This is a genomic window from Sphingobium trunci (assembly GCF_022664535.1).
GTDB lineage: Bacteria > Pseudomonadota > Alphaproteobacteria > Sphingomonadales > Sphingomonadaceae > Sphingobium.
Genome location: NZ_JAKUJY010000013.1, coordinates 1 through 56156 on the forward strand (window position 1 = coordinate 1; position 56156 = coordinate 56156).

Here is a 56156-nt window from a genome sequence, read left to right on the forward strand (position 1 = left end):
CCTCCGCAGCACGTTCGGGACGATCTTCCGCTATGCGATCGTCACCGGTCGCGCCCAACGTGACGTTTCCGCAGATTTGCGCGGAGCATTAATCACGCCCAAAACACAGCACCGCGCCGCGATACTGGAGCCCAAGGCATTAGGCGGCCTCCTACGCGCTATCGATGCTCACGAAGGCCAGCCTACGGTTCGGATCGCCCTGAAGATGCTGCCGCATATGTTTCCCCGTCCCGGCGAACTCCGGATGGCCGAATGGAAGGAGTTCGATCTGGAAACGGCAGTCTGGACCATACCGGCTGAAAAGACGAAAATGCGTCGCCCTCATAAGGTCCCGCTCACCGACCAGATACTGGCGATGATAGCCGAACTGGCTCCGATCACCGGCGAGGGCAAATATCTGTTTCCCAGCATCAGGTCCGCCGATCGGCCGATCACGGACAACACCCTGAACGCGGCGCTGCGCCGACTAGGTTTCGGGAAGGAGGAGGTTTCTGCTCACGGTTTCCGTGCCACCGCCAGCACGCTTCTCAATGAGATGGGTAAATGGCATCCGGACGCCATTGAGCGCCAACTGGCTCACGTCGAATCCAATGATGTCCGACGGGCCTATGCGCGCGGAACCCACTGGGATGAGCGCGTCAGGATGATGCGGCACTGGTCGAACTACCTTGATAGCTTGCAGGCCGGAGGGAAGGTTGTGAAGGCGAATTCCAGGCGGAGGTAGGCCCAGATAGACAGATGAGCCGGCGTGTCGCCACCAACACCCTCTCGATGGCGCTCAGACACGACGTCCGTGAACCGGGCTAGCGCCCTATGTTGTAATGGGCGGGATTGTCTTCCGGTTTCCAATGAGGGCCTGCACGCTCCGATATTGAATCAGCGTCACACGTCCGACCTTGGTGGTTTCAAGATCGCCCGACTGGATCAACTCGTAGATGCGCGAGCGGCTGGGGCTCTGGCACGGGCCGGAAGCGCGAATCCTCACCGCCGGTGCCCGGCTCGATCGCGAACGGATGGCGGCGGGACGGCAGCGTCCGACGGCTCCGCCAGCGCGATCGCTAACGCGGTGGTCGACCCGAGCGCCGTCCGCAAGTCGATCGGCGAGCCGAGCGCCCCTGACGTCGAGCGCATCCCGGTGCCAGGCGGCACTCTGCTCGGCATCCGCACCACGGTCTGGACCCGCCGCACGATGCCGGACCCGCGCAACCCTCGGACGCTGCCGTCCCGCCGCCATCCGTTCGCGATCGAGCCGGGCACCGGCGGTGAGGATTCGCGCTTCCGGCCCGTGCCAGAGCCCCAGCCGCTCGACCCAGAGCATCCCGAGCTGGCTGAACTGTCGGTAGATATCGAAAACCGCCACCATCTGACCTGGGCGTCGCAGCAGGCGGCGGCCTATGTCCTGGCTGAGAACGACTGGCGCGCGTCGATCGCGTCGCAGGGCGTAATGGAGGCGGTTTGGCTGGTGGCCACGACCTATCGGCATGGCGATGGTAACGACCCGGCGACGGCGCTGACCACCGTCGAGGGATCGTCGCGTGACACCGCCGCACATAATATCCTTGGCGTGCACTCTGCGGACGTGCCTTACGACGACAATGATGCGCGCATGCGAGGACGATGATCCCTATGCGGACGCGGGCGATCTCGATGAACTCGATGAGCGCGAGGAAGCATGACATGCGCGGCCGGGCTCACGCGAGCGAGAAGTAGCGCCTGCTCAACATCAAATTGAGGCTCCTCATAATCGTGTGCCGCAAGCTGTGCCGCCTCCCTGGCTTGCTGATCCTCGAGCGGGGCCGGCGGCACGTAGTGCAGATCGAGGTAGTTTCGGAGGGCGCAGCGATAGAGCAAGGGAGCGAAATGCCCGATGAAGCGACCACTTTCTTTGAGCAGCAAGGTACGATTATCGACCGGATTGCCATGCAGGAAATCGTTCCGGACCTGATAGAGTAGCGCGTACAGCTTGCATGCCAGGCTAGTCCTCCGGGTTCTTCCTCGATGGCGGACAGTATAGCGCCGTGCGTTGAGCTGACGGAACCAGTGCGGTTTCCTCTCCAGCAGGTCGAGCACCGCCGAAAGGTCGGCCCGGTTACGCCCTGAATCATGGTGCGCGAGGATTTCGAAGGCGCTGATCCACAACGCGCAATGCCGGCCGTAGTCAAAAATTGTCGCTCCACGCACCGCCGGCATCGCGAGCGCCGCATTGGCCATGTTGAGCGAGCGAAACAGCACTCGATCGAAGGCCGACATCGGCCTTTGCGTCGGAAATGACGTACCACCTTATGGTATTGAGGCACACAGCCAGGAGAACGCGGTCGAAATCGCCCGCTTGGCCGGCGCTGACGAGGCTATGGTCCTTTACTGGGACGTCGGCGACAAACCTGGCGAACCGCGATTTGTGGCATCGTTTAAGCGGCCGGGCTGAGAACAAGCGATCGCCGATGTTGGAACGTCCGCTTTGCTATGCATAAGTCTTACAGCCGCCAGTCCGCAACCGGCCCATCCCGCGCATCCCGAGAATCGATCATCAGTGCTTCAGGAATTGCAGGTGTGGGATGAGGACCTGCCGTTCCCGCCGCCGCTCCCGAGCGTCGGGTTTGTCCCAAGATCAGACGCGATTCGGCCGGTGCGGTCACTCTCGAATGCCGCCGCGGCTGTTCTTCGCGGTCAATGTACTCGGCGCTACGCCTTCAGTCTCGCGAAGGCGTCTCATTCAGCTTCGATTGCAGCGCTGCGACACTTTCGATCACGGCGTCAAAATCGGGCGCGGCGCCAAAGATCATGGTTCTCATCGCTGCATAGTCACGCCGCAGATCGTCATACATCGCCCCTTCGGGACACAACGTGAAGCTGGGGGCTAGCGCAGATGCCAGGTCGAAGTCCGGTCGGTTGAAGAACATGCGTGCGTGCGCAACGCAATCGGCGCCGAGCGCAGGGTTCGCCAACGCCTTTTCGCCAGTGTCGGATGCCATGAGCATGTGGATATCGTAATAATGGCGCGACACGCGGTGGCCGCCGCCGCGCAGTTCGCCGCGGATATCGAACCAGCGGCGCAGCCCGTGCAGAATTACGACCTTGTCCCAGAATGTCCGCTCGGCATCGACGATGGTGACGTTCGGCACGGTCAGGTCGAGGTCTGGGGCGTCGTCGTGGACATAGGGGCGGATGGAATGGACCGCGCTGGGATCGAGCGCGGATTTGGCGCCGGACTCAATCTTCACCGCCTTGTCGATATAGCCGTCGGCGGGTGTCGCAGTCGGATAGAGGATTAGCAGCGTCTGGCTATCACCATCATGCGGTGCGACCCGGAACCGATCGGTGGGCAGCCCCGTCCGTTCGGCGGTCGCTGCGGCGATTGAGGACAGCTGCTGCAGAAGTGGTCCATTGATATAGGCTTCGCAGGCCGCCTTGATCGCATCGAGCGCGGCATCGCGCTTCTTCCGGCTCAACGCCTGCAACTCCTCGACGCTGGCAGCTTCGCCGAGGTCGTCGCGGAAGACCGTGACGTCGATGTCCTCGGAGAAGCGGCGGATGAGGCCAAATCCCTTTGAGAGCGAAGTGCCGCCCTTGAACAGCAGCCTCGGGCCATCGGGAAGGCCGTTGAAGAGTGCGTCGAGCGTCCAGCAGACCCAGAAGTCCTTCTCGGCATTCTGCGGCGTTGTGCCAAGGCGCTGCGCGGTCGCGGTAAAGAGGCCTGCGCGAGTATCCTGATCGGCAGACAGGATCGCATCATAATTTGGGTTCATGCGGCTTTGGGTTCGGCGGTGAGGATGGGTCTCAGATAGTCCTGCATCCAGGCTGGCAATGCCGACATGCCGTCGTGTAGATCCTTGCGTAGCCGCGCGCCATCCGGCTCGCGCCAGAGGAGCTGCTGGAGCCGATGGCGGATAGAGCGGTCCTCTTCGGCGTCGGCCGCAGTGTCGCGCAACCAGTGGAGTGCCTGGACGATCCGCATGGCCGGGCGACCGGCCCAGAAGAGTTTGCTGGCGGCCGTGGGCCGGAAGCTGATTTCGAGATTGCCGAGATGGACCGGCTTTAGTCGGGAATCGGTGTGGACGGCGATCTTGGCAGGGACCGCGTTGGTGAGACCAAGATCGTTGGCGGCAGTCATGCCGTCGACCAGGACGCGAATCTGATCGCGACGGGCGATCGCCTCGACCACTTGGCGAGGATCGGCAGGATTCGGCGCCTTGGTAAGGCTGTTGAAATCCGGCTTGTCATATAGTCCTCTGTCGATCCTCCGGAGCGTGCCGGCGGCGACGAGACGCTGGAGGGCCTTGTCAATGGCATCGCGCGTAGCGAGGTCGAGAAAGTCCGCCGCCGTCCATACGCTGCATGGCGCACCGGCGCTAATCCGCTGCAGGATGCGAGTCTTTAGATCAACGGTCTCATTCATTGTCCGAAATTTGTATATGTTTTTCGGACAAAACGCAATCATAATTTGTCCGAAATCTGTAGGTGTATTTCGGACACTAGCCCAACCAGCTGCTGCCTAGAAGGACTCGAACCGCCCCTGTCCATTCACGTCCAGTCTTTTCCAAGAATCCAGATCGTGCTATTAATGCTCTTGGTGAGTTCGTAAGTCTATGATTTGACTGCGAAATCAACCGCTTAGGCGCCCAGCGATCAAGCTCTTCTGGGCATGCTTCCGCGACATCGGCGGACAGCAGCCGCAAAATCACTTCGTCGCAAAAAAGTGGCGACTTAGCGTGAACAAACGTCGAACCAAAAATGAACGAATTTTGATGGTATTTTTAATGGTATCGTCAAATGTCAACCGAGATAATTACCTTGTAACTCAGCTACTTGATGCTCCAGTTCGACGTCGTCCCCGGCACCATAAAATCTTCAGTTAATTTAAATATGTCGGATAGCAGTGGGCCGGTACGGAATGTGCCGGCATCATAGTAGCGCGCAGTCGTGCCGGTTCAGCAGCGGTGCTTGCTGTCGATCTCCTTGCCGATCAGCGCGCCCGCACCGGCGCCGATGATCGTGCCCGGCAGGCGGTCGCCATGGCGATCGACCGATCGGCCCAGCAATGCGCCGGCTCCCGCGCCGATGATCGCGCCGGTGGTGCCGCTGGTGCGGCAGCCGCCCCGGTAGCCGCGGCGGTCATAATAGGCTTCGCGCCGGTAACGCGGGCCATCATCATAATAGCGGTCATGCTTGTACCAGCCGCGATGATAGCCATTGTCATGCGCCAGCGCGGCCGACGGCAATGCCCCCGCGACGGTCGCTGCAAAGCCCAAAGCCAATATGATCTTCTTCCTCATGACCAACTCCCTGATATGTTCGACGTGACTATTGGCGCGGCCGTGCTGGCCTTTGCCTGAATGGGCAATTTATCTGCCGTTCATGCAAGCGGATGCGGTCCTTTTGAGCGAGGGCTATCGCGTCATCGCACGATCGCCGGTCGGACCCGCCCGGCACCGGCAATGGCGCCGATGATCGGGCGGCGGTGATCGAAGCGCTGGATCCCGGGAATGTCGTGCTGGTCAGCTTCGCCGAGGGGAGGGGTTCACCCGTCAGACATCCGCCATCCCGTCACATTCCCGATCCTCCCGCCCCAGCGCGACAAATTGCTCCAGCAGCCAGGATGCGGCGGGGCCGGGCGGGGTATCCCGCCGCCAGATCCCGGAAAAGCGGTAGATGCCGCCGTCATGATCCGGCAGCGCCAGCCGCACCAGCGTGCCCGCCACCAGATCCGCCTCGATCATCGGCAGCGGCATATTGCCCCAGCCGATCCCCTCCCGCAGCAGTGCATGTTTGGCGCTCAGGTCGGCGAGCCGCCAGGTCTTGGGGCTGCTCACGGAAAAATCCCGCCCCTCGGTGAAGCGCGACCGGTCGGACAGCACCAGCTGGGTATGGTCGCGCGTCGCTCCGGGCGGGATCGTCTCCATGCGGCCCAGCGGATGATCGGGCGCCGCCACCGGCACCATCGCCACCGCTCCCGCGCCCATGCTCTCTATCCCCTCCACCCCCGCGGAAAGCGGCCCGGACAGCCCGATCGCCGCGCCGCGATCCAGCACCATGGCGGTGATCGCGCCGAGAGCCTCGACATGCAGGCGCAACTGCACCGTGGGAAATTCCCTGGCAAAGGCCCGCAGTACCTTCCCCAGCCGTTCGGCGGGCAGCATGACGTCGACCGCCAGATTGACCTCCGCCTCCAGCCCGTCGAGCAGCCCCTTCACCTTGGCGCGCAGCCCGTCGATACCATGCGCGATCGATCGCACCTCCGCCAGCAAAGCCCGGCCAGCGACGGTCAGTTGCGGCTTCTTCGTCCCCTCCCGGTCGAACAGGGAAAGCCCTAGCTGCGCTTCCAGATTGGCGATGCCATAGCTGATGACCGACACTGCCCGGTTGAGCTTGCGCCCGGCGCCCGCGAAACTGCCCGTGTCCACGATGGTCAGGAAGATGCGCAACTGGTCGAAGGTCGGCGTGCCCGGATGATTCACTTTTCGATTTCCTCGAACATTCTGGCAGATTTTATCTCTCTGACCCAGAAAGCGGCGCGGGTCTAGAAGCATCTCCAACAGGGCGGTCCCCACCGCCCACGGGAGACACGACATGATCGAACTTCGTCCTTTCGACAGCCTCGGCGGCGCCAACCATGGCTGGCTGGACGCCAGGCACCATTTCTCGTTCGCGGGCTATCATGACCCGGCGCGGATGCACTGGGGCAATCTGCGCGTCTGGAACGACGACACGATCGCGCCGCACACCGGCTTCCCGCCGCACCCGCATCGCGACATGGAAATCATCACCTATGTCCGCGAAGGCGCGATCACGCACCAGGACAGCCTGGGCAACAAGGGCCGCACCGAGGCGGGCGACGTGCAGGTGATGAGCGCGGGCACCGGCATCCGCCATTCGGAATATAATCTGGAGGATGTGACGACCCGGATCTTCCAGATCTGGATCATCCCCACCCGCGATGGCGAAGCGCCGGGCTGGGGCGCCCGTCCCTTCCCCAGGGGCGAACGCTCGGGCCATTTCGTGACGTTGGCCTCGGGCTATGAGAATGACAATGACGCCCTGCCGATCCGCACGGACGCCCGGGTGGTCGCGGCCACGCTGAAGGCGGGCGATACCGCCGAATATCCGATCGGCAAGGACCGCAAGGCCTATCTGGTCCCGGCGACGGGCGCGATCCGGATCGACGACGTCCGCGTCAACGCCCGCGACGGCGCCGCGATCAGCGACCTCGACGTCATCCGCGTGACCGCGATCGAGGATAGCGAGATCGTCATGGTCGACGCCGCCTGATAGCGGCCCGACAGGGACAGGGCCGGGTGCGCACATCCCATCCGGCCCTTTTCGAAAATATCGAATAGTCTGAGCGATATTATCAAGCTGATCCCTCAAGCGCTTCCGCGCTAAACGGGGTCATCGAACGACAGGGAGCCTCACTTATGCTGACCATCGCCACCCCGCGCCTCAGCCCCGCCGAATGGCAGGATGTGAAGGCTGCCCTCAATGCCGTCGCCGATTGCGGCTGCGGCGAACCCGCCGCTCCCGGCGCATTCCGCTCCCGCATCGGCCACGCGCTCGACGCGCTGATCGGCCCGAAAAAGACCATCGCCCCACTGCCCGAACAGATGCGCCCGGTCCGCGATTTCCTCTGCGAATCCGGCCGCACCCGCCGGATCGCGGAGCGCCACATTCCCACCCTCGCCGCGCAGGGCTTTTCCCGCGCGCAGATCGAAGCCATGGCGCTGCTCGGCGCCTGATAAGGAAAATCCCGCCATGTCCATCCGCTCGTCCGACGTCGAAGGCGTCGATCTCGTCATCCTCCCGCCGGTCCGCGATCTGGGCGACGGCTTCCAGGTCCGCCGCGCACTCCCTTCGGCAAAGCGCCGGATGGTCGGCCCTTTCATCTTCTTCGACCAGATGGGCGAGGCGACCTTCGACAGCGGCGAGGGCCTCGATGTCCGCCCGCACCCGCATATCGGCCTCGCCACCGTGACCTATCTGCTGGAAGGCGAGATACTGCACCGGGATTCGGTCGGCTCGGTCCAGCCGATCCGCCCCGGCGAGGTCAACTGGATGACGGCGGGCAGCGGCATCGTGCATTCGGAACGCACCGGCCCCGAAGTCCGCGCATCGGGCGGCAAGCTGTTCGGCCTCCAGACCTGGGTGGCGCTGCCGACGCAATATGAGGAGGTCGATCCCGCTTTCGCCCATTACAAGGCGCACGACATTCCCCGGATGGAGGGTGACGGCACCAGCCTGACGCTGATCGCCGGCACGTCCGACGGGCTGACCTCGCCGGTCAGGACCTTCTCCGACATGGTCTATGCCGACATCGCGTTGCAGGACGGCGCGCGCTACCAGCTCAAGGCCGAGCATGTCGAACGCGCCGTCTATGTCGTCGGCGGCGAGGTGGAGGTGATCGGCCAGAGCGGCGGCTTCGCCACCAACGAACTGATCGTCTTCAAGCCGGGCGCCGAGATCGTCCTGCGTGCGAAGGGACCGGCCCGGCTGATGCTGCTGGGCGGCGAACCCTTGCCTGAACAGCGCCATATCTTCTGGAACTTCGTCTCCTCCTCGCCCGATCGGCTGGAACAGGCCAAGGCCGACTGGAAGGCCCAGCGCTTCGCGCCCGTCCCCGGCGAGCACGACTTCATCCCCCTGCCGGAGTAAGCATCATGGCCCAGGGCACCGCCCATATCGGCAAGGACCGCTACAGGACCCGGATCGAGGTGGGCGGCCATACCCTCACCGCCGACGAGCCGGAAAGCCTGGGCGGCGGCAATCTCGGTCCCGCGCCCTATGACCTGCTGCTTGCCAGCCTGGGCGCCTGCACCGCGATCACGTTGAGGATGTATGCGGAGAAGAAGGGCTGGCCGCTGGAATCGCTCGACGTCGCGCTGAAGCTGTCAGGCGGCAAGGACGACCGCCGCATCGACCGCACGCTGACGATCGAGGGGCTGGACGCCGAGCAGAAGGCGAGGCTGGCCGATGTCGCCGAACGCACTCCGGTCACGCTGACGCTGAAGGACGGCCTGCCGATCGCAACGCATCTGGCCCAACCCTGATCGGCATCGCCGCCTGCGCGGGGTGGCGGCGCTAACGAGGATCCCGCAACCGCTCCACGATCGCCTTCGCGGCGCGGGTGACATCGTCCCACGTCACATCGAACCCGGCATCCTCGCCGAAATAGGGATCGGTCACGCCGCTTCCCTCGCGCCCCGGCACCAGATCCATCAGCAGCCGCAGTTCCGCCGTCCCGTCCGACGGCCGCAGCCGCCGCAGATTCTTCAGATTCTCGCCATCCAGCGCGAACACATAGTCGAACCGCCGGAAATCCTCCGCCGTCACCTGCCGCCCGCGATAGCCCGAAATGTCGATCCCGTGCCGCCGCGCCACGGCCTGCGCGCGCCTGTCCGGCGGCGATCCGACATGCCAGTCCCCGGTCCCCGCCGAATCCACCTCGACCGCCAGGCCTGCCCGCGCCGCCTCTGCCCGCAGCGCCGCCTCGGCCAGCGGCGAGCGGCAGATATTGCCCAGGCAGACGAACAGGACCGAAGCGCTCATCCCTCCGCCGCCGCCGTGCTGAGGCCCAGTTGCGGCACGCCGATCGACCGCCGCCCGCCGAAATCGGTGCGCGCCACGATGACGCCCAGCTTTTCCATATAGTCGATCAGCCGCCGCACCCGCCCCGGCGAACTGGTGCCATAGGCCCGCGCCAGCGCCGCGTCATCGGGGCAGGGCAACCCCTGCATCGCCGCTCGCGCGATCAGCAGGAAGGGCGCCAGCATATCCTCCGGCACCGGCTCGGCCGCCTTCATCGCATCGGCCCAGCGCACATCATCGGCATCGAACATCCCCGCCTGCGCCATGGCGAAGCGCCTGCGGAAGGCAGGCAGGTCGAGGGGAGGGGTCTTCAGCCCCTTCATCCGGCAGCGGACCCCGAAATCCTGGAACAGCGCCGGCACGCTCGGCTGCGCCTCGCCCAGATCGGCGACGATCTCCTCCAGCACGGCGATCACCACCGGCTCATTCTGCCCGAAGTCCAGCTCCGGCGCGGCGGGCTTGGCCGAAGGCGCGGCCGCCAGCGCGCGCATCAGTTCCTCGGCGGGCAACGGCGGCGGCTCGGCGCGAACCGGGGCAGGGGGCAGCGCTTCCTCCTCGCCGGCGCCCGCGAACAGCAATTCCTGCAAGTCCTCCGTCGCCGCGACCGGCGGCGGCATCAGCTTGTGCGTGCCCCCGCGCGTACTGGTCTTGACCTGCCCGATCTTCACCGCCACCGGGCGGCGGCAGATCGCAGGCCCCAGCGCCAGAAAGCGCCCGCGCTCCAGGTCGCGGATCTGCTCGGCCTGCCGCCGCTCCATGCCCAGCAGGTCCGCCGCCCGCGCCATGTCGATGTCCAGGAAGGTGCGCCCCATCAGGAAGTTGGACGCCTCCGCCGCGACATTCTTGGCCAGCTTCGCCAGCCGCTGCGTCGCGATCACGCCCGCCAGCCCGCGCTTGCGCCCCCGGCACATCAGGTTGGTCATCGCGGCGAGGCTCAGCCGCCGCGCCTCGTCCGACACGTCGCCCGCCGCCACCGGGGCGAACATCTGCGCCTCGTCCACCACCACCAGCGCCGGATACCAATGGTCGCGCGGCGCGTCGAACAGGGTCGAGAGGAAGGTCGCGGCGCATTTCATCTGCGCCTCCAGCTCCAGCGATTCGAGACTGAGCACCACCGAGGCGCGATGCTCGCGGATGCGCATCGCCATCTTGGCGATCTCGCGCTCATTATAGTCGCCCGCGTCGATCACCACATGGCCATATTCGTCGGCCAGCGTGACGAAATCGCCTTCCGGATCGATCACCACCTGCTGCACCAGCGCGGCGCTTTCCTCCAGCAGGCGGCGCAGCAGATGCGACTTGCCCGACCCCGAATTGCCCTGGACGAGCAGCCGGGTGGCAAGCAGTTCCTCGACATCGACCAGAACGGCATTGCCGTTGCTGTCATTCCCTATGCTGATGCTGGCGGTCACTCCAACCCTTTGGCCCAGCCCTGGCGGTCGGCGCAAGAGGGTGAGCCACTCATTAAATATAAACATATTCATGCGATCGCCTTGTCAGGGCATAAGGGGGTCGCGTTGGGGAGATTGCAGAGATATTGGCATTCGCGTGCCCGATGGGGCGCGGCCTATGGCCTCGCCGGGACGATGGGGCCGCTGATCGTGCTGATCATATTGGCGGTGATGGGCAGTGTGCTCGCCATCTGGCTGCTCACCCGGCAGATCGACCGCAATGCCGAGGACTATGGACGCAACGTCGTCGCCGCATCGCTGAAGCGGGAAAAGGCGGCCATGATCGACATGGTGCTGAGCAATGGCCGCTGGGATGACGCGGTCGAGAGGATATATGGCCGCCTCGACGCGGAATGGGCCAATAGCAACCTCGCCAACGAACGGGCGCACACCTTCGTCATCGACCGGGCGGGCCGGACCCTGTGGATGGAAGGCGGCACGGATTTCGCGCCCCTGCCGTGGACGTCCCTCTCCGGCGCTCTCCCGGCCGAGGATTTCCGCAGGCTGCGCGCCCGGCTGCCGCAGGACAATGCCGCCGCCCTGGCGACGCTGAACGGGGTGGGCGGCTTCACCCGCTTCGCCGGCCAGCCCGCCTTCATCGCCGCGCGCGCGATCACTCCCTGGAAGGAAGCGCAGCGCATTCCCGCGCGCGAACCGCTCTATCTGGTGAAGGTGGAGCCGATCAACGGCCGGACATTGCGGCTCATCGGCCAGGCTGGAAATATCACGCTGCACTGGGTGGACGGGGCGGTCAGGTCCGGTTGGCAGACCATGGCGCTGACCGGCCTCGACGGAAAGGGCATCGGCAGGCTCGAATGGAAAAGCCCGGCCGACGGCAGGACCGCCTTTCTTCAGGTTCTGCCCGCCATGGCGGTCATCGGCATCTTCTTTCTCGCCATGTCGGCCTGGCTGGCGCACCGGTTGAGCGGCGTCAACGCGGTGTTGCGCGATCAGGCGCTTCATGCCCGCGCGGCCGAGCGGGAGGCGCGCCAGGCGGCCCAGCAGGCGGAAGCCGCGCGGCTCCGGGCGGAGGAGGCGCATCGCGAACTCGCCGCCGGCGCCGACCGGGTCGCGCAGGAGGAACGCCGCCACCAGCAGGCGCTGGAGGGCAACCGGCGCGATATCGCGGCGGGACTGGAACGGTCCATGGCCGCGCTGGTCGGGCAGATGCTGGAAACCGCCGCCACGCTGGAACAGAGCGCCGACGACACGATGCAGATCATAGAGGTGCAGCGCGCCCATGCCGACGCGGTCATCGGCCGCGCGCGCGACACGGCGGAGGCGGCGCAGGAAATCGCCGCCACCATCGACGCGCTGACGGCGTCGATCGGGACCTTCACCGGCACGGCGAGCGGTATCCGGCAATCGGCCGAAACGGCCAGCGGCCAGTCGGCCCGCGCCCGCAGCGCCAACGACAATCTGCGCCGCCATCTCGGATCGGTGAACGAGGCGGCGGACCTGATCGCGCGCATCACCGGCCAGACCAACCTGCTCGCGCTCAACGCGACGATCGAGGCGGCGAAGGCGGGCGAATCGGGCCGCGGCTTCGCGGTCGTCGCCGGGGAGGTCAAGGCGCTGGCGGCCCAGACCGCGCAGACCACCCACGACATCCACGCCCGGGCCGAGGGCATAGAACAGGCGGCGGAGGAAACCTTCGCCCTGGTCGGTTCGGTGGACAGCATATTGGGCCGGCTGGTCGAGGCGCTGGGCGATGCCTCCTTCGCCGCCGACCGGCAGCTTGCCGCGGCAGAGGATATCCAGCGCGCGTCCCGCTCGGTGGCGCTGGACGCCAGCGCGACGGACGCCGCGGTCGCCGCCATTTCCGAGGCGCTGCACAAGTCGGCGCAGGCCGCGGGGGGCACGCGGGCGCAGGGCGCGGCCGTGCGCCAGCGCGCCGAGCAGTTGCAATCCGAATTCGGCCGCCTGATCGCGGCGCTCAAGGCGGCCTGATCCGTCCGGCAAATTGTCGGGCAAGTGGCTTGACCATCCGATTGTTGCGATGCAGCATCGGTTATCATGGCGACTCCTGCATCCCCCACCGCGCCTGCGATCACGCAGAACCCCGACATCCGTTATCTCGGCCGCCTGCTGGGTGACGTCATTCGCGCCTATGGCGGGGAGAAGATCTACAAGCAGACCGAATATATCCGCTCGGCCTCGGTCGACCGGGCGCGCGGCATCCATGGCGCCGATGTGGTCGACACCGGGCTCGATGCGCTCAACCTGGACGATACGCTCAGCTTCGTGCGCGGCTTCATGCTCTTCTCGATGCTCGCCAATCTGGCGGAGGACCGCCAGGGCGTCGCCGCCGAACCCGGCGCCGATGTCGCCTCGGCGGTGGCGAAGCTCGAATCCCACGGCATCGGCCGCGAAGCGATCCTCGACCTGCTCTCCCACGCGCTGATCGTTCCCGTCCTCACCGCCCACCCGACCGAGGTGCGGCGCAAGAGCATGATCGATCACAAGAACCGCATCGCCGACCTGATGCTGCTCAAGGATGCGGGCCGGACCGAAACGGACGAGGGCGAAAATCTCGACGAGGCGATCTTCCGCCAGATCGCCCTGCTCTGGCAGACCCGCCCGCTGCGCCGCGAAAAGCTGTTCGTTGCCGACGAGATCGAGAATGTCCTCGCCTATTTCCGCGACGTGTTCCTGCCCACCCTGCCCGCCCTCTATGCCCGGTGGGAACGGGTGCTGGGCGCGCGGCCGCAGAGTTTCCTGCGCGTCGGCAACTGGATCGGCGGCGACCGCGACGGCAATCCCTTCGTGCAGGCGCCGCAGCTTCGCCTGGCGCTGGCCAGGGGCTGCGAGGCGGCGCTGACCTATTATATGGAGGCGCTGCACGCGCTGGGCGCGGAACTCTCCCTCTCGACCGAACTGGCGCATGTGCCGCAATCGGTGCTCGATCTCGCCGACGCCAGCGGCGACCATTCGCCCAGCCGCCAGGACGAACCCTATCGCCGCGCCATTTCCGGCATCTATGCCCGGATCGCCGCGACCTATCGCACCCTCACCGGCAAGCAGCCCGCCCGCGCCTCGGCATTGACGGGGGAGGCCTATGCCAGCCCCGCCGACCTGCGGCGCGACCTCGTCACCGTGGCGCAGGGCCTGGCCAGCGAAGGCAACGGCGCGCTGGCATCTGGCGGCGCGCTCGGCCGCCTGATCCGTGCGGTGGAGACGTTCGGCTTCCACCTCGCCACCCTCGACATGCGCCAGAACAGCGACGTCCATCAGCGGGTCGTGGCCGAGCTGCTGAAGGTGGCGGGGGTCGAGGCCGACTATGCGAGCCTCGACGAATATGCCCGCATCGCCCTGCTGCGCCGCGAGCTGGCGAGCAACCGGCCGCTCGGAACGCGCTTCTCCGAATATTCGGAGGAGACCGCGTCCGAACTCGCCATCGTGCAGGCGGCGGCGGAGGCGCACCGCATCTACGGCCCGCAATGCATCACCCACTATATCATTTCCAAGGCGGAGAGCGTCTCGGACCTGCTGGAAGTGAACATCATCCTCAAGGAAGCGGGTCTCTGGCGCGCCAGCCATAATGGCGACGCGCCGCAGGCCGCGATCATGGCGGTGCCGCTGTTCGAGACCATCGCCGACCTGGAGGCCGCGCCCAAGATCATGGGCGCCTATTTCGGCCTGCCCGAAATTGCGGGCGTGGTGCGGGAACGCGGCCATCAGGAAGTGATGATCGGCTATTCCGACAGCAACAAGGACGGCGGCTATATCACCTCGACCTGGGGGCTGTTCCAGGCCAGCAAGGCGCTCGCGCCCGTCTTTGCCGACGCCAAGACGGCGATGCAGCTTTTCCACGGCCGCGGCGGCGCGGTCGGGCGCGGCGGCGGCTCCTCCTTCGCGGCGATCCAGGCCCAGCCCAAGGGCACGGTGCAGGGCCGCATCCGCATCACCGAACAGGGCGAGGTGATCGCCGCGAAGTTCGGCACGCGCGGCGTCGCCATGACGAACCTGGAGGCGACGACCAGCGCGACCCTGCTCGCCAGCCTCGAACCGGAAAATATCTCGGATCGCGACGCCGCCCGCTTCGCCGCCGCTATGGACGAGCTGTCGAAGACCGCCTTCGCCGCCTATCGCGACCTCGTCTACGGCACCGACGGCTTCAAGGAATTCTTCCGGCAGTTGACGCCGATCCAGGAGATTTCCGGCCTGAAGATCGGATCGCGCCCCGCCAGCCGTACCAAGAGCACGCGGATCGAGGATCTGCGCGCCATCCCCTGGGTGTTCAGCTGGGCGCAGGCGCGGGTGATGCTGCCGGGCTGGTATGGCGTGGGCCATGCGCTCCACGCTTTCGAGGACAAGGCGCTGCTGGCCGACATGGCGCAGCACTGGTCCTTCCTCCAGTCGGCGCTGGCAAACCTCGAAATGGTGCTGGCCAAGTCCGATCTCGGCATCGCCGCCCATTATCTGCCGCTGGTGGAGGATCAGGCCAGGGGCGAGGTCATTTTCGATCGCATCCGCGAAGGCTGGGACATGACCCATGACGGCCTGCTCGCCGCCACCGGCCAGTCGCGCCTGCTGGAGAAGAATCCGAAGCTCGACACCTCGATCCGCCTGCGCCTGCCCTATATCGAGCCGCTGAACCTGCTCCAGGTCGAACTGATGAAGCGCCACCGCGGCGGCGAGGACGACCCGCGGATCAAGGAAGGCATCGAACTGTCGATCAACGCGATCGCGACGGCCCTCAGAAACAGCGGCTGAGGCCCTTATATCCTCCCCATCGAGGGATGGGGAGGGGGACCCTGCGCAGCATGGTGGAGGGGCCAATGCACGACCTGCGCAACTCTCCTACCGCCTGTACCACGGAGTGCCGCCATCTTTCGATGAAGCGTATCGGCAAAAACCCGCCCGAAAATTCCCCTGTCCTACAGCGGACCTTTCGTGCCAGACCGGAACTGGCTCTTTGACCTGTCGGAAAAATAGGAAAAACGGCGCTTTTCCAACGCCGTCATCGTGTCACCTATGTCACCCTGACCCTGTCGGGGCGGGGAATTCGGGACGGCCGCAGTCCATGGCCGCCCCGAACCCCAATCCTCCAGCGGAGGTTTGGACAGAAGGGCGGCGCGCCAAGGGAGCGCCCCGCCCAAGCCGGTCGATCAGAATTTCGCGACCACGCCCGCCATCGGCCGGATCGAGTGGAAATTGCCCATGGTGTCGGCCTGCACGCGCAGCCGGATATTGCTGCTCTGGGCCGATCCGCCCATGTCGGCGGTGGACAGTTCCACGCCCGCGCCATAGGTCATGCCATGATAGTCGCGGCTGTTGGGGCCGAGGGCGTCGAAATTGACCCATTTATAGCCGACCTTGGTGAAGATCAGGCTGTCCTTGCCCGCCTTGATCCCGGCGCGGCCGGCCACGCCATATTCCCAGTCGATGTCGCCGCTGACGCCCTTGCTCGCGGTGCCCTCGACGCCCAGCACCAGCGGCCCGGCGACATTGGCGTTCACGCCCGCCACGCCTTCCACGATCCGGCCCTTGTAGCCGACCGGCGGAATGCCCTGCTTGTTGGCTTCGCTGTCGAAATTGTGGATGCCGCCCATCACGCCGACATAGGGTTCGATGCGGCGCGATCCTCCGTCCTGCCCGGTTCCGTCCTGCGCCAGGGCGGCGACGGGAAGCAGAGACGCGGCGGCAGCCGCTGTGAACAGCAGAGTCTTCATGGGGTTTCCCCTTCACTTGTTGGAAAATATGCAGCCGCAGGTTTGGACCCTTCGGCATCGCTCAGGCTGCTGCAAGCGGCTCAGGCGATAGCCGGTCAATCCCCATTGGCGGGTGAAGGTTGCATGAACCGAACCGGAAAAATCCGGCAAAGCGGCCTTTTGTAACCCAAATACAACGGTTTCTGTCGCCAGGATGAACCGATCCGCGCTTGTCTGAACCTCAGCTAAACGGGCTGCGGCCGCCGCCATTCACAACCAATTCAACTGGCCGGCGTTATGCAGGATGAGGATATGGACATGAGGAGAAAGGCGATGACGTGGACCGGACATGGTTTCCTGGCCGCGATCGGCCTTGCCGGTGCGCTGGCTCTGGGCGGCTGCGCCTATGACGATGGCTATTATGGCGGCGTGAGCGTCGGCACCGGCTATTATGGTGGCGGCTATTATGACGGTTATTGGAGCCCTGGCTATTATCGGCCGGGCTATTATAGCGGCTGGTATGACGGCTTCTATTATCCCGGCAGCGGCTATTATGTGTACAGCCGCGGCGGCCAGCGCCACCGCTGGAATGACGGGCAGCGCCGCTATTGGGAAGGCCGCAGGGAAGCGCGTCGCGGCGATGATGACGGCAATCGCTGGAACGGCTCGCCGCGCGGTTCGTGGAACGGCCGCTGGAACCGCGACGGCCGTGACGATGGCGGCCGCTTTGCCCGGCCTCCCGCCGCCGACCGTTCACCCCCCACAGGCAGAGGACAGCACGATATGACCGCTCCACGCCCCGGCTGGAATCCCGGCAACGCACCGCGAGCCCGCTCCGAAGGCGGCGGCGGGTCGCGCCACGGCGGCTGGCGGGGCAAGCGCGACTGATGCGGGTTCGTGCCGGTGCCGCCCTGTTTCTCAGCCTGATTTCGCTCGCGGCCTGCGACGGCCGGGAGGAGAGCGCGATCAACAATCTTGCCAATGGCGCCAATGCGACGCAGGTCGAAAACAGCGTCCGGGCGGAAGCGCAGGCGGTGATGGAACCGCTGAGGCCCCCCCCTCCCGGCACGCCGGGCGGCCTGCCCGCCGATCCCCAGCCGGTGGTGGAGGAAGATGCGGTCGATCCCAAGGGCGCGCAGGGCGCCGCGCAGGTGGTGCAGGGCTATTATGGCCTGCTGGAGGAAAAGCGCTACGGCGACGCGCAGGATCTGTGGAACGACAACAGCGCGATGGGGGCCGAGGATGATGCCCGCTTCGCCGCGCGCTTCCGCAGCTTCAGCGAGGTGCATGCCAATGTCGGCGCACCCGGCAATGTGGAGGGCGCAGCGGGATCGCTGTTCGTGACCGTGCCGGTGCAGGTCTATGGCCGCCTGGCGGCCAACGGCAAGCCCTGGTATCGGCTGCGGCAGGTGACGCTGCGCCGCGCCAATGACGTGCCGGGTTCCAGCGAGGCGGATCGCCGCTGGCATATCGAATCGATCGGTCCCTACGAACCGCCGGCGCAACCGGCGGCGGAGACGGACAATGCCATCTCCGCCACCGACGGGCTGCTCAAGAAATAGTCGCCTTCAGGATCTTGCCCGGGGTCTTGGGCGGTTCGCCCTTGGGCAGCGCGTCGACATGCTCCATGCCCGACGTCACCTCACCCCAGACGGTATATTGGCCGTCAAGGAAGGTGGCATCGTCGAAGCAGATGAAGAACTGGCTGTTGGCGCTGTTCGGGTTCATCGCGCGGGCCATGGAGCAGACGCCGCGAATATGCGGTTCGCGGCTGAATTCGGCCTTCAGGTCGGGCAGCTTCGACCCGCCCATGCCGGTGCCGGTCGGATCGCCGCCCTGCGCCATGAAGCCGGGAATGACGCGGTGGAACACGACGCCATCGTAGAAACCGTCCTTGGTGAGCTGGGTGATGCGCTCGACATGGCCGGGCGCCAGGTCGGGACGCAGCTTGATCACGACGTCGCCGCCGCTGTCGAGGGTGAGTGTCAGGGTTTCGTCAGCCATAAATATCCTCTCGTGGCGGGGGAAACGGGAAAGATCGTTCATATAGAGTGTTGGGACGGGGATGGAAGCGCCTCATGAGTTTCTTGGGGCATTGCAATTGTGACGAGCATGGGCAAAAGCAGCGACATGCTACAGGAACCGGACAGTAGGGGACGCGATGAGCGAACGAGCCGATACGGCCGAACCCCGGCTGGACGCAGACCATAGCGACGAACCTGTCGTCGATCAGGCGGAATCGCGCCATGACGAGGACGACCGGCTGAAGTCCGAGTTTGTCGATGCCGTGCTCGACGCGGTGGAGGCGGACGACCGCGAAACCGCGCGGGAACTGGTGTCGCCGCTGCATCCGGCGGACATTGCCGACCTTCTGGAACTGACCCCGTCCGAGCGGCGCGGCGAAGTGGCGGCGGCGCTGGGCGATCTGGTCGGCGCAGAGGTTCTTTCCGAACTCAACGACTATGTCCGCGACGACCTGCTGGATGCGCTGCGGCCCGAGCAGGTGGCGGAATTCGCCGCCGAACTCGACACCGACGACGCCGTCGCCATCATCGAGGATATGGAGGAGGCCGACCAGCAGGCCGTCCTCGACGCGCTCGACCCCGAAGACCGCGCGGCGATCGAAAACGCGCTCTCCTATCCGGAGGAATCCGCAGGCCGCCTGATGCAGCGCGACCTGGTCGCGGTGCCGGAGCATATGACGGTCGGGCAGGTCATCGACTATCTGCGCGACAATCGCGACCTTACCAGCGATTTCTGGGAAATCTTCGTCGTCGACGAAGCGCACAAGCCGATCGGCACCTGCCAGTTGAGTTGGGTGCTGACCTGCCCGCGCAGCATCGCCATGGCCGACCTGATGAAGCGCGAACAGACGCTGATCCCGGTCGATATGGATCAGGAGGAGGTGGCGCTCCGCTTCCAGAAATATGCGCTGATCTCCGCCGCCGTGGTCGATGCCAGCGGGCGGCTGGTCGGCATGATCACGGTGGACGACATCGTCCACATCATCTCCGAGGAAGCGGGCGAGGATATTCTCCGCCTGTCGGGCGCGGGCGAGGGCGACATCAACCAGCCGATCCTGGAAACGGTGCGCACGCGCCTCTCCTGGCTGGTGGTGAACCTGGGCACGGCGATCCTGGCGGCGTCGGTGGTCGGGCTGTTCCAGTCGACCATCTCCAAATATGTCGTGCTGGCGGTGCTGATGCCGATCGTGTCGGGCATGGGCGGCAATGCCGGGACGCAGACCATGGCGGTGGCGGTGCGCGCGCTCGCCACCAATCAGCTCACCAGTTCCAACACCATCCGCCAGATCGTCCGCGAATTCCGCATCGCCAGCGCCAATGGCACGGCGCTGGGCATATTGATCGGCGTGTCGGTGGGGCTGATCTACGGCAATCACGATCTGGGCATCGTCATCGCGCTGGCGATGCTGTTCAACAATCTCGTGGCGGGGCTGGCGGGCATATTGGTGCCGGTGACGCTGGACCGCTTCAATATCGATCCGGCCGTATCGTCGGCGGTGTTCGTCACCACCATGACGGACGTGATGGGCTTTTTCTCCTTCCTCGGCCTAGCCACCATCTGGGGTCTGTAGCCGGGCTTGACCGCCGCGCGGAAGCGCCCATCTTCGCGTGATGCCGCTACACCTCACCAAGATCGCCTTCCAGAGCGAAAGTCCCGCCACGCTCCGGGCCTGGCTGGAAAGCCATGCGGAAGAGGCGCGGCTGACCACCCGCTACCTGCCCAAGCGGGTCGAGGAACTGGCGGGTGGCTCCCTCTACTGGATACATGGTCATCAACTGGTGGGGCGCAGCCCGATCCTGGGCTTCCGGGAAACCGGGCAGGGGCGCTACTGGATCAGGCTGGAACCCCGGCTGATATCGGTGCGCGCGCAACCCAAGCGTGCCCATCAGGGCTGGCGTTATCTGGAGGCGAAGGATGCGCCGCCCGACCTGGGCGGGGGCGAGGCGAACGATCTGGACGCCATGCCGTCCGCCATGCTGGGGGAGCTGGCGAAGCTGGGTCTGATCTGAGGCTCAGGCGAGCGCCTTCACCTGTTCCCCGATGGCGCGCAGTTCACTGATGAAGCGCGCCCGTTCCTCGACCCTGCGGCTTGGGTCGGGCATGCGCAGCAGGAAGCTGGGATGGACGGTGATCCAGCCCTGCGCGCCGCTCTCCAATGCAATGGGTGCGCCGCGCCACCGGCCGATCGTCACGGCCTTGCCGATCAGCGCGCGCCCGGCCGTCGCGCCGAGTGCCACGATGATGCGCGGGCGGACCAGATCCCGTTCCTGTTCCAGCCACCAGCGGCAGGCCTGGATTTCGGGCGTTTCCGGCGTCTGGTGGATGCGCCGCTTGCCGCGCCGTTCATGTTTGAAATGCTTGACCGCATTGGTGATATAGGTGCGGCTGCGGTCGATCCCGGCCTCCTCCAGCGCTTGATCGAACAGCTGGCCAGCGGGTCCGACGAAGGGGCGCCCGGCCAGATCCTCCTGATCCCCCGGCTGTTCGCCGATGAACATCAATGGCGCGTCGACCGGTCCCTCGCCGAACACCGTCTGGGTGGCGTCCCGGTACAAGGGGCAACGGGTGCAGCCCGTCGCCTCGTCGCGCAACGCCTGCCATGCGGCGTCGGCGTTCCCTTGGCGGGCGGCGGGCTTGGGTGGGGTCGCGATCATGGCTGCCTCGCGCGCTTGGGCCCCCGCCACCAGCCCCGGGATGAGCGTGGCTTCGGGCAGGTTGCGCCAATATTTTCGCGGCATTTCGGACAGCATGGCACCGACCTTGAGCCGGGCGGGATTGAAGATTGCTGCATAATAGCCCTTCCATATCTCTTCGACCGGATCGTCCACGGCCGCATCCGCGCGGGTGGCGCCGGGACCCTCGGACAAGGTTTCGCCATCCCAGTGGATGCTGATCTCCGGCGTGAGGATCGACCAGCGCATCGAGGCGAAACGGCGCATGAAGAAACCGGCATTGGCGCGGACGATATGATGGTCGGGTTCGAACCAGGCGACGAAGTGCGGCCCGTCCGCATCGGCCAGTTCGCGGAAGCGGACGAAGGCGCGCATCTTGTGCAGGTCGCGCCGGACAGCCTTGGCCAGCCCCTCCACCCGACGGAGCAGGGGGTCGGCACGGTCCTCCAGGCTGGACGGATGTTCGCGCACCCGAAGAAGGAGCGCATAAAGCAGGGCGAAGCGTTGCGGATCGCGATGCAGGATCGCGGTTTCGGCCAATTCTACAAAGGGACGTGGGACAGAGAAGATGGCGGCGCTCGTGGGCGGCAACGCCGCCGGGGCCGGGGTGACGGCAAAGAGATCGCCGCTATCGCCGTCGACCTGCCAGTTGATTTCGGCTGGCGCGATTCCGGCGATCGCGAAGGCGCGGGCAGCGCGTCGCCATCCCTCGAAATCGTCCGGCCCATTCAGTTGCGCGCGATACATGATCCGTCGGGGCGCCAGCCGGTGGGATCGACCGGGGCTCATCATCATTCTCTAATCCTCCGCTTCCGCCCGCTCGAGTTCCGCCGGTTTGCGCTCGGCGAAAAGCGCCGCGAGTCTCTCTTCCTCCTGCGCGGTCAATTCCTTCGCGGCATCGGGGAACATCTCTTCCTCTTCCTCCTCGATATGATGGAGGTAGCGTTTCTTCATGTCGGCAAAGGTCCGGTTCCAATCCGCCCCATTGAAGGAAAGACCCTCCAGCTCCTCCAGAAAATCGTCGATTTCCTTATGTTCGGATACGCTGTGCTGGGCGTCTTCACGCAGGTCCGGACGCGCCAGCATGGTGGCGTAGAGCGTTTCCTCCTCTGCCGCGGCATGGGCCGTCACTTCCACCCGGAACTGTTCGAACAGCTTTTTCAGCCGGTCAGGATCGTTCCCGGCATCGGCCATCTTCTCGAAAAGCTGGCGATGGGCGTCATGATCCTGTTTCAGTCGGTCGAAAATGCTGGCTTTGGCCATGGCTATGCTCCTTCTCATCAGGAAAGAACAACGATGGATCGCCGCTTTGGGTTCAGCCGAACAGGGCGCGAAAGATGATTGCGACAGGAATCCAGAGCAGCCCGCCGACGATGCTGGCCGACCAGAGCTGCACCAGATCGCGGCGGAACCGCGTTTCCAGGCCATGGGAGGACAGGCCGCTGCCGTCGAGCAGTTCCCAGCGACGCTCCAGTCCCCGCGCCGCCACCGCAAAGCCGCCGATCGCAATGATGATGCCCAGATGCAGCAGCAGCGACCCGCCCATCTTGGCGACGATGAAAATCTGAAGCAGGCAGAAAACGACCAGCGCGGCAGCCAGATGCGTACTCATCCGCCGGGCATGCCCCGTGCGATGGGAGGTGCCGCCATTCCACTTTGTCGCCAAAAACCTGACCCTTTCCTTGCGCCGGAAAAGGAAAACATGAACGGCCGCACCGATCAACGGCAAAATGCGTTCGTTTCATTCAAAAAAGCTCCAATTGGCTGGCGCGGGATGTGGGACGCAGGTGCAACCGGTCGGCCAGCTGCACGGGCCGCCAGTCGCCCGCCACCAGAAAGGGGCGCAGCTTTGCGATCGAGCGGGTCAGCCGCGCGATATCGTCCAGCCGCAAGCGGCGGTGGCGGCGGCTGGCGAGGATGCGGTCGACCGCCTTGACGCCCAGGCCCGGCACCCGCAGCAAGGCTTCGCGCGGCGCGCGGTTGACGTCGACGGGGAAGGCGTCGCGATGCCGCAACGCCCAGGCCAGCTTGGGATCGATGTCGAGCGGCAGGCAGCCGGTTTCGGGATCGGTCGCGCCTTCCAGTTCCTCCGCCGAAAAGCCGTAGAAGCGCATCATCCAGTCGGACTGATACAGCCGATGCTCGCGCATCAGCGGCGGGCGCTGGAGCGGCAGTACGCTGCTGGGGGACGGGATCGGGGAAAAGGCGCTGTAATAGACCCGCCGCAGGCGGTGGCGGTCATAGAGGGCGCTGGCGCGGTGGATGATGGCGCGGTCGTCCGCCCTGTCCGCGCCGATGATCATCTGGGTCGATTGCCCGGCCGGTGCGAAGCGCGGCGCATGGGCATAGCGGCGGCGCGCGTCGCTCCCATCCTCGATCGCGGCACGCATCCCGGCCATGGCGGTTTCGATCCGCTTGCCGTCCTTTTCCGGCGCGAGCCGCTTCAGTCCGGTTTCCGTCGGCAGCTCGACATTGATGGACAGCCGGTCGGCATAGAGCCCGGCCTGTTGCGCCAGTTGGGGGTCTGCGTCGGGAATGGTCTTGAGATGGATGTAGCCGCGGAAATCATGCTCTTCCCGCAGGCTGCGGGCGACGGCGACCAGTTGCTCCATGGTATAGTCCGACGACCGGATGATGCCGGAGGAGAGGAAGAGCCCTTCAATATAGTTGCGGCGGTAGAAGCTGATCGTCAGCTCCACCACTTCGCGCACGGTGAACCGGGCGCGGCGGACATTGCTGGACTGCCGGTTGATGCAATAGTGGCAATCGAAAATGCAGCTGTTGGTCAGCAGGATCTTGAGCAGCGAAATGCATCGTCCGTCCGGCGCATAGGCATGGCAGATGCCCATGCCCTCCGTCGATCCGATCCCGCCCTTGCGCCCTGAGGCACTGTCCCTTCCGACCGTGCCGGAGGAAGCGCATGACGCATCATATTTGGCGGCGTCGGCGAGGATTTCGAGCTTCTGGCGAACGGAGAGAGCGGTCATGATCGTTCATGATATGTTCCAAATCCCGTCCTGTCCATAATCTGCATCAGAACCGGCTCAGGCGTCGGCACCGTTCCCATCCAGCACCTGGCGGACCTTCATCGCCAGCTGGTCCAGCGTGAAGGGCTTGGCAAGGAAGGATACGCCCGGATCGAGCATGCCATTATGGACGATGGCGTTGCGGGTGTAACCGGTGGTGTAGAGTATCTTGAGGGCAGGGCGGGTCTTTCGCGCCCGATCGGCAAGTTCCCGCCCATTGATGCCCGGCATGACGATATCGGTGAACAGCATGTCGATGCGGGGCTGGATCGCCAGCATTTCCAGCGCCTGTTCGCCGTCCGACGCCTGGACGATGGTGTAGCCCAGCTCGCGCAGCGAATCGACCGACATATGGCGGACCCGCTCTTCATCCTCGACCACCAGGATGATTTCCTCTTCCCGCGCGCGGGGCAGTTCCGTCGCGACCGCAGCGACCGTCCCGGCTGCCGCTTCCGCGCCGTAATGGCGGGGCAGATAGATTTTGATGACCGTGCCTTCGCCCGGCTCGGAATAGATTTTCACATGGCCGCGCGATTGCTTGATGAAGCCGAACACCTGACTCAGTCCCAGCCCGGTGCCCTTGCCCACGCCCTTGGTGGTGAAGAAGGGATCGAAGGCGCGGTCCACCACGTCCGGCGGCATTCCGGTTCCGTTGTCGGTCACCGACACCATGACATATTGCCCCGGCGCGACGTCGCTCTGGCCCGCGGCATAGGCATCGTCGAGATGCGCGTTGGCGGTCTCTATGGTCAGCCGCCCGCCCGCCGGCATGGCGTCGCGTGAATTGACGCACAGGTTGATGATCGCCGATTCGAGCTGGCCGGCATCGATGCTCGCCCGCCACAGCCCACCGGCCAGCACGGTTTCGACCCGGATGCTCTCCCCGATCGTGCGGCGCAGCAGTTCCGACATGCCGCCCACCAGCTTGTTGACGTCGGTCGGCTGCGGATCGAGCGGCTGCTGCCGGGAAAAGGCCAGCAGCCGTGCGGTGAGTTGGGCGGCGCGCTGGGCACCCTCCGCCGCATTGTCGATGCTTTTCGTGACGCGCGGATCGGTACCGGCCGCCAGCCGCCGCCGCGCCATGTCGAGCGAACCGATGACGATGGCCAGCATATTGTTGAAGTCATGGGCAATGCCGCCGGTGAGCTGTCCGATGGATTCCATCTTCTGCATCTGGCGCAACTGCGCCTCGGCCGCTTCCCGTTCCTGTCCTTCGGCGACCAGCCTCCTGTTGATCGAACTCAACGCCTGCTGGCTTTCCGTGGCTTCCGTCACCCGGCGATAGGCGGTGCGCAGCGCCAGCGCCCCCAGCAGGGTGATCAGCACCGCCGAAACCGCCATGCCGACGGACACCAGCAGGCTGAGGCGATAGTCGTTGGCCGTCCGGCCTTTCAGCAGTTGGGCCTCGCGCGCCCGCATGGCGGCGACGACGGCCCGGATCTTGGTCATCGTGACCATGCCCGCGTTGAAATCGTCGGGCGCGATGATGGCGCCCTGTCGCCGCCGTTCGATCCCGCTGCGCATCAGGAACAGCCGGTCGTCGAGCAGCTGCTCTAGTGTTTCGATCGATTGGGCCTGCAGGCGATTGTCGCTCATCTCGGCCCGCAATGCGGTCAGCTCTTCCCGCCATTCATTGCGGAAGGCGGTGTAAGGCCCCAGGAAACTGTCCCTGCCCGTCAGCATGAAGCCGCGCTGGCTGCTCTCCGCCTCCTGCACATGGAGCAGAAGGGTCGATAGCTGGTTTTCCACCCGCAGCGTGTGCTGAACCCAGCCATTGACCCGCTGCTGCGCCGTATAAGCCCAATAGGTGCTGCCCACTGCCACCACGACGATGAGCAGCGCCAGCAACAGGAGGAAGACCGACCGTTCGGGGCGCATCGCGGGCATGGGCGCCAAGATGCTGAAATATGGGACAATGGGCAAGTGCGATGCACTTGCCCCGGCGGGGAATTTTGGTCCGGACGGTCCGGCTCAGTCGCGCCAGCTCGGATCGATCCGGTCGATCTTGCGCACCATCGCCTCGAAATCGGGGACGCCGGGGCCGACCGGCAACTGCACCCCGCCGATGTCGCGCTGGTGTATGGCGATCACATCCTCGCTGATTTCTATCGGCGTTCCGGCCGCCCCGGTCGCCACCTGGATCTCGCAGGCGCGCTGCAACGACCACTGGGTCATGAAGGCGTGCGGCAGGGTCTTCGCCATGACCAGCGTGCCATGGTTGCGCAGCATCATGATCCGCCGCTGGCCGAGATGGGCGATCAGCCTTTCGCCTTCCTCCGGACGGATCGTGACGCCTTCGAAATCATGATAGGCGATTCGCCCGGCAAAGGCGGCGGCGTAGAAATTGGTGGGGCGCAGCCCTTCCCGCGTGGCGCTGACCGCCATCGTGGCGGTGGTGTGGGTATGGATGATGCAATGCGCATCGGGCAGATGGCGGTGGAAGACGCTGTGCTGGGTGAAGCCGGCGCGGTTGACCGGATAGGGGCTGCCGTCGAGCACATGGCCGTCAATGTCGATCTTGACCAGGCTGGATGCCGTCACCTCGCTGTAGAGAAGCCCGAACGGATTGATCAGGAAGGCGTTTTCCTCATCCGGGACGCGGAGGGTGATGTGGTTGTAGATCATCTCGGACCAGCCCATATGGTCGAAGATGCGATAACAGGCGGCCAGTTGCAGGCGGGCCTCCCGTTCAGCGGCGGACATGATCTGGTTCTTGGCGGCAGTTGCCATGGCGATCCTCCTTCTGGTTTATGCCGGGACTATCCGCTTTACCGCGCCCCATGTCGAGGGGCGCGGCTTTTGGGTTGAATTTGCGCGACTCTGCTGGTAGGGCGCGCCCCACACGGCGCAGGGTGACCTGCGACGACTCACCGCTATTTTCTTCGGGTGGCCCGTCGGGAAGGGTTTGTTTCCTGGCGATCCGTCCGGTTTCGACTGGAGTTTGACTGGCTTATGCAAATCATCGTTCGCGACAACAATGTCGACCAGGCCCTGCGCGCGCTCAAGAAGAAGCTGCAGCGTGAGGGCGTGTATCGCGAGATGAAGCTGCGCCGTCACTATGAGAAGCCGTCGGAAAAGCGCGCCCGCGAAAAGGCTGCTGCCGTCCGCCGCGCCCGCAAGCTGGAGCGCAAGCGCGCCGAGCGCGACGGCGTCCGGTAAGGACTGCCGTTTCGGGGCGGCCGGCTGACCGCCCTTTCTTCTGCTGCAAAATCTACCCGCACCAACTGCGAGGCACATCCCATGTCCACGACGGCCGTTCCCCTTCGTCCTATCGCCAAGGGGTCGCTGACGCGCCTTTGGGTCGGCATTGCCGCGGTGGCGCTGGCCGCCGGTGGTCTGGCCTGGGCCGGGCAGCAGGGCGTCGAGCCGTCGCCCGCCAGCTTCCTGGCCCGCAATGGGCATGCGGACGGCGTGGTGACGACCGAATCGGGCCTGCAGTACAAGGTGCTGGAGGAAGGCACCGGTCCCAGCCCGACGGCCGCCGACGTGGCGCTGGTGGGCTATAAGGGCGCGCTGCTCAACGGCACGGTGTTCGATGAGAACCCGCAGACCGCCATGCCGGTCGATGGCGTGGTTCCCGGCTTCTCCGAAGGCCTGCAGAAGATGAAGAAGGGCGGCAAGTACCGCCTGTGGATTCCGCCGCAGCTTGGCTATGGCGAGCAGGCGGCGGGTCCGATCCCGGCCAATTCGGTGCTGGTGTTCGACGTCCAGCTGCATGATTTCAAGTCCAAGGCGGACATCATGCGGATGCAGCAGATGATGCAGCAGCAGGGCGTGATGCCGCCGTCCGGCCACTGATAGAGCATTGTCGAAGCCGGTGGGGTGGCATTGCCTGCTGGCTCGGATCAAGCTTCAGCTTCAACGTAAGTCGAACTGGAAAAGGCCCGCTTGCGGGCCTTTTTCTCATGCCTTCACATTCTCACGCGTTCACGGGCTCACGCGTTCACGGGCACGGTCGCGGCCATGTCGGCCTTGGCCTCCAGCGCTTTGGAGCGTTCCTCCAGATAGACCTTGATCATCGCGACTATCGGGTCGGCGAGGAACAGCCCCATGATGCCGAACAGCGCGCCTAACAGGATCTGCGCCGCAAGGACCAGGGCGGGCGCCAGATCGGTGGCGCGCTTGGCGACCATCGGCACGATCAGATAGCCGTCGACGATCTGGACCGCCAGATAGACGCCCAGGGCATAAAGGCCCGCATGGGAGCCCGCCGAAAACCCCACCAGCATGATCAGCACGCCGGAAATGATCGATCCGATATTGGGCAGGAAGGCGAACAGGCCGGTCAATATGCCCAGCAGTCCCGCCATCGGCACGCCGCCCGCCCAGAGCAGCAGCCAGACGCCGACGCCCTCCACCGCCATGCCGATCAGCCGCCCGAACATCAGGCGGCGGAGCGTCCAGCCCATCTTGTCCGCAATGGCATAGAAATGGGAACGCCTGTCCATCGGCAGCATCCAGGCCACGCCCCGTTCGTAGAGCTTGGGTTCGATCGCGATGAAGATCGCCAGCACCAGCATCATGACCCCGCTGGTGATCGCGCCTACCGCCGTCCCGACGGCCGCCGTCACGCGGCCGAGCGAACTCATCGCCTGGCTGGCAAGGCTCTTGAAATCCTCCGGCGTGGTGGTGACGCCCAACTGCTGCAACCAGCCGCCGATCCGGCTGATCTGGGTCTCGACGATGGTGCGCATCGCCTGCGCCTGCGCGGCCAGGCTCGATCCGGTGAGATAGAAGGTGTAGATCAGGAAGGCGAGCGCGGCGACCAGCACGATGGTAAGCCGCCAGCCCCGCCCGATCGGCAGCACCCGCCCCAGCAGCCGCGTGCCGCCGTCCATCATGGTGGTCAGCACCAGCGCGCCCATGATCAGCATGATCGGTTGGGCCAGTAACACCAGCAGGGCGATGGCTATGCCCAGCGCGAACCACACCCCGGCCCGCTTGATTTCATGCTGGACCAGCGGGCTCTGCAATTCGCTGGGGCCGGGTTGCTCGATATGGACCTGCTTGCCGTTCAACCCCTATCCCCTTTCCGGACGAGCTTATTTCGGTGGAGTAACGCTTGCTGGGCGCAGGCTGTTCCCGGCCCGGCCGGCACGGAAGGCATGGAACCAGCTCACCGGATTCCAGCCCGAATCACCGTCCAGAGAGAAGGTGATGAATTCGGCCCGTCCGCCGATGGCTTCCCAGGGGACCGGACCGCCAAGGCCATTTTCCTCCAGCGGCGCGCGGCTGTCGGCGCTGTTGTCGCGATTGTCGCCCATCAGGAAGACATGGTCGGCCGGAATCCGCACCGGCCCATACCAGTCGAGCGTGCTCGGTCCCATGTCGATGATGACATAGCTTTTCCCATTGGGCAGCGTTTCCTGCCGCACCGGCAGTTCGCACCAACTCTTGCCGTCGGCGTCCGTCACCAGCGCGCCGGGGAACTGCATGGGCGGGCAGGGGGCGTTGCCGTCCACGGGCAGACGGATCGGCTTCAATATTTTCTGCGGCACCGGCACGCCGTTCAATATGACCTGGCCGCCGCGCACATCCAGTATGTCGCCGGGCAGGCCGATGACGCGCTTGATATAATCCTCGCGCTTGTTCTGCGGCGAGACGATGACGATGTCGCCCCGCTCCGGCATCCGTCCGAAAATCCGTCCCTTCAGGAAGGGCAGCGGATGGAAGCTGGGCGAGACATAGGACCAGCCATAGGGATATTTGCTCACCACCAGCCGGTCGCCCTTCAGCAGGACGGGCATCATCGATTCGCTGGGAATGTAGAAGGGCTTGGCGATGAAGCTGTGGAAGCCCAGCACCGCCAAGATCAGCAGGCTGATGCTTTTGACTTCATGCCACCAGTTGACCGACGCCTTCGGCGGTTCCGCGGCCGGGGCTGTGGACGGCTGTTCGGTGGGGTCGTTCTCGGTCATGTCGGCTGCCGTCATGGGAGGATTTCCGGCTGGTGGCGCCCCATCGTCATAGCGGCAGGGCTTCGATGATCACAAAGGCCTGTGCCCATGGATGATCGTCGGTGAGCGTCAGGTGAACGACCGGCCGATGTCCGGCGGGAACCATCGATTCGAGGCGAGCGAGCGCACCCCCGGTCAGCGCCAGCGTCGGGGCTCCGCCGGGACGGTTGACGACGCCGATGTCCTTCATGAAGACGCCCCTGTTGAAACCGGTGCCGACGGCCTTGGAAAAGGCTTCCTTCGCGGCGAAGCGCTTGGCGAGGGTGCCCGCCTTGGTGAAGGGGCGGCGATCGGCCTTGGCCTGCTCGACCTCGGTGAAGACGCGCTTCTCGAATCGCTCTCCGAACCGGTCGAGCGAATGCTGGATCCGCTCGATATTGCACAGGTCGGAGCCGAGGCCGATGATCAACGCACCAGATCCATCTGTCGCCGCATTTCGCGGATGCTGCCCTCCAGCCCGGCGAAGATCGCCTCACCGATCAGGAAATGGCCGATATTGAGTTCGGCCACCTGCGGGATGGCGGCGATCGGCCCGACATTGTCGAAGGTCAGGCCGTGCCCGGCATGGGGTTCGATCCCGTTCTTGGCCGCCAGCGCCGCCGCGTCGGATATCCGCCGCAATTCCTCGGCGCGTTCGGCTCCCGAAACATGCGCGTAGCGGCCGGTGTGAAATTCGACCACCGGGGCGTTCAGGCGGATCGCCGCCTCGATCTGGGCCGCGTCCGGCTCGATGAACAGGCTGACGCGCACGCCCGCTTCGCTGAGGGCGCCGACGATCGGCCGCAGCGTTTCGATCTGCCCGGCGGCGTCCAGTCCTCCCTCGGTGGTGCGTTCCTCACGCTTTTCCGGCACGATGCAGGCGGCATGCGGCCGATGCCGAAGTGCGATGCCAAGCATTTCCTGCGTCGCCGCCATTTCCAGGTTCAGCGGCACCGTCAGCGCCGCCATCAGCGTGGCGATATCCTCGTCGCGAATATGGCGCCGGTCCTCACGCAGATGGGCGGTGATGCCGTCAGCCCCTGCCTTCACCGCCATCAATGCGGCCTTGACAGGATCGGGATGCGCCCCCCCGCGCGCGTTGCGGATCGTCGCCACATGATCGATGTTGACGCCCAGGCGCAGCGGAACGGGGGAATGCGGCACGGCGCTATTGCTTCCGGCTGCCGGGCTTGATCGCGGGGATCGCCGCCAGTTCGGCCGGGATCTGGTCAGCGTCGTAGACCGGGAAATTGATGCTGACGAGCGGGTAGAAGGGGACTCCCAGTTCCACCTCGCCTGCCGAACGATCGACCAGCGCGACTTCCGCGACGACGATGCCGCCCTCCGCCTCGACCGCCTCGATCGCCTGGCGCGAGGACAGGCCGGTGGTCACGACATCCTCGACCATCAGCACCTTCTGCCCCGGCGTGATCGCAAAGCCGCGCCGCAGTTCGAACGTGCCTTCCGGGCGTTCCAGGAACACCGCGTCCTTGTCCAGCGCGCGGCCGACCTCATGGCCGATGATAAGGCCCCCCATGGCGGGCGAGACGACGAGGTCGATCTCCTGCCGCAATTCGCGGGGCAGCTTCTGCACGGTCGCGCGCGCCAGGCGACCGGCGCGCTCGGCATTCATCAGCACGCGGGCGCACTGAAGATAATTGGCGCTGCGACGGCCGGAGGACAGGATGAAATGTCCCTCCAGCAACGCGCCCGCAGCCCTGAATTCCGCTAATACTTCCTCGTCGGTCATTCGATTCTTCGATCCATTCGCCCATCCCGTCCGCGCAGGCGCGGTCCGGCATGCCTTTCCTGCCACGGCCGGCCTTGCTCAAGCCCGGCCCTGATCGTGCCCCATATTGCCCGCCCCATAGTGCCTGTTGCGTGCGGGGAGCGAGATAGGCTGACCAACTAGGCGTTGCAACAGCGAAGAAAATCTGGTTGTGGAAGGTTGAGGCATAAAAAAACGATGCTTATAAGCCGCGGCAGACCGAAATGGCGGGGGGAGGCGTATTCTCATGCGCATGTCTTCGTTGCAGCGGCGCCAAGGGGTTACGGGGTAAGAAGACGCTATGAGAAAGGTGAAATCGCTCGTTCTCGCCGGGTTGTTGGCCTTCGCGCCTGCACTTTTGCTGAACGGTCCGGTACAGGCCCAGGAGAATGCCGCGGTTGCGGCGCCTGCCACCGGAAATGAGACTGCAGCTGCCGATTCGGCTGCCAAGGCGGCGGCTCCGGCTGCTGCCCCAGCCGCTCCGGCTGAAAAAGTGGCCGCGCCGCCCCGGATGAAGCCCACGCCGGGCATCGGCATGCCTATGCCGGGCGAGATCACCCTTCAGAAGCAGTTTTCGCCGACCGGGCATACCGCCCGCTGGCTGCATGACGTGATGCTGCTGCCGATCATCACCATCATCTCGATCTTCGTTCTGGCGCTGATGCTCTATGTGATGATCCGCTTCCGCCAGAGCGCCAATCCGACGCCCTCCAAGACCTCGCACAACACGGTGATCGAAGTGATCTGGACGGTGGTGCCGGTCGTCATCCTGCTGGTGATCGCCGTACCCTCCATCGGCCTGCTGGCCGACCAGTATAAGCCTGCGCCCAAGGATGCGCTGACCGTCAAGGTGACAGGCTACCAATGGTATTGGGGCTATGAATATCCCGACAATGCCATTCCCGAATTCGTTTCGAACCTTCTGCCCAGGGACAAGGCGGAAGCCAATGGTGAGCCTTATCTGCTGGCCCCCGACAACCGCATGGTGCTGCCGGTCGGCCGTCCGATCAAGCTCATCATCACCGGCGCCGACGTGATCCACAGCTTCGCCGTGCCTTCGCTGTGGGTGAAGATGGACGCGGTTCCCGGCCGCCTCAATGAAAAGACCTTCACCATCGAGAAGCCCGGCGTCTATTATGGCCAATGTTCGGAACTGTGCGGCGCGCGCCACGGCTTCATGCCGATCGCGATCGAGGCGCTGCCTCCGGCCCAGTTCGACCAGTGGGTCCTGTCGCAGGGTGGCAAGCCCAAGGGCGCGGGTGCGGCCACCACGGCCGAGGCCGGCGCGCCGGCCGCCGTTCCCGCTCCCAACGCCAAGCTTTGATCTCAGGGGCTGACACGCGATGACGACGATTACCGCAGACCATCACGGCGATCATGCTCATGAGCATCATGACGCCGACCACAAGCCGGCCTTCTTCCAGCGCTGGTTCATGTCGACCAACCACAAGGATATCGGCACCCTCTACCTGATCTTCGCGATCATCGCCGGGATCATCGGTGGCGGGATTTCCGGCCTGATGCGCGCCGAACTGGCGCAGCCGGGCATCCAGTATCTCCAGACCTGGGCGCAGTTCAGCGACGGTCCCAATGCCACGATGGACCAGGCCTATCATCTCTGGAACGTGCTGATCACCGCCCATGGCCTCATCATGGTCTTCTTCATGGTGATGCCCGCGATGATCGGCGGCTTCGGCAACTGGTTCGTGCCGATCATGATCGGTGCGCCGGACATGGCCTTCCCGCGGATGAACAATATCAGCTTCTGGCTGCTCATCCCGGCTTTCACGCTGCTGCTCGGCTCGACCTTCGTGCCCGGCGGCACCGGGAACGGCGCGGGTACCGGCTGGACGGTCTATGCGCCGCTCTCGACCAGCGGTTCCGCAGGGCCGGCGGTCGACATGGCGATCCTGTCGCTCCACATTGCCGGCGCCAGCTCGATCCTGGGCGCGATCAACTTCATCACCACCATCCTCAACATGCGCGCGCCGGGCATGACGCTGCACAAGATGCCGCTGTTCGTCTGGTCGGTGCTGGTCACCGCCTTCCTGCTGCTGCTCGCGCTTCCCGTGCTGGCAGCCGCGATCACCATGCTGCTGACCGACCGCAATTTCGGCACCACCTTCTATGATGCCGCCGGCGGTGGCGATCCGGAGCTGTACCAGCATCTCTTCTGGTTCTTCGGCCACCCCGAAGTGTACATCATGATCCTGCCGGGCTTCGGTATCGTCAGCCAGATCGTCTCGACCTTCAGCCGCAAGCCGGTGTTCGGCTACCTCGGCATGGCCTATGCGATGGTCGCGATCGGTGTCGTCGGCTTCGTCGTCTGGGCGCACCATATGTTCGTCACTGGCATGTCCGTGAATGTGAAGATGTATTTCACCGCCGCGACGATGGTCATCGCGGTGCCGACCGGCATCAAGATCTTCTCCTGGATCGCGACGATCTGGGGCGGGTCGATCAGCTACAAGACCCCGATGGTCTGGGCGCTGGGCTTCATCTTCCTGTTCACCGTGGGCGGCGTCACCGGCGTCGTGCTGGCCAACGGCGGCGTCGACGACGTGCTGCACGACACCTATTATGTCGTGGCACACTTCCACTATGTGCTGTCGCTGGGCGCGGTCTTCGGCCTGTTCGCGGGCTTCTACTACTGGTTCCCGAAAATGTCGGGCCGGATGTATAACGAGTTCCTCGGCCATCTGCACTTCTGGGTGTTCTTCGTCGGCGTGAACATGCTGTTCTTCCCGATGCACTTCCTTGGCCTGTCGGGCATGCCGCGCCGCTATCCCGACTATCCGGAAGCCTTTGCCTACTGGAACAAGGTCGCCAGCCATGGTTATGAGATCATGGCCGCCGGCATGCTGATCTTCTTCGTCAATCTGATCTGGTCGCTCGTTGCGGGCAAGAAGGCGGAGGGCAATCCCTGGGGCGAGGGTGCCACGACGCTGGAATGGACCCTGTCCAGCCCGCCGCCCTTCCACCAGTTCGAAACGCTGCCGGTCATCGACTGATTATCGGCGCGAGGCATTCCGGCGAGCGTGCCCGGTTTCCCGGCCGATTTGCCGGAATGCCCGGATTGGCGTAAGGAGCCGCCAGTTCTTTGAGGTAGAACAGACCCGGCGCGGGCCATCGTGCCGGGCTGTTGCATGAGGAGATTATGGCAAGTTCGCCGATCATGTCGGAAGGTTCGGCTCCCCTGATTCCCGCCCATTGGCGGGATTTCGTGGCGCTCACCAAGCCCCGGGTGATGACTCTCGTCGTCTTCACCGGCCTGTGTGGCTTGCTCGCCGCGCCCGGTCAGCTTCATCCGGTTCTGGCCTTCACCGCGATTCTCTGCATCGCGCTGGGGGCGGGGGCTGCGGCCACGCTCAACCAGTGGTATGAGGCAGACATCGACGCGAAAATGAAGCGGACCGCGAACCGTCCGCTGCCCGCCGGCCGGATGGACCGCCAGTCCGCTCTGCATTTCGGCGTCGGCCTGTCCTTCTTCTCCGTCCTGCTGATGGGCGTTGCCACCAATTGGCTGGCCGCCGCTGTGCTGGCGGTGTCGATCCTCTTCTATGTCTTCGTCTACACCATCTGGCTCAAGCCCCGCACGGCGCAGAATATCGTCATTGGCGGCGCCGCGGGGGCATTTCCGCCCGTGATTGGCTGGGCGGCGGTGACCGGCGACATCAGCGCCCTGCCGGTCGCGCTGTTCATGCTGATCTTCTTCTGGACGCCGCCGCATTTCTGGGCGCTCGCCCTGTTCGTGAAGACCGATTATGCCGCTGCCGGCATTCCCATGCTGCCGGTGGTGTCGGGCGAGGTCGTGACCCGCCGCCAGATCTGGTTCTATACCGCGATCATGGCCGTGGCCGCGATGGCTCCGGTGCTGCTGCGTCTGACCGGGCCGATCTATGGCACGGCGGCTTTGCTGGGCACGGCGCTGTTCGCGCTCTTCGCCTTCCAGGTGTTCCGGCGGCGGGAAAGCGACCCCGCGCGCATGGCTCCGGAAAAGCGCCTGTTCAAATATTCGATCCTTTATCTTTTTCTGCTGTTTGGAGCGGTCGTCGTCGACCGGTGGGTGTTCGCATGACGCCTGAAGAGAACCGCCAGGTCCGCGCTCGGCAGAAGTCCCGGGCCATCGTGACCGGCGTGCTGCTGGGTGCCCTCGTCATCCTCTTCTATGCCATCACCATCGCCAAGATCAGCGGAGGCCATTGATGGCGAGTCTGCCTCCTTCCCCCTTTGATCGGGACCGCCGCAACCGCCGGACCATGATCGGGATGGCGGGGGTCGGCCTTGCCATGCTGGGCATGGGCTTCGCCTCGGTCCCGCTTTATCGGATATTTTGCGAGCGTACCGGCTTTGGCGGCACGACGCAGCGGGCCGCCAGTGATGTGCAGGTGCGGGAAGCCACCGGCCACCGGATGTCGATTCGCTTCGATTCCAACGTGGCGCCCGGCATGCCCTGGCAGTTCCGCCCCGAACATCCCACCCAGACGGTGACGATCGGTGCGCGCAGCATGGCCATCTTCCTGGCGAAGAACATGTCGGACAAGCCGGTTACGGGTACCGCCAGCTTCAACGTCACGCCTCTCCAGGCGGGCGCCTATTTCACCAAGATCCAGTGCTTCTGCTTCACCCAACAGACCCTCCAACCGGGTCAGGAGGTGCGGATGCCGGTGATCTACTATGTCGATCCAAAGATATTGACGGATAGCGACAACAAGGACACGCAGGAAATCACGTTGAGCTACACTTTCTATCCTGTTGAGCAGGATAAAAAGCCAAGCTAGACAAATATCATAACGCGAACGGGGATGAGAAACGTCATGGCAGGCGCCAAGAACCACGATTATCATATTCTTCCGCCCAGCATCTGGCCCCTTTTCGGGTCGATGTCGGCGCTGGTCATGGCTTTGGGCGCCATCATGTGGATGCATCCCGATGCCATGCCCGCAGGCGGCGGCTGGGTGTTCCTGATCGGCGTCGCGGGCGTGCTGTTCACCATGTACAGCTGGTGGGCGAATGTCATCGCCGAGGCACATGCAGGCGACCATACGCCGGTCGTTCAACTCCACCTGCGCTACGGCATGATCCTGTTCATCGCGTCGGAAGTCATGTTCTTCGTGGGCTGGTTCTGGTCCTTCTTCGACTTCTCGCTCTTCCCCAGCCAGCTGGCACCGATCGACGGGCTGTTCCCGTCAAAGGGCATCGAGGTGATGAACGCCTTCGAACTGCCGCTGCTCAATACGCTGATCCTGCTCTGCTCGGGCACGACCGTCACCTGGGCGCACCATGCGCTGATCCACGGTGATCGCGAAGGACTGAAGAAGGGGCTGACGCTGACCATCATCCTCGGCCTGCTCTTCTCGTCGATCCAGGCCTATGAATATGCCCATGCGCCCTTCCCCTTCGGTCATAGCCCCTACAGTTCGGCCTTCTACATGGCGACCGGGTTCCATGGTTTCCACGTGATGATCGGCACGATCTTCCTGATCGTCAACCTGATCCGCGTGCATCAGGGCCATTTCACCCCGCGCCAGCATTTCGGCTTCGAGGCTGCCGCCTGGTACTGGCATTTCGTCGACGTGGTGTGGCTGTTCCTCTTTGTCGCCATCTATGTCTGGGGTGGCTGGGGCGCGCCGGTCCACGGCGGTTGATCGCCCGATCATGATCGCAAGCAAGACGGCCGGACCTGTTCCGGCCGTTTTCTTTTCCGGGAGTGGCCTTTATGCCTGATGCCATGCCGTCCACCGATCCCGTCCCCGCAAAGCCGCAGCCCCTGTTGGTTGCCGCCGCGCGGGGAGCATGTCCGCAATGCGGTGCTCCGACGCTGTTCGCGGGACCGGTGCGTTTCGCGTCATCCTGCCATGGCTGCGGCCTGGACTATGGCCAGTTCAACGTCGGCGACGGGCCGGCCGCCTTCCTGACCCTGATCGTCGGCGCGGTCATGGTGGCATTGGCGCTGACACTGGAACTCAAGGTGCATCCGCCGCTCTGGCTGCACGTCGTCCTGTGGACGCCCCTGACCGTCGTGGCGGTGATGGCTTGCCTGCGTGTTGCCAAGGGTGTGTTGCTGACCCTCGAATATCGCAACAAGGCGCGAGAGGGGCGGCTGACCGGTCAGGATCAGGAGCCATGAAGGTTCGATTTCCCCTTTGGCCCACGCTGATCGTGAGCGTGGCGGTGCTGGTGATGATCGGCCTGGGCATCTGGCAACTGCAGCGCCGTGCCGAGAAGGAAGCGATGCTGGCGCTCGTCGCGGCCAATCCGGCGAAGCCCGCGACGGCCTTTCCCGCCTTCCCGCCCGTCCCCGCGGAACTGCTGTTCCGCCGCTCCTCCGTCCATTGCCTGCATGTGGTGCGCTGGCACAGCGAGGCCGGGCGCGCGGCCGACGGATCGACCGGCTATCGCTATATCGCCGAATGCAGGACAGGGGCCGAGGGGCCGGGGGTGCTGGTCGCCGCCGGAATTGCCCGGATGCCGGACGCCAAGCCGTCGTGGCAGGGCGGCCAGATCAGTGGCTGGATCGGCGAGGAGCCGGATCATCGCTCGCTTCTTTCGCGGATCGGCGGCAAGGCCATGCCGCTTCGGCCCATGCTGATCGCCGGAGAGGCTGTGCCCGGTCTGGCGCGGCTGGCTCCCCCGGGGGCGGCGGACGTGCCCAACAATCATCTGGCCTATGCGGTGCAATGGTTCTTCTTTGCGGCCGTGGCGGTCGTGATCTACCTGCTTGCCCTGCGCAAACGGGCATCACCGCCTGCCGATCCGCGATAGCCATTCCATGTAAAAGCTTGCCCGAAGCCGCGTCCAGCGCTACCGGGCTACCCCATCATGCACTATGTGAGCACCAGGGGGAGCGCGCCCGCGCTCGGGTTCGAGGATGTGACGCTGGCGGGGCTGGCGTCCGATGGCGGACTCTATCTGCCGGAAAGCTGGCCGAGCTTTTCCGATGGGGATATTCGCGCGCTTTCGGGCCTGTCCTATGTCGAAACGGCGGTGCGGGTCATGGCGCCCTTCGTCGCCGGGTCTCTCGGCGAAGAGGAATTGCGGGAATTGTGCACCGCCGCCTATGGCCGGTTCAGCCATGATGCGGTGACGCCGCTGGTGCAACTGGATCACCGGCACTGGCTGCTCGAACTGTTCCATGGTCCGACGCTGGCGTTCAAGGACGTGGCGCTGCAACTGCTGGGCCAGTTGTTCGAGCGTTTCCTCTCGCGCCGCGACGATCATCTGACCATCGTGGGCGCGACGTCCGGCGACACCGGGTCGGCGGCGATCGATGCCGTGGCGGGCCGCGAGAAGATCGACATCTTCATGCTGCACCCCGAAGGCCGCGTGTCCGACGTCCAGCGCCGCCAGATGACCACGGTGCTGGCGCCCAACGTCTATAATATCGCGATCGACGGCAGCTTCGACGATGCGCAGGCGCTGGTGAAGGCCATGTTCAACGACGCGGCCTTCTCGCGCCGTTTCAATGTCTCGGCGGTCAACAGCATCAACTGGGCGCGGCTGATGGCGCAGGTCGTCTATTATTTCTACGCTGGCGTCCGCCTGGGCGCGCCGGACCGGGCGATCGCCTTTTCCGTGCCGACCGGCAATTTCGGCGACGTGTTCGCGGGCTATGTCGCCGCGCAAATGGGCCTGCCGGTGGCAAAGCTGATGGTCGCGACCAATGTCAACGACATCCTCCATCGCGCGCTGGCCGAGGGCGACTACAGCCAGGGGCAGGTGGTGCCGACCGCGACGCCCAGCATGGACATCCAGGTCAGCTCCAATTTCGAGCGGCTGCTGTTCGACGCGGGCGGCCGCGACGGCAAGGCGCTGGCCGAGCAGATGAAGGGCTTCGAGGCGAGCAGGGCGATGCGGCTCACGAACGCCCAGCGGGAAGGGGCATCGAAGCTCTTTACCTCCGCGCGGGTCGATGCCGACGGCATGACCATGGCGATGCGCTGGGCCTATGACGCGGCGGGGCAGGTGATCGATCCGCACAGCGCGATCGGCCTGGCGGCGGCGCGGACGGTCGATCTCGACCCCGCGATCCCGGTCGTCACGCTGGCGACGGCGCATGCGGCGAAGTTCCCGACGGCGGTCGAGCGCGCCACCGGCATCCGTCCGGGCTTGCCCTCGCGCGTGGGCGACCTGTTCGCGCGGGAAGAGGCCTATGCCAAGCTGCCCTGCACCTTCGAAGCGGTCACCGCCTATGTCGCGGAGCGGGCGACGCCGAGGGGCTGAGGCGTGAAGCTCCAGACCCTTGTTGGCGAACCCTGGGCCGATTACGGCCTGATCGATTCGGGCCATGGGCGAAAGCTGGAGCGCTATGGCCGCTTCCGCTTCATCCGCCCCGAGCCGCAGGCGATGTGGGCGCCCGCGCAGGACGATTGGAAGGCGGACGGCGAATTCATCCCCGGTTCGGACGAGGAAGGCGGTGGGCGCTGGTTCTACGAGCGGCCCGTGCCCGCGGAGGGCTGGCCGCTGCACTGGAACGAGGTCACCTTCCAGTCGAGTTGCACGCCCTTCCGCCATCTGGGCTTCTTCCCCGACATGGCGCCGGTCTGGGACTGGATGCGGGGCCGGATCGCCGCCAAGGTGGAGCCGGTGGTCATGAACCTGTTCGGCTATACCGGCGTCGGCACGCTGGCGATGGCGGCGGCGGGGGCGCAGATGGTTCATGTCGACGCCTCCAAGAAATCCGTGGCGCAGGCGCGGGCCAATGCGGCGCTGTCCGGGTTGGAGGACCGGCCGGTGCGCTGGATCGTCGACGATGCCGCCAGGTTCGTGGCGCGCGAGGTGCGGCGCGGGCGGCGCTATGACGGTATCCTGCTCGATCCGCCCAAATATGGGCGTGGGCCGGATGGCGAGGTCTGGCGGCTGGAGGAGGATTTGCCCGGCCTGATCGCGCATTGCCGCCAGTTGCTGGATGCCGACAGCCGGTTTCTGTTCCTGACCGTCTATGCCGTGCGCATGTCGGCGCTGGCGATCGGGGAGTTGCTGAAGCAGGCCTTTGCCGATCTGCCAGGGACGGTGGAGGCGGGCGAACTGGCCGTGCGCGAGGAAGCGCGCGGGCTGGAACTGCCCACCGCGATCTGGGCGCGCTGGAGCCGTTGAGCGGCATCGCCCGATAGGATCGGGGTGACACAAGTGACACGATGACGGCATGGAAAAAGCATCCTTGGGGGCGCTTTCCCTATAGCGATGAACGGTTCAAAGAGCCTGGGGCGGCATAGCATGGCCCGCGCGCTGTAGGACAGGGAAATGGGCGGAGCCTGCCCCATTGTCCCCTCCACCATGCTGCGCATGGTCCCCCTCCCCATCTTTCGATGGGGAGGATTTTGGAGCGTCCGTCTTCCGCCCGTTTCACGAACCGCTAGAGCATTTTCGAAGCAGGTGGCATCACCTGCTGGCTTGGAAAATGCGGAAAACCAAGGACCAATGGAACATGATCCGATTCAGCTTGATCGGATCATGCTCTAGGCCGCCGTTTCGCCTTTTACGGTCTTTGCCGGGCGCAATGCGGCGTCCTGATTCTGGGCCAGTGCCTGTTTCAATGCTTCCGGGCGCGGCGCGATGAGGAAGCCGAAGCTGACGCAGCCCCTTTTGCTCTCGACCGCGTGATGCAGGCGATGGGCCTGGACGATGCGCTTCATATAGGATGAGCGCGGGACGTAGCGGTGCGCGACGCGGCGATGGACGATGATGTCGTGGAAGCCGAGATAGATGGCGCCATAGGCGGCGATGCCCGCGCCGCATGCCGTTGCCCAGCCGCCCCAATGCCATTGCACCCCGCCCAGCAGCAGCAGGATGGAGGGCAGGGCGAAAATCACGAAATAGAGGTCGTTGGCTTCCCAGAGGCCGTGGCGCGCGCGGTGGTGGCTGGCGTGGAGGAACCAGCCCGGACCATGCATCACCCAGCGGTGCATGACATAGGCGAAACCCTCCATCGCGGCGACCGTGGCGAGGAAGATCAGGATAAGGCTGGGGCCAGGCATGGGCGACCTTATAAGGCCCCGTCATCCTTTGCGCGACCCGTAAAGGACCGTACATGAAAAAGGCCGCGATCCGTGCGGATCGCGGCCCCTTCATGACAATGTCAGGCGATCAGAAGGACGCGGTGATCGAACCGACGACGCCCCCCTTCGACAGGTTGCGCGTGGTGCGCGCCGTGCCGTCCGCCGAGACATAGGAGGCGATGAAATTCTTGTTCGTGTCCACATAGCTGACGCCGAAGGTCAGATGGCTCCAGGTATAGGTGGCGCCGATGTTCCAGTCGGTGTAGCTCTTCGTGCCGAAGGTCAGATAGCTGGGACCGAAGTCGTGGCCCAGATGGGCGGACACGCCCAGCGGGGTCTTGGGGATGCTGGCCGACAGATCGCCTGCCAGATAGACATTGTCCTCACGCGGAGCGCTGCCCGAGAAGGACAGGGCGTGCTGCTTGGGCGCATAGTTGACCGTCACCTTGGCGGTCGCCGGGCCGAACGTGCCCTTGACCGAGGCATAGGGCTCGAAGAAGTCGGTGTTCGCGCCGTGCGAACCGGGATAATAGTAATAGAGCACGCCGCCATCGAAGGTGATGCCGCTAACGGTCTTCGAATAGCCCGCGATCAGATCGAGTTCCTGATCGCCGCCATTGGCGACATAATCGTCGATCGACGAACCCCAGGTCGAGACATAGAAGCCCGACGAATGGGTCACGGTGATGCCGCCCTGCAGCGCGACGCGCTTGTCGGTCTGCGAAATGCCGCGGAAGCGATAGTCGGTGACGACGGCCGCGTTGCCGGTGACGGTCAGATCGGGAGTGGCGGCAGCGTCCTGGGCGAGGGCCGGTGCCGATACGGCAGCCAGGGCGCCGACGAGCATGGAGGCCGAGAGGCCGAGAATGGACTTACGCATTTTAGGTTTCCCCTTGATGTTGTTCTGCGATCGTCCCGCCTGCGTCATGGTCCCCGATCTCTATCGCCCTGCAAGGGATGGATGGGATTGCCTCAACGAAGGAAGGGATGCCTTTCCCCGTTGCGGCGCACAAGATTTTATTGCCAGCGCGTGTAGATTGCTTCGCTGATGTTGCTGGCCTGCAACAAATTCAGGCATGAATATGGCGCGCAATCAGCCCCGGCGCTCCATTTTTGTCATAATTGAGGCAAGGAACGGCTATTGCCGTAGCGTATGTTCGCGCGGCGCATGAATGACGCGCTGCGGATAGGGAATAGTGATTCCGTTTTCGCGGAACAGCAGCCAGAGGCGGTTGAGAACGTCGGACTTCACATTGCCCACCCCGCCCTCCGGGTCGCTGATCCACACCAATATGTCATGTTCGACGCGGTTCTCGCCAAAGGCGGTCAGCCAGACATTGGGCTTGGGATTGCGCAGCACGCGGGGGCTTTCCTGCGCGGCGCGCAGCATCAGTTCCTGCGCCAGCGCCAAGTCGCTGTCGAAGCTGATGCCGACGGGAATGCGGACGCGGACATTGCGGTCGGAATAGGACCAGTTCTCCACCTCCTGCGTCATCAGATTCTCGTTCGGGATCAGATGTTCCTTGCCGTCGCGGGTGATGACGCTGACCGCGCGCACGCCGATCTTGTTCACCCAGCCGAAGCTGTCGCCCACGACGATGACGTCGCCCGGCTTGATCGACCGGTCCATCAGCAGGATGATCCCGGCGATCAGATTGCCGAACGTCTTTTGCAGGCCGAAGCCGACCGCCAGGCCCAGCGCGCCGGAAAAGACGGTGAAGGCGGTCAGGTCGATACCGAGCAGGTCGACGCCGATGAAGAAGGCGGCGACGACGATCGCGATGCCGGCCAGCTTCTGCGCCAGCAGCTTCTGCGTGGCGTCCAGGCCATGGGCGCGGGTGATGCTGCGCCCGACGATGCGGTTGGCAAGGCGCACCATGGCGAAGAGCGCGACGCCGATCGCGGCCATGCTGACCAGGCCGAGCAGGGTGACGCGCCGCTTGCCGAGGCCGATGCCCACCCCGTCGAGCATGTCGGCCACCGGGGCGAAGCCGCCGCTGCTGCCCGACAGCACCATCACGAACAGCAGCAGGGCGATGGGCAGTACCGCCAGGCGCGGAATGGCAAGGCTGCGCAACAGGTGGATGGCCAGCAGCGACAGCGACAGGGCCAGCGCCGCGCTCAGGATCAGATGCGCGAAATCGGCCATGGGCCGGAAGGCGACGGCGAGGGCCATCAGCAAGGCCGCGATCGCATGACGCAGGATCGGCCGCATATGGCCCGCCAGCGCCTCGCCCAGTGCACGGCACCGATGGCGCAGGCGCGGCGAGGCGAAACGGGCGATGGCGCCTGCGACGAGATAGAGGGTGACGGCCAGTGCCAGCGCGATCAGCGGATGAACGATGGCGGGATCGCCCGGCAGGCGCGACAGCAGGTCGGTGACGCCTGGCGTCATCCGCGCGCGGCCCGGAAGCGGGCGAGGCCCGCGTCGAGATCGGCGATCAGGTCGTCCGGGTCCTCCAACCCGATCTGGAGACGGACGGCCGGACCTTCGGCCTGCCACACTGTCGCGCTGCGGTAGCGGGCCGGATCGACCGGCAGCGCAAGGCTTTCGAAACCGCCCCAGCTATAGCCGATGCCGAAATGGGCGAGACCGTCGATCAGCGCGGCGCGCGATTGTTCGTCGCCGCCCTGGAGGATGAAGCTGAACAGCCCGCTGGAGCCGGTGAAGTCGCGTTGCCACAGATGATGGCCGGGGCAGGAGGGCAGGGCGGGGTGAAGGACGCGGGCGACATCGGGTTGATCGGCCAGCCATGCGGCGATGCGGAGCGCGCTTGCCTGATGCTGGTTCAGGCGGACGCCCAGCGTGCGCAGGCCGCGCGCGGCCAGCCAGGCGTCGTCCGGGCTGGTCATCTGGCCGAACAGATAGGCGGCCTGCCGGATTTTCGGGAAGAAGGCGGGGGTGGCCGTCACCGATCCCATCATCACGTCGCTGTGCCCGACGATATATTTGGTGCAGGCGAGGATGGAAATGTCGACATCATGCGCCAGCGCCCGGAAGAAAAAGGGCGTGGCCCAGGTGTTGTCGATCAGCGTGGCGATGCCCCTATCCCGCGCGATCGCGGTGATGGCGGGGACGTCCTGAACCTCGAAGGTCAGGCTGCCGGGGCTTTCCATGAAGATGGCGCGGGTGTTGGGGGTGATGAGGTCCGCTATCCCGGCGCCGACGGTTGGGTCGTAATAGCGGGTTTCGATGCCGAGCGGGCGCAGCATCTGCTCGCAGAAATTGCGCGTGGGGTCATAGGCGCTGTCCACCATCAGCAACTGGTCGCCGGGCTTCAGCACCGCCATCAGCGCGCAGGCGATGGCGGCGACGCCCGACGGGTAGAGCATGGTGCCCTCCGCGCCCGGCTCCATTTCGGTGAGCGCGTCGGCGAGGCTCCAGCTCGTCGGCGTGCCCTTGCGGCCGTAGAAGAGCCGTTCATGGGTGCTGTTGCGGGCGGCGCCGCGCAGATGCGTGACATCATCGTAGAGGATGGTCGAGGCGCGCCAGACCGGGGGATTGACGATGCCGCCGGGCTGGCCGGGCATGCCGGTCCATTCCGGCTTGCGGCCCGCCTGCGCCAGTTGGGTAAGGGGCTTGCGGTCCTTCTTGTCGGAATGGTCGGTCATGCCGCGCCGGTCGCCTTGGGCGTGGCGGGGTCGAGGCCCCATTCGGACCAGCTGCCGTCATAGAGGGTGACGTCGGTCTTGCCGAGCAGTTCGAGACCCGCGAGCAGGATCGCCGCCGTCACGCCGCTGCCGCAACTGGTGATGACCGGCCGGCTGAAATCGGTGCCCGCGTCGAGGAAGAGGCGGCGGAGGTCGTCGCCCTGCTTCATGCCATTGTCGGCGTTGAAGAAGGAAGAGGAGGGGATGTTGCGGCTGCCCGGAATATGGCCGGACGCCATGCCGGGGCGCGGCTCCTTTTCCTCGCCGGTGAAGCGGGCGGCGCCCCTGGCGTCGAGCACCTGTTCGGTGCCCCTTTCCAGATTGGCGAGCAGATCCTCTTTGGTGCGGACCTGGCCGGGGGCGCGGCGGGCAATGGCGTCGCCACGGCCGGGCGCGGGTATGCCGCTTTCCGTGGGGCGGCCCTCCGCCAGCCATTTGGGGAGGCCGCCGTCGAGGATGGCGGCGCCTTTTCCCACGCCATAGAGGCGCATCATCCACCAGCCGCGCGCGGCGCTGTGGGTGGGGCTGTTGTCATAGACGATGATGCGGCTGTCGGCGTTCACCCCAAGCTGCTGGCAGCGCTCGGTCATGAAGGCGTCGGTGGGCAGCATGCCGGGGCGCGGATCGTCCGGATCGGCCAGCGTCGGCAGGTCGAGAAAGGCGGCGCCGGGGATGTGGGCGGCCTCGAACTCTGCCTTCGGGTCGCGCGGGGTGCCGGGGAGAAAGAGGCTGGCGTCGAGGATGCGCAGGTCGGGCTTGCCCAGCTCTGCCGCGAGCCAGTCGGTTGAAACCAATATGTTCATGCGCCTCTTTCCCTTTGTGCCGGCGTTCTTTCTAGGAGCGCCGGACGCGGGTGGGAAGAGGTTTAGCTGGCCAGCGAGAGCGCGGTCGCGCGGCTGCCGGGGGTGCGGTACTGGCGCGGGCCAAGGTCGAGGCGGAAGGGCGAAAGGCGATCGGCCGGGGGCGTCTGCTCCTCGCCGATGATGAAGACGCGGCCGGTGCGGCCGGTGCCCTGCGTCCCGCCCGCCTCGTCGGTCCAGCGATATTGCGCGTCGAACGCGATGAGCGGGATCAGCAGGGCGCGCTGGCCCATGGGGATCGCCGCGATCTGCTGCGCGTCGAGGCGCAGTTCGCCGCTCAATATCTGGGTTTCGCCGGGGGCGATGGCGACGGCGGAGTGGACCGGCAGGCCGGTTTCCCCGGCGAAGAAATGCTCGAACAGCGCCTGCTGCTGGGCGTCGGCGTTGGCGATCAGGCTGCGGATGAGGATGTCCCCGGCCGGGCGGGTGCCGCGATTATGCACCCTGAGCGTATAGCCGATGGTCGCGCCCATCAGCGTCAGGCGGGCGGCCTGTACCTCCATGGCAAGATCGAGCCAGGGGCGGTCCGTGGCCGGTTGTACCGGTTCTGGCCTGGGCGCGGGAGGGACCGGCGCGGGGGTCGGCTGGGGGCGCGGGGCCGGAGATGGTTTCGGCGCGGCTTGGGGAGCGGCCTCATAGGCCGGTTCCTCATATTCTTCCGGCTTGCGGCGGCGGAACCAGAGGAAGGTGCCGACCAGTGCGGCGGCAGCGGCGGCGGCAATCCATGGCCAGCGGGAGGCGGATTCTTCGGCGGGTGCCAGCGGGACGGTTTCGGGCGCGGCGGGCGCGGCGGCATTTTCCGCGGGAGGAAGCGCCTGGTTTTCGACAGGCGCGGGGGCGGTTTCGCCCGGCGCTGGGGCTAGGGGTGGCGTCTCGCTCTTCGGGAGGGGGCGCTCCTGGGACGCGCCGGCTGTTCCTGCCGGTGCGGGGCGGCGTTGCGGCTGCTGCGGCGCGGGCTGCGGCGCCGGGGTGGCGGTGGGCTGGCTGGCGGGCGGCGGCACCTGGATCGTCGGCAGCACGACCGGCGGCGGAACGGCCGTGGCGGGCGCCCCCCGGAAGATGTCAAGCTCCGGGCCTTGCCTGTTCGTGTCGGTCTGCGGCTTGTGCTGGGGCAGGTTGAACACCGGCTCCGCGCCGTTTTCCTGCTGGGCGAGGACGGGCGTGGCCAGCAGCAGCGGCGCGGCGAACAGGAACGAAAAGCGAGACCCCATGAAGTGCAGCCAAGGCATGGCGCCTGTTGAACCTCCAATGAACGAAAGGCAAGAGGGGCGGGGCGATGACATATGGCGTGCAATCGCGTAGATGGCCTGCCCATGACTGACATGCCGACTCCGCTTCATCTGGGGCAGACCAGTGCCCTGCCCACGCGTCCCGAAGAGGCCGTGCTGGACTATGTGCCCAATCCCCGGCCGGGCAAGCCCTATCTGGTGCGCTTCACCGCGCCGGAATTCACCTCTCTCTGTCCGGTGACCGGGCAGCCCGACTTCGCGCATATGGTGATCGACTATGCGCCCGCCGCGACGATCGTCGAATCCAAGTCGCTGAAGCTGTTTCTGGGTTCGTTCCGCAACCATGCGGCTTTCCATGAGGACTGCACGGTCGGGATCGGCGAGCGGCTGTTCACCGAGATGCAGCCGCTCTGGCTGCGCATCGGCGGCTATTGGTATCCGCGCGGGGGGATACCCATCGATGTGTTCTGGCAATCGGGCGAGCCGCCCGCCGGGCTGTGGCTGCCCGCGCAGGACGTGCCGGGCTATCGCGGGCGGGGATAAGGCACCCTGCGCCCCCGCATCGCCATCCCGGTCTTGGCCGGGATGACGGCAGCGCTCTGTTTGACAAACGAACAATGATGTTCGACCAACGACATGCACGGCGGGACGCCCCGCTTGACCGGTGGAACGAAAGGGGCGATCCCCCTGTCATCCCGGCGCGAGGACTTGATCCCCGGCGCCGTTCCAACGTGTCGGAGTTGCGAACCTCATGCCCTTTTCGAAAATCTTGCCCCTGATGCTGGCGGCCGCGCCCATTGCCATGGCCATGCCCGCGCTGGCGCAGACGGCGGCGCCCGCCGGTCCCGCGGCCGGTGTCACCACCCAGTTGCCGCGTGGCGCCGCGCCCAGCCATTATGCGATCCAGATCACCCCGGATGCCGCAAACCTGAAGTTCAGCGGCAAGGCGGCGATCGACGTCACCGTGGCGCAGGCGATGCCCGCGCTGGTGCTGAATGCCGCCGATCTGACGGTGAGTTCGGTCACTCTGACGCCCGCCAGGGGCAAGGCGGTGAAGGGAACCGCCAAGGTCGATGCGGACGCGCAGACCGTGACCTTCGATTTCGGCAAGCCCATCCAGCCGGGCAGCTATACGCTCGCCGTCGACTATGCGGGCGTCATCAACACGCAGGCGAACGGACTGTTCGCGCTCGACTATACCGACAATGACGGCAAGGCGAAGCGCGCCCTCTTCACCCAGTTCGAGGCCCCGGACGCCCGCCGCTTCGTGCCGAGCTTCGACGAGCCGAGCTACAAGGCGACCTTCGACCTCAGCGCGGTGGTGCCTGCCGATCAACTCGCCGTCAGCAACATGCCGGTCAAGAGCAGCGCCGACGCCGGGTCGGCCAAGAAGCTGGTGACCTTCGGCACCAGCCCGAAAATGTCGTCCTACCTGCTGTTCTTCGGCCTGGGCGAGCTGGAGCGTGCGACCAAGATGTCGGGCGCCACCGAGGTCGGGGTGATCACCGGCAAGGGCAATACCGGCAAGGCGCAGCTTGCGCTCGATGCGTCGGCGGCGATCCTGCCCTATTATAACGACTATTTCGGCGTGCCCTTCCCGCTGCCCAAGCTCGACAACGTCGCCGGTCCGGGGCAGAGCCAGTTCTTCTCCGCCATGGAGAATTGGGGCGCGATCTTCACCTTCGAGCGCGCGCTGCTGGTCGATCCGCGCTTCACCTCCGAAAGCACGCGGCGGGTGATCTACTCCATCGTCGCGCATGAAATGGCGCACCAGTGGTTCGGCGACCTGGTCACCATGGCCTGGTGGGATGACCTCTGGCTGAACGAGGGTTTCGCAAGCTGGATGGCGACCAAGGTCACCGACAAGCTCAATCCGGAATGGGAAATGCTGCTGTCCCGCGTCAATGGCCGCGAGCGGGCGATGAGCCTGGATTCGCTGGCGACGACGCACCCGATCCTGCAGAAGATCCACACCGTCGACGAGGTGAACCAAGCATTCGACGACATCACCTATGAAAAGGGTGAGGCGGTCATCACCATGCTGGAGGGCTTTGCCGGAGAGGATGCGTGGCGGTCGGGCATCCGCGCCTATATGAAGAGCCATGCCTATGGCAACACCGTGACCGACGATCTGTGGAAGGCGGTCGAGGGCGCGGGCGCCAAGGGCGTGGTCGGCATCGCGCATGACTTCACCAGCCAGCCGGGCATTCCGCTCGTCAAGGTGGAGAGCGCCCAATGCCAGGGCGGTTCGACCCTGCTGTCGCTGTCGCAGGGCGAGTTCAGCCGCGACCGGAAGGACAAGACGCCGCTCAAATGGAATGTGCCGGTGATGGCGCAGACCATCGGCGGCGCGCCGCAACGGCTGATCCTGAACGGCACGGCGCAGGTCACGCTGCCGGGCTGCGGCGCCTATGTCATCAATGCGGGCCAGACCGGCTATTACCGCTCGCTCTATCCTCAGGCGAACGTCAAGGCGCTGGCCAGGGACTTCACCAAATTGCCGTCCATGGACCAGATCGGCCTGCTGGCGGACAATTTCCAACTGGGTCTGGGCGGCTATCAGCCCATGGGGCTGGCGCTCGACCTGGTGGACGCGGTGCCAGCGAACGCCAGCCCGGCCGTACTGGCCGAAGTGCCGGGCTATCTCGACAGCGCGCACACCATGCTGGAAAGCGACAAGGCGGCGCAGGCGCGGGTCGCGGCCTATGCCTCGAAGAAGCTGAGCCCGGTGCTGGCGGGCGTGGGTTTCGACGCCAAGCCGGGTGAAGGCCCGCAGATTCCGGTGCTGCGCTCCAGCCTCGTCTCGATACTGGGCGGCATGGGCGACAAGGCCGTGGTGGCGGAGGCGAACAGGCGCTTTGCCGCGCTGGCGGGCAATCCGGCGGCGCTAGACGGGCCGCTGCGCAACGCCTGGCTGCGGATCATCGCGGAAAATGCCGATGCCGCGACCTGGGAGAAGCTGCGCGCCATGGCCAATGGGGCGAAGTCCGACCTGGAAAAGAGCACGACCTTCGCGTTGCTGGGCGCCGCCAAGGACGAGAAGCTGGCGGCCAAGGCGCTGGACCTCGCCATGACCGACGAGCCGGGCAAGACCACCAGCGCGGCGATCATCTCCGCCGTGGGATCGGAACATCCGATGCTGGCGGTGGACTATGTGCTGGCGCACCGCGCGCAATATGAGGCGATGATCGACGTGTCGGCGCGGTCGCAGGCGATTGCGCGGCTGGGCGGCAATTCGGCCGATCCGGCGATGGTGACGAAGCTGGACGCCTATGCGACCCAGTATCTGACGCCGGAATCGCGCAAGGTGGTGGACCGCTCCATCGCCGCGATCAAGACGCGGATCGAGACGCGCGCCCGGCTGAAGCCCGCGCTGATCGAGTGGTTCTCCAAGAAGTGATGGAAAGAGGGCGGTGGAGCGATCCGCCGCCCTTCATCCTGCGATCCCTGGGCATCGGATCGCCGCTCTCATTCTTTTGTTTTGCGCGATTTCCTGACCAGTGATCAATTTCGATCGCTTGGAAATCGCTCCAGCGCCCTGGCGATGTCGTCCCACGCCACCAGCTTGAAATTCTGGGCCGCCATGGCGTTATGCCCGTCCTGCGCCACGAACAGCCCGCCCGGATAGTCCGGCCCGAAATCGCCCAGCATCAGATCGATGCCGTCGGTCTCCTCCGACCCGCCGATCGCGCCGTCCACCACGCGGAAGCGGCCGGCATAGCTGTCGTCGCTCATCCGATAGACGGCATAGCCATTGTCGCCCTGGCTGGACACAAGGACATAGCCATCCCTTTCCCCGATCGGCGCGATGGCGACGCCCTCCGCATCGGCGACCAAGTTCCTGCCATCGACGGCAGCGATCCTGGTGGGCGTCGTCGAGCCGGTCGCGCGGGCGTCGAAGCGCCAGAGACCAACATCCTCCTCCGCCACATAGAGGATACCGGTACGGTCATCCACGGCGCAGCCTTCCGACTGGGTGCCAAGCTTCATGCGGCGCACGATATGGCCCGCGGGTGTGGCCCCGGACGCGTCGAGCGCGACCTGGTTCACCGTGCCGTCCTTCAGGACGATGAAGGCATAGGTCGTGGCGGCGTCCCGATACAGGCAGACGCCATAGGCCTCGCCCCGGCCGCCATCGACCTTGCCCAGCGCGGTCAGCTTCGCGCTGGCCGGGTCGAGACGGAAGAGGGCGAGCTTCGCCCCGGCCACATCGTTGCGATCGCTGGCGACCACCAATATGCCGCTCCGGCCGTTGATGGCCACGCCATCGCGCAGGTCGACATTGTTCACCCGCCCCGCGTCGAGAAAATCGCGGGTCCTGCCGTCCAGGCCATAGACATACAGCCCGGCCTTCTTGTCCGTGCCCACGATCAGGCTTTGCGCGGGGTCGGCAGCGTTGCGCCAGATCGCGGGATCATCCGCCGCGTCGGCATTGGCGGTGCCGACCGGCGCGGTTTCCCCGCGCGCCGTCACGGAGACGGCGGGGGCGGCGTTGGCGATGCGGACCGCGACGGGAGGTTCCCTCCCGCCCGTCGCGCAGGCTGTCAGGGCCAGAAGGGGAAGGGCACAGAGCAGCGCCCTTTGTTCCATCCAATGCCATGCTGCCGGTCTGTCGGTCATTCTGCTTCTTCCCCTGTTGCGAAGCGGCCCTGCTGGCGGGGCGGCATGACGATTTCATGACGGGCGGAATGATGACGGCACTGTCACAAAGCCACCTATCCATGACATGAAACTGCAATGCGTCGGTCACGGCACTGTAAGCCCGCGCCCCTAACGCCCCTCCATCCTTCGCATGCAAGGTGCGAAGGACAACAGGGGAACATCGATGACCAACATTTCCGTGCGGCGTCACCGCCGCCGTCTGGCCTTGTGCCTGCTTGCCACCACCGCGCCCGCCGAGATCGGCACGGCCTTCGCCCAGACCCCCGCCGTCGAGGATGAAGGCGGCCAGATCGTCGTCACCGGCACGCGGCCGATCGCCGAATCCGAGGCGGCGGCGCTGGAGATCCAGAAGAATTCGGACTCGCTGGTGACGGTCGCCGCATCGGACTCGGTCGGCCGCCTGCCCGACCAGAATATCGCCCAGGCCGCCAGCCGTCTGCCCGGCATCAGCGTCGAGCGCGACCAGGGACAGGCGCGCTACATCAACCTGCGCGGATCGCCCAAGACCTGGACTACCCTGTCCTTCGACGGCATCAATGTGGTCAGCCCGGAGGGGCGCGACGCGCGCTTCGATTCCATCCCGTCGGCCATTGCGGGCCAGATCATCGTGTCGAAGGCGGTGACGCCGGACATGCCGGGCGAAACCGTGGCGGGCAATGTCAATGTCATCACCCGTTCGGCCTTCGATTATGGCGGGTTCCACATGGCGGGCAAGGCCGGCACCGGCGTCGCCGAACTGGGCGACCGCCGCGAATATGAGGCCGCCGGCGTGCTGTCCGACCGTTTCAAAGTGGGCGCGGGCGAGATCGGCGTGCTGCTGTCGGGCAGCTATTATGAACGCAACATGGTCACCGACAATTTCGAGAATGACTATGAGCGGGTGTCGCAGGACCAGCGCCCCGGCAACGCCACCCGTTTCTGGGTGGCGGAGGCCGAGAACAAGCTCTACCGCCTGACGCGCAAGAACTGGTCGGTGTCGGGCCGCATCGACTGGAAGCCGGACGCGGACAACAGCATCTCGCTGCGGTCGGTCTACACCATCTTCACCGATGACGAGGCGCGCGACAATTACCGCTTCGACCTGGACGACCGCCAGTCGGACCTTTCCAGCAGCAGCGCCGCCTGCCCGACCACGGTGAACAGGACGCCCGCCACCACCGGCTATGCGGATGTGTGCATCGGCAACACGCCGCAAAAGGGCACCATCTACGGCATCGACATTCGCCAGCGGTCGACGCTGCGCGCCTATCGCCAGTCGGTCTTCACAAACAGCATCGCGGGCGATCATGCATTCGGCGACGGCTGGAAGCTGAGCTGGGTCGGCAACTATACCCAATCCCGGGACGACCGTTCGGTGGTCGGCGAGGCAAGCTGGGACAGCCCGAGCACGCGCACCCTGCGCCCGACGGTCGGTTATGATTTTTCCGACCCCAATCTTTCGCGCCTGACGCTCTATCGCACGCTCCAGCTGAGCGGCCCGACCCGCTATCAGGCAGGGGCGGCGGTGACGGCGATCGACAGCTTCACCAAGCCCTTGTCCTCCTTCACCGTACTGGACGCGGTGGACACAACGAAGGCCTATACGGGCAAGCTAGTGGTGTCGCGCGAAACCGGATTCCTGGGCGGCGATGCGACCTTCAAGGCGGGTTTCCAATATGACCGCCGTACCAAGATCGCGGACGAGAAGAACATCGTCCTGAACACGGCCAGCCAGTTCGCCACCATCGGCATCCCGACCGACTATAACCGATTCTCGCTCGACCAGGCCTTTCTGGGCCAGATTCCGATGGGCTACACCTTCCGCTATTTCGATATCAACAAGATGCGGGCGGCTTCGCAGGCGGCGCAGGCCAACTATGCCTTCACGCCGGTGACCGACAACAACTATAATGTGCGCGAGCAAGTGTTCGCCGGTTTCCTGATGGGAACGGTGAAATATGACTGGGGTTCGGTCATCGGCGGCGCCCGCGTCGAGCATATCAGGAATCGGGGCATTGCCGTGGCGACGGTTGGCTCCGCCACCGGACCCGTGGCGGCAGAGGCGGAGCAGACGCTGTTCTTCCCCAGCCTGCACCTCAACTATGATGTCGACGATAGCAAGAAGCTGCGCCTGTCGTTCAACACCGGCGCGGCCCGCGCGGATTATGATCAACTGCGCCCCAATGTCGTCGTCAGCGACACCAACCAGACGATTTCGGGCGGCAACCCGTCGGTGAAGCCGGAGCGCGCCTATGGCGTCGACGGCTATTTCGAATGGTATCTGCGGCCGCAGGGCTATCTGATGATCGGCGCCTTCTACAAGCGGATCGAGGATGTGCTCTATCGCCAGACCCGCACCTTCGGTTCGGATGCGCTCAACAGCGATGGGATCGACCGGTCGAGCTATGCCTATACCGGCATTACCAACGGCGGAAACGGCCGCATCTTCGGCATGGAGGCCGCGGCGCAACTGCAGCTGGAACCCTGGACCGAGAGCCTGGGCCTGCCCGGCTGGATGGGCGGGTTCGGCGTGTCGGCGAACCTGACGCTCAACGACAGCAAGGTGACCAAGCCCGCCATCGGCGCGATCCCGGCGCGCAAGGTGCGGCTGCCCGGCACGTCGGACCTCGTCTACAATATCGGCGGCTATTATGAGAAATATGGCCTGTCGCTGCGCCTGCAATATCAGCGCCGCAGCGCCTGGCTGGACGGCATTGCCGACGATCTGACGGATGGCGGCGACACTTATTGGGCGGCGGATGACGAACTGGATTTCTCCGCGCGGATCGCGATCAACAGGAATTTCGAAATCTATTTCGATGCTTCGAACCTGCTGAACCAGCCGGGCCGCCGCTATTCCGATCCGGCGAGCCTGCTGACCGCGACCGGCATCCCGACCAGGGCCGGCAGCGCCCAGACCATGGAATGGGAACGCTTCGGCCGCCGCTATACGGGCGGTGTCCGCTTCAACTTCTGATTGGGTGACGGAAGGGGAGGGGGCGGGGGACCGGCAAGTCCCCCGCCCCCTTTCCATGTCAGGCGAGCGGCGCGGAGGCCCAGCGCTTCAACCGCGCGTAGAGCGCGGCGATGACCGCGGCGAAGGCGATCACCGAGAGGATGGTCGCCCAGGGATTTTCCCCCACCAGCGCCAGCGGCGCGTCGCTGTCGGTCGCGGCGACGATGCCTGCAAAGGCGACGCCGAACAGGCTTTCGCCGACGATGAAGCCGGTCGCCATCAGCACGCCCATGCGCTCGGCAAATTCGGGGTTGGACTGGCGCAGCGACCAGCGGTTGTAGAAATGGCCGATCACCGCGCCGACCGGGATCAGCAGGGTGAGCGCCATCGGCAGGTAGATGCCCATGCCGACGGCCAGCGGGGGCAGGCGCAGCTTGCCTGCCTTGCCCAGAGCCTCGTCGATGGCGACGATGACGACGCCGATCCCCGCGCCCAGGCCGATGAGGTTCCAGTCGAGATCGCCGCCCAGCACGCCCTTCGCCAGTGCGGAGATCAGTGCGGCCTGCGGGGCGGGGAGGGCGCTGGCCTTGGCGCCTGGCGCGCCCGCAAAACCGAAGGCGCTGTTCAGCAGGTCCAGCACCGGCGGGATCACCAGCGCGCCGAAGATCACGCCCAGGACCAAAGCGATCTGCTGCTTCCACGGCGTCGCGCCG

At 65.3% G+C, this 56156-nt stretch carries 56 protein-coding genes (1 of these 56 running past the window's edge); 27 read left to right on the plus strand and 29 right to left on the minus strand.

The genetic code is table 11. From position 1 onward, the window contains the following. Both MJ601_RS12605 and MJ601_RS12610 read left to right on the plus strand, forming a co-directional pair. On the plus strand, positions 1-724 hold a 724-nt coding region (locus tag MJ601_RS12605; RefSeq protein WP_242126912.1), incomplete at its 5' end, for a tyrosine-type recombinase/integrase. Positions 725-1066: 342 nt separating this feature from the next. Next, the gene (locus tag MJ601_RS12610; RefSeq protein ID WP_242126914.1) at positions 1067-1621 is read left to right on the plus strand and encodes a hypothetical protein; all 555 of its coding nucleotides are present in this window, start codon (positions 1067-1069) and stop codon (positions 1619-1621) included. On the opposite strand, the gene MJ601_RS12615 is transcribed toward MJ601_RS12610, so the two are convergent. The 5 genes from MJ601_RS12615 to MJ601_RS12635 form a co-directional block, all read right to left on the minus strand. Next, on the minus strand, positions 1585-2250 hold the full coding sequence (locus MJ601_RS12615) for a hypothetical protein (protein ID WP_242126916.1): 666 nt from the start codon (positions 2248-2250) through the stop codon (positions 1585-1587). The genes MJ601_RS12610 and MJ601_RS12615 overlap by 37 nt on opposite strands. Before the next feature lie 440 nt (positions 2251-2690). Beyond that, positions 2691-3746, minus strand: coding sequence for a nucleotidyl transferase AbiEii/AbiGii toxin family protein (locus tag MJ601_RS12620; protein ID WP_242126919.1), 1056 nt, complete (start codon positions 3744-3746; stop codon positions 2691-2693). Beyond that, on the minus strand, positions 3743-4396 hold the full coding sequence (locus MJ601_RS12625; RefSeq protein ID WP_242126921.1) for a DUF6088 family protein: 654 nt from the start codon (positions 4394-4396) through the stop codon (positions 3743-3745). Before MJ601_RS12625 ends, MJ601_RS12620 begins: the two co-directional genes overlap by 4 nt. A gap of 532 nt (positions 4397-4928) precedes the next feature. Then, positions 4929-5273 carry a glycine zipper 2TM domain-containing protein gene (locus MJ601_RS12630; protein WP_242126923.1) on the minus strand — a complete coding sequence of 115 codons (345 nt, stop codon included), beginning with the start codon at positions 5271-5273 and terminating at the stop codon, positions 4929-4931. A gap of 252 nt (positions 5274-5525) precedes the next feature. Continuing rightward, positions 5526-6455 (minus strand): LysR family transcriptional regulator, encoded by a 930-nt coding sequence (locus MJ601_RS12635; RefSeq protein WP_242126925.1) that lies wholly within the window; start codon positions 6453-6455, stop codon positions 5526-5528. A gap of 112 nt (positions 6456-6567) precedes the next feature. On the opposite strand from MJ601_RS12635, the gene MJ601_RS12640 reads away from it, so the two are divergent. The 4 genes from MJ601_RS12640 (at position 6568) to MJ601_RS12655 (ending at position 9038) form a co-directional block, all read left to right on the plus strand. After that, positions 6568-7266: a pirin family protein gene (locus MJ601_RS12640; RefSeq protein ID WP_242126926.1), complete on the plus strand. Its 699-nt coding sequence runs from the start codon at positions 6568-6570 to the stop codon at positions 7264-7266. Positions 7267-7412: 146 nt separating this feature from the next. Next, complete coding sequence (locus MJ601_RS12645) at positions 7413-7730, plus strand: hypothetical protein (protein WP_242126928.1); 318 nt, start codon at positions 7413-7415, stop codon at positions 7728-7730. A 16-nt stretch (positions 7731-7746) separates the two neighbouring features. After that, the gene (locus tag MJ601_RS12650) at positions 7747-8643 is read left to right on the plus strand and encodes a pirin family protein (protein ID WP_242126930.1); all 897 of its coding nucleotides are present in this window, start codon (positions 7747-7749) and stop codon (positions 8641-8643) included. 5 nt (positions 8644-8648) lie between these two features. Beyond that, positions 8649-9038, plus strand: a complete 390-nt coding sequence (locus MJ601_RS12655) for an OsmC family protein (protein ID WP_242126932.1) — start codon at positions 8649-8651, stop codon at positions 9036-9038. Positions 9039-9069: 31 nt separating this feature from the next. On the opposite strand, the gene MJ601_RS12660 is transcribed toward MJ601_RS12655, so the two are convergent. After that, a complete protein-coding gene (locus MJ601_RS12660; protein ID WP_242126934.1) occupies positions 9070-9537 on the minus strand; it encodes a low molecular weight protein-tyrosine-phosphatase in 468 nt (155 codons plus the stop codon). Beyond that, positions 9534-10988, minus strand: a complete 1455-nt coding sequence (locus MJ601_RS12665) for a helicase HerA domain-containing protein (protein ID WP_242126936.1) — start codon at positions 10986-10988, stop codon at positions 9534-9536. Before MJ601_RS12665 ends, MJ601_RS12660 begins: the two co-directional genes overlap by 4 nt. 105 nt (positions 10989-11093) lie before the next feature. Between MJ601_RS12665 and MJ601_RS12670 the strand changes: the two genes are divergently transcribed. Then, positions 11094-12977, plus strand: a complete 1884-nt coding sequence (locus tag MJ601_RS12670) for a methyl-accepting chemotaxis protein (protein ID WP_242126938.1) — start codon at positions 11094-11096, stop codon at positions 12975-12977. Between the two features lie 66 nt (positions 12978-13043). Next, entirely contained in the window at positions 13044-15743 is a 2700-nt protein-coding gene (gene ppc, locus MJ601_RS12675) for a phosphoenolpyruvate carboxylase (RefSeq protein ID WP_242126940.1), read from the plus strand. A 395-nt stretch (positions 15744-16138) separates the two neighbouring features. Here the strand turns inward: ppc and MJ601_RS12680 are convergent, their stop codons facing one another. Then, positions 16139-16702 (minus strand): opacity protein, encoded by a 564-nt coding sequence (locus MJ601_RS12680; RefSeq protein WP_242126942.1) that lies wholly within the window; start codon positions 16700-16702, stop codon positions 16139-16141. A 12-nt stretch (positions 16703-16714) separates the two neighbouring features. Further along, positions 16715-16951: a hypothetical protein gene (locus MJ601_RS12685; RefSeq protein WP_242126944.1), complete on the minus strand. Its 237-nt coding sequence runs from the start codon at positions 16949-16951 to the stop codon at positions 16715-16717. Between the two features lie 63 nt (positions 16952-17014). Here MJ601_RS12685 and MJ601_RS12690 point away from each other — a divergent pair, with 63 nt between their 5' ends. Continuing rightward, a complete protein-coding gene (locus MJ601_RS12690) occupies positions 17015-17569 on the plus strand; it encodes a hypothetical protein (protein ID WP_242126946.1) in 555 nt (184 codons plus the stop codon). Further along, entirely contained in the window at positions 17569-18243 is a 675-nt protein-coding gene (locus MJ601_RS12695) for a hypothetical protein (protein WP_242126948.1), read from the plus strand. Before MJ601_RS12690 ends, MJ601_RS12695 begins: the two co-directional genes overlap by 1 nt. Here the strand turns inward: MJ601_RS12695 and MJ601_RS12700 are convergent. Next, positions 18233-18685, minus strand: a complete 453-nt coding sequence (locus MJ601_RS12700; RefSeq protein ID WP_242126950.1) for a peptidylprolyl isomerase — start codon at positions 18683-18685, stop codon at positions 18233-18235. The genes MJ601_RS12695 and MJ601_RS12700 overlap by 11 nt on opposite strands. Before the next feature lie 157 nt (positions 18686-18842). Here MJ601_RS12700 and mgtE point away from each other — a divergent pair, with 157 nt between their 5' ends. Then, positions 18843-20276 carry a magnesium transporter gene (mgtE, locus tag MJ601_RS12705; protein WP_242126953.1) on the plus strand — a complete coding sequence of 478 codons (1434 nt, stop codon included), beginning with the start codon at positions 18843-18845 and terminating at the stop codon, positions 20274-20276. 40 nt (positions 20277-20316) lie between these two features. After that, entirely contained in the window at positions 20317-20715 is a 399-nt protein-coding gene (locus tag MJ601_RS12710) for a DUF1489 family protein (RefSeq protein ID WP_242127106.1), read from the plus strand. A 3-nt stretch (positions 20716-20718) separates the two neighbouring features. Here MJ601_RS12710 and MJ601_RS12715 read toward each other — a convergent pair whose 3' ends face one another. The 6 genes from MJ601_RS12715 to MJ601_RS12740 form a co-directional block, all read right to left on the minus strand. Further along, entirely contained in the window at positions 20719-22125 is a 1407-nt protein-coding gene (locus tag MJ601_RS12715) for a UdgX family uracil-DNA binding protein (RefSeq protein WP_242127107.1), read from the minus strand. A gap of 51 nt (positions 22126-22176) precedes the next feature. Beyond that, positions 22177-22641 carry a hemerythrin domain-containing protein gene (locus tag MJ601_RS12720; RefSeq protein ID WP_242126955.1) on the minus strand — a complete coding sequence of 155 codons (465 nt, stop codon included), beginning with the start codon at positions 22639-22641 and terminating at the stop codon, positions 22177-22179. 52 nt (positions 22642-22693) lie between these two features. Then, the gene (locus tag MJ601_RS12725; protein ID WP_242126957.1) at positions 22694-22990 is read right to left on the minus strand and encodes a hypothetical protein; all 297 of its coding nucleotides are present in this window, start codon (positions 22988-22990) and stop codon (positions 22694-22696) included. 133 nt (positions 22991-23123) lie between these two features. Beyond that, entirely contained in the window at positions 23124-24365 is a 1242-nt protein-coding gene (locus MJ601_RS12730) for a putative DNA modification/repair radical SAM protein (RefSeq protein ID WP_242126959.1), read from the minus strand. Between the two features lie 57 nt (positions 24366-24422). After that, positions 24423-26291, minus strand: a complete 1869-nt coding sequence (locus MJ601_RS12735; protein WP_242126962.1) for a CHASE3 domain-containing protein — start codon at positions 26289-26291, stop codon at positions 24423-24425. Positions 26292-26375: 84 nt separating this feature from the next. Next, positions 26376-27134: a class II aldolase/adducin family protein gene (locus MJ601_RS12740; protein ID WP_242126964.1), complete on the minus strand. Its 759-nt coding sequence runs from the start codon at positions 27132-27134 to the stop codon at positions 26376-26378. Positions 27135-27356: 222 nt separating this feature from the next. Between MJ601_RS12740 and rpsU the strand changes: the two genes are divergently transcribed. Both rpsU and MJ601_RS12750 read left to right on the plus strand, forming a co-directional pair. Continuing rightward, on the plus strand, positions 27357-27563 hold the full coding sequence (gene rpsU / locus MJ601_RS12745; protein ID WP_004208618.1) for a 30S ribosomal protein S21: 207 nt from the start codon (positions 27357-27359) through the stop codon (positions 27561-27563). A gap of 81 nt (positions 27564-27644) precedes the next feature. Next, complete coding sequence (locus MJ601_RS12750) at positions 27645-28202, plus strand: FKBP-type peptidyl-prolyl cis-trans isomerase (RefSeq protein ID WP_242126967.1); 558 nt, start codon at positions 27645-27647, stop codon at positions 28200-28202. Between the two features lie 137 nt (positions 28203-28339). Here the strand turns inward: MJ601_RS12750 and MJ601_RS12755 are convergent, their stop codons facing one another. From MJ601_RS12755 to pyrE, 5 genes are read right to left on the minus strand one after another with little or no spacing between them, the layout of a single operon-like run. Beyond that, the gene (locus MJ601_RS12755) at positions 28340-29422 is read right to left on the minus strand and encodes an AI-2E family transporter (RefSeq protein ID WP_242126968.1); all 1083 of its coding nucleotides are present in this window, start codon (positions 29420-29422) and stop codon (positions 28340-28342) included. Positions 29423-29446: 24 nt separating this feature from the next. Next, a complete protein-coding gene (gene lepB, locus MJ601_RS12760) occupies positions 29447-30337 on the minus strand; it encodes a signal peptidase I (RefSeq protein ID WP_242126970.1) in 891 nt (296 codons plus the stop codon). 31 nt (positions 30338-30368) lie between these two features. Further along, complete coding sequence (gene acpS, locus MJ601_RS12765; protein ID WP_242126972.1) at positions 30369-30770, minus strand: holo-ACP synthase; 402 nt, start codon at positions 30768-30770, stop codon at positions 30369-30371. Beyond that, the gene (locus MJ601_RS12770) at positions 30767-31504 is read right to left on the minus strand and encodes a pyridoxine 5'-phosphate synthase (RefSeq protein ID WP_242126974.1); all 738 of its coding nucleotides are present in this window, start codon (positions 31502-31504) and stop codon (positions 30767-30769) included. The genes acpS and MJ601_RS12770 overlap by 4 nt, the downstream gene beginning before the upstream one ends. Positions 31505-31508: 4 nt before the next feature. Then, positions 31509-32090, minus strand: coding sequence for an orotate phosphoribosyltransferase (pyrE, locus tag MJ601_RS12775; protein ID WP_242126976.1), 582 nt, complete (start codon positions 32088-32090; stop codon positions 31509-31511). Positions 32091-32409: 319 nt separating this feature from the next. Between pyrE and coxB the strand changes: the two genes are divergently transcribed. The 10 genes from coxB to MJ601_RS12820 all read left to right on the plus strand — a co-directional run bounded on the left by coxB (position 32410) and on the right by MJ601_RS12820 (position 41204). Then, positions 32410-33432, plus strand: coding sequence for a cytochrome c oxidase subunit II (gene coxB, locus MJ601_RS12780; RefSeq protein WP_242126979.1), 1023 nt, complete (start codon positions 32410-32412; stop codon positions 33430-33432). 19 nt (positions 33433-33451) lie between these two features. Then, positions 33452-35119 (plus strand): cytochrome c oxidase subunit I, encoded by a 1668-nt coding sequence (gene ctaD / locus MJ601_RS12785; protein WP_242126980.1) that lies wholly within the window; start codon positions 33452-33454, stop codon positions 35117-35119. A 146-nt stretch (positions 35120-35265) separates the two neighbouring features. Next, the gene (locus tag MJ601_RS12790) at positions 35266-36186 is read left to right on the plus strand and encodes a heme o synthase (protein ID WP_242126982.1); all 921 of its coding nucleotides are present in this window, start codon (positions 35266-35268) and stop codon (positions 36184-36186) included. After that, positions 36183-36314 (plus strand): cytochrome c oxidase system small membrane protein, encoded by a 132-nt coding sequence (locus MJ601_RS21950; protein ID WP_281061302.1) that lies wholly within the window; start codon positions 36183-36185, stop codon positions 36312-36314. The genes MJ601_RS12790 and MJ601_RS21950 overlap by 4 nt, the downstream gene beginning before the upstream one ends. Continuing rightward, positions 36314-36889 carry a cytochrome c oxidase assembly protein gene (locus tag MJ601_RS12795; RefSeq protein WP_242126984.1) on the plus strand — a complete coding sequence of 192 codons (576 nt, stop codon included), beginning with the start codon at positions 36314-36316 and terminating at the stop codon, positions 36887-36889. The genes MJ601_RS21950 and MJ601_RS12795 overlap by 1 nt, the downstream gene beginning before the upstream one ends. Before the next feature lie 36 nt (positions 36890-36925). After that, complete coding sequence (locus MJ601_RS12800; RefSeq protein WP_242126986.1) at positions 36926-37756, plus strand: cytochrome c oxidase subunit 3; 831 nt, start codon at positions 36926-36928, stop codon at positions 37754-37756. A 71-nt stretch (positions 37757-37827) separates the two neighbouring features. Beyond that, entirely contained in the window at positions 37828-38238 is a 411-nt protein-coding gene (locus MJ601_RS12805) for a DUF983 domain-containing protein (protein ID WP_242126988.1), read from the plus strand. Beyond that, positions 38235-38873 carry an SURF1 family protein gene (locus MJ601_RS12810; protein ID WP_242126990.1) on the plus strand — a complete coding sequence of 213 codons (639 nt, stop codon included), beginning with the start codon at positions 38235-38237 and terminating at the stop codon, positions 38871-38873. The genes MJ601_RS12805 and MJ601_RS12810 overlap by 4 nt, the downstream gene beginning before the upstream one ends. A gap of 57 nt (positions 38874-38930) precedes the next feature. Beyond that, positions 38931-40331 (plus strand): threonine synthase, encoded by a 1401-nt coding sequence (gene thrC / locus MJ601_RS12815; protein WP_242126992.1) that lies wholly within the window; start codon positions 38931-38933, stop codon positions 40329-40331. A 3-nt stretch (positions 40332-40334) separates the two neighbouring features. Beyond that, positions 40335-41204 carry a class I SAM-dependent methyltransferase gene (locus MJ601_RS12820; protein WP_242126994.1) on the plus strand — a complete coding sequence of 290 codons (870 nt, stop codon included), beginning with the start codon at positions 40335-40337 and terminating at the stop codon, positions 41202-41204. A gap of 362 nt (positions 41205-41566) precedes the next feature. Here MJ601_RS12820 and MJ601_RS12825 read toward each other — a convergent pair whose 3' ends face one another. The 6 genes from MJ601_RS12825 to MJ601_RS12850 all read right to left on the minus strand — a co-directional run bounded on the left by MJ601_RS12825 (position 41567) and on the right by MJ601_RS12850 (position 47828). Then, the gene (locus MJ601_RS12825; protein WP_242126996.1) at positions 41567-42085 is read right to left on the minus strand and encodes a sterol desaturase family protein; all 519 of its coding nucleotides are present in this window, start codon (positions 42083-42085) and stop codon (positions 41567-41569) included. 109 nt (positions 42086-42194) lie between these two features. Then, on the minus strand, positions 42195-42986 hold the full coding sequence (locus MJ601_RS12830; protein ID WP_242126998.1) for a TorF family putative porin: 792 nt from the start codon (positions 42984-42986) through the stop codon (positions 42195-42197). Between the two features lie 258 nt (positions 42987-43244). Next, entirely contained in the window at positions 43245-44501 is a 1257-nt protein-coding gene (locus tag MJ601_RS12835; protein WP_242126999.1) for a mechanosensitive ion channel family protein, read from the minus strand. Then, a complete protein-coding gene (gene metC, locus MJ601_RS12840) occupies positions 44498-45718 on the minus strand; it encodes a cystathionine beta-lyase (RefSeq protein ID WP_242127000.1) in 1221 nt (406 codons plus the stop codon). The genes MJ601_RS12835 and metC overlap by 4 nt, the downstream gene beginning before the upstream one ends. Continuing rightward, positions 45715-46560, minus strand: a complete 846-nt coding sequence (sseA, locus tag MJ601_RS12845; RefSeq protein ID WP_242127002.1) for a 3-mercaptopyruvate sulfurtransferase — start codon at positions 46558-46560, stop codon at positions 45715-45717. Before sseA ends, metC begins: the two co-directional genes overlap by 4 nt. A gap of 62 nt (positions 46561-46622) precedes the next feature. Continuing rightward, entirely contained in the window at positions 46623-47828 is a 1206-nt protein-coding gene (locus tag MJ601_RS12850) for a hypothetical protein (RefSeq protein WP_242127004.1), read from the minus strand. A gap of 102 nt (positions 47829-47930) precedes the next feature. Between MJ601_RS12850 and queF the strand changes: the two genes are divergently transcribed. Beyond that, positions 47931-48389, plus strand: coding sequence for a preQ(1) synthase (gene queF / locus MJ601_RS12855; protein WP_242127006.1), 459 nt, complete (start codon positions 47931-47933; stop codon positions 48387-48389). 208 nt (positions 48390-48597) lie between these two features. Beyond that, positions 48598-51246 (plus strand): M1 family metallopeptidase, encoded by a 2649-nt coding sequence (locus tag MJ601_RS12860; protein WP_242127008.1) that lies wholly within the window; start codon positions 48598-48600, stop codon positions 51244-51246. A gap of 104 nt (positions 51247-51350) precedes the next feature. Here the strand turns inward: MJ601_RS12860 and MJ601_RS12865 are convergent, their stop codons facing one another. Continuing rightward, complete coding sequence (locus MJ601_RS12865) at positions 51351-52436, minus strand: phytase (RefSeq protein WP_242127109.1); 1086 nt, start codon at positions 52434-52436, stop codon at positions 51351-51353. Positions 52437-52671: 235 nt separating this feature from the next. Between MJ601_RS12865 and MJ601_RS12870 the strand changes: the two genes are divergently transcribed. Then, positions 52672-55464 (plus strand): TonB-dependent receptor, encoded by a 2793-nt coding sequence (locus MJ601_RS12870; RefSeq protein ID WP_242127010.1) that lies wholly within the window; start codon positions 52672-52674, stop codon positions 55462-55464. 58 nt (positions 55465-55522) lie between these two features. Here the strand turns inward: MJ601_RS12870 and MJ601_RS12875 are convergent, their stop codons facing one another. After that, positions 55523-56156: the 3' end of an OPT family oligopeptide transporter gene (locus tag MJ601_RS12875; protein ID WP_245405782.1), read on the minus strand. It continues 1304 nt past the right edge of the window; 634 of the gene's 1938 nt are visible here — the last part of the coding sequence; the start codon falls outside the window, past its right edge — the gene reads right to left on this strand; its stop codon occupies positions 55523-55525.

Excerpts from the sequence above, each read along its gene's own strand:
- MJ601_RS12830 (WP_242126998.1), bottom strand. The coding sequence starts at position 42,986 with ATGCGTAAGTCCATTCTCGGCCTCTCGGCCTCCATGCTCGTCGGCGCC.
- coxB (WP_242126979.1), top strand. The coding sequence starts at position 32,410 with ATGAGAAAGGTGAAATCGCTCGTTCTCGCCGGGTTGTTGGCCTTCGCG.
- mgtE (WP_242126953.1), top strand. The coding sequence starts at position 18,843 with ATGAGCGAACGAGCCGATACGGCCGAACCCCGGCTGGACGCAGACCAT.
- MJ601_RS12695 (WP_242126948.1), top strand. The coding sequence starts at position 17,569 with ATGCGGGTTCGTGCCGGTGCCGCCCTGTTTCTCAGCCTGATTTCGCTC.
- MJ601_RS12620 (WP_242126919.1), bottom strand. The coding sequence starts at position 3,746 with ATGAACCCAAATTATGATGCGATCCTGTCTGCCGATCAGGATACTCGC.
- MJ601_RS12625 (WP_242126921.1), bottom strand. The coding sequence starts at position 4,396 with ATGAATGAGACCGTTGATCTAAAGACTCGCATCCTGCAGCGGATTAGC.
- ctaD (WP_242126980.1), top strand. The coding sequence starts at position 33,452 with ATGACGACGATTACCGCAGACCATCACGGCGATCATGCTCATGAGCAT.
- MJ601_RS12690 (WP_242126946.1), top strand. The coding sequence starts at position 17,015 with ATGACGTGGACCGGACATGGTTTCCTGGCCGCGATCGGCCTTGCCGGT.
- MJ601_RS12805 (WP_242126988.1), top strand. The coding sequence starts at position 37,828 with ATGCCTGATGCCATGCCGTCCACCGATCCCGTCCCCGCAAAGCCGCAG.
- MJ601_RS12800 (WP_242126986.1), top strand. The coding sequence starts at position 36,926 with ATGGCAGGCGCCAAGAACCACGATTATCATATTCTTCCGCCCAGCATC.
- MJ601_RS12740 (WP_242126964.1), bottom strand. The coding sequence starts at position 27,134 with ATGGCAACTGCCGCCAAGAACCAGATCATGTCCGCCGCTGAACGGGAG.
- lepB (WP_242126970.1), bottom strand. The coding sequence starts at position 30,337 with ATGACGGCAGCCGACATGACCGAGAACGACCCCACCGAACAGCCGTCC.
- MJ601_RS12655 (WP_242126932.1), top strand. The coding sequence starts at position 8,649 with ATGGCCCAGGGCACCGCCCATATCGGCAAGGACCGCTACAGGACCCGG.
- MJ601_RS12865 (WP_242127109.1), bottom strand. The coding sequence starts at position 52,436 with ATGGAACAAAGGGCGCTGCTCTGTGCCCTTCCCCTTCTGGCCCTGACA.
- pyrE (WP_242126976.1), bottom strand. The coding sequence starts at position 32,090 with ATGACCGACGAGGAAGTATTAGCGGAATTCAGGGCTGCGGGCGCGTTG.
- MJ601_RS12715 (WP_242127107.1), bottom strand. The coding sequence starts at position 22,125 with ATGTATCGCGCGCAACTGAATGGGCCGGACGATTTCGAGGGATGGCGA.
- ppc (WP_242126940.1), top strand. The coding sequence starts at position 13,044 with ATGGCGACTCCTGCATCCCCCACCGCGCCTGCGATCACGCAGAACCCC.
- MJ601_RS12860 (WP_242127008.1), top strand. The coding sequence starts at position 48,598 with ATGCCCTTTTCGAAAATCTTGCCCCTGATGCTGGCGGCCGCGCCCATT.
- MJ601_RS12725 (WP_242126957.1), bottom strand. The coding sequence starts at position 22,990 with ATGAGTACGCATCTGGCTGCCGCGCTGGTCGTTTTCTGCCTGCTTCAG.
- MJ601_RS12615 (WP_242126916.1), bottom strand. The coding sequence starts at position 2,250 with ATGTCGGCCTTCGATCGAGTGCTGTTTCGCTCGCTCAACATGGCCAAT.
- MJ601_RS12700 (WP_242126950.1), bottom strand. The coding sequence starts at position 18,685 with ATGGCTGACGAAACCCTGACACTCACCCTCGACAGCGGCGGCGACGTC.
- MJ601_RS12735 (WP_242126962.1), bottom strand. The coding sequence starts at position 26,291 with ATGCCCGCGATGCGCCCCGAACGGTCGGTCTTCCTCCTGTTGCTGGCG.
- MJ601_RS12685 (WP_242126944.1), bottom strand. The coding sequence starts at position 16,951 with ATGGCGGCGGCCGCAGCCCGTTTAGCTGAGGTTCAGACAAGCGCGGAT.
- MJ601_RS12835 (WP_242126999.1), bottom strand. The coding sequence starts at position 44,501 with ATGACGCCAGGCGTCACCGACCTGCTGTCGCGCCTGCCGGGCGATCCC.
- rpsU (WP_004208618.1), top strand. The coding sequence starts at position 27,357 with ATGCAAATCATCGTTCGCGACAACAATGTCGACCAGGCCCTGCGCGCG.
- MJ601_RS21950 (WP_281061302.1), top strand. The coding sequence starts at position 36,183 with ATGACGCCTGAAGAGAACCGCCAGGTCCGCGCTCGGCAGAAGTCCCGG.
- MJ601_RS12640 (WP_242126926.1), top strand. The coding sequence starts at position 6,568 with ATGATCGAACTTCGTCCTTTCGACAGCCTCGGCGGCGCCAACCATGGC.
- MJ601_RS12630 (WP_242126923.1), bottom strand. The coding sequence starts at position 5,273 with ATGAGGAAGAAGATCATATTGGCTTTGGGCTTTGCAGCGACCGTCGCG.
- MJ601_RS12730 (WP_242126959.1), bottom strand. The coding sequence starts at position 24,365 with ATGACCGCTCTCTCCGTTCGCCAGAAGCTCGAAATCCTCGCCGACGCC.
- metC (WP_242127000.1), bottom strand. The coding sequence starts at position 45,718 with ATGACCGACCATTCCGACAAGAAGGACCGCAAGCCCCTTACCCAACTG.
- MJ601_RS12660 (WP_242126934.1), bottom strand. The coding sequence starts at position 9,537 with ATGAGCGCTTCGGTCCTGTTCGTCTGCCTGGGCAATATCTGCCGCTCG.
- MJ601_RS12850 (WP_242127004.1), bottom strand. The coding sequence starts at position 47,828 with ATGGGGTCTCGCTTTTCGTTCCTGTTCGCCGCGCCGCTGCTGCTGGCC.
- MJ601_RS12870 (WP_242127010.1), top strand. The coding sequence starts at position 52,672 with ATGACCAACATTTCCGTGCGGCGTCACCGCCGCCGTCTGGCCTTGTGC.
- queF (WP_242127006.1), top strand. The coding sequence starts at position 47,931 with ATGACTGACATGCCGACTCCGCTTCATCTGGGGCAGACCAGTGCCCTG.
- thrC (WP_242126992.1), top strand. The coding sequence starts at position 38,931 with ATGCACTATGTGAGCACCAGGGGGAGCGCGCCCGCGCTCGGGTTCGAG.
- MJ601_RS12680 (WP_242126942.1), bottom strand. The coding sequence starts at position 16,702 with ATGAAGACTCTGCTGTTCACAGCGGCTGCCGCCGCGTCTCTGCTTCCC.
- MJ601_RS12825 (WP_242126996.1), bottom strand. The coding sequence starts at position 42,085 with ATGCCTGGCCCCAGCCTTATCCTGATCTTCCTCGCCACGGTCGCCGCG.
- MJ601_RS12710 (WP_242127106.1), top strand. The coding sequence starts at position 20,317 with ATGCCGCTACACCTCACCAAGATCGCCTTCCAGAGCGAAAGTCCCGCC.
- MJ601_RS12650 (WP_242126930.1), top strand. The coding sequence starts at position 7,747 with ATGTCCATCCGCTCGTCCGACGTCGAAGGCGTCGATCTCGTCATCCTC.
- MJ601_RS12645 (WP_242126928.1), top strand. The coding sequence starts at position 7,413 with ATGCTGACCATCGCCACCCCGCGCCTCAGCCCCGCCGAATGGCAGGAT.
- MJ601_RS12790 (WP_242126982.1), top strand. The coding sequence starts at position 35,266 with ATGGCAAGTTCGCCGATCATGTCGGAAGGTTCGGCTCCCCTGATTCCC.
- MJ601_RS12750 (WP_242126967.1), top strand. The coding sequence starts at position 27,645 with ATGTCCACGACGGCCGTTCCCCTTCGTCCTATCGCCAAGGGGTCGCTG.
- sseA (WP_242127002.1), bottom strand. The coding sequence starts at position 46,560 with ATGAACATATTGGTTTCAACCGACTGGCTCGCGGCAGAGCTGGGCAAG.
- MJ601_RS12795 (WP_242126984.1), top strand. The coding sequence starts at position 36,314 with ATGGCGAGTCTGCCTCCTTCCCCCTTTGATCGGGACCGCCGCAACCGC.
- MJ601_RS12810 (WP_242126990.1), top strand. The coding sequence starts at position 38,235 with ATGAAGGTTCGATTTCCCCTTTGGCCCACGCTGATCGTGAGCGTGGCG.
- MJ601_RS12720 (WP_242126955.1), bottom strand. The coding sequence starts at position 22,641 with ATGGCCAAAGCCAGCATTTTCGACCGACTGAAACAGGATCATGACGCC.